The organism is Duganella radicis, from assembly GCF_009720825.1.
GTDB lineage: Bacteria > Pseudomonadota > Gammaproteobacteria > Burkholderiales > Burkholderiaceae_D > Rugamonas > Rugamonas radicis.
Window position 1 is genome coordinate 1 of sequence record NZ_WNKY01000016.1, and the last position, 56,944, is coordinate 56,944.

Here is a 56,944-nt window from a genome sequence, read left to right on the forward strand (position 1 = left end):
CCGGCCGCCGTGCCGCTGTCGGCGCCGCCATCGGCCAGCGCCCGGCCGCCCGGCCCGCCGCCCAGGCTGGTCACCTCGCCCATGCCCACCGGCGAAGCCGCCATCTTCAATATGGACGGCCTGATGCGGGTGATGGGCCGGGACGCCAAGGGCCGCGCCGCCATGTTCAAGATGGTGCGCGGCGCCATCGAGGGCGGCATGGAGCCGCTGGACCAGGCCGCCGCCGCCCTGCAGGAGGGCCGGCTGCGCGACGCCGCGCGCGCCTTCCACAGCCTGCGCGGCGCGGTGGGGGTGCTGGGCGCCAAGCGCCTGATCCAGGCCACCATCGCGGCCGAGGACGCCATCAACGGCCAGCGCGAGGAAGAGCTGGACGAGCGCTACCGCGAGGTGCGCGCCGAACTGGAACAAACCCTCACCCACGCCCGCGCCTGGCTCGAACGCGAACAATCCTGAGCCGATCGCCTCTTTAAATCATATTGATAATAATTCGCATTTACGTTTTGCCATTTTGTTGTTACAATCTTTCCCATTCTTTTACTCACATTTACGAACGGAAAGAAGCAAATGGCAATGATCAAGAGTCGCAAACATGCGCAGACGCGCTTCAATCAACACATGAGCGCGGCGCTGGCCGCCATGCTGCTGCCGGTCGCCGCCCACGCCGCTGACGCCCCTGCCGCGCCGGACGCCGCCGACAAGCCGCAAACCTTGCAGGAAGTGCAAGTCAACGGCAGCCGCGAGAACGACTTCAAAGCCGAACGCGCCTCTTCCGCCAAGTACACCGAAAAACTGGTCGACACCGCCCAGACCCTGACCGTCATCAAGAAGGAACTGATCGAGCAGCAAGGCGCCACCACCCTGACCGAGGCGCTGCGCAACACCCCGGGCGTGGGCGCCTTCTTCCTGGGCGAGAACGGCTCCACCAACACCGGCGACGCCATCTACATGCGCGGCTTCGACGCCTCGTCCAGCATCTACGTGGACGGCGTGCGCGACGTCGGCTCGATCTCGCGCGACACCTTCAACATTGAACAGATCGACGTGCTGAAGGGCCCGGCCGGCACCGACAACGGCCGCTCCTCGCCGACCGGCTCGATCAACCTGGTCAGCAAGCAGCCGCTGCTGGAAAACGCCTACAGCGGCTCGGCCACCTTCGGCAGCGGCAAGCAGCGCCGCGCCACCGCCGACATCAACACCGTGATCGATGCCGACAGCGGCACCGCCTTCCGCCTCAACCTGCTGGACCAGGACAGCGAAAACCCGGGCCGCGACTTCGTCAAGAACAAGCGCTGGGGCGTGGCGCCATCGCTGGCGTTCGGCCTGAATTCGGCCACCCGCGTCTACCTGAACTACTTCCACGTCAAGCAGGACAATATTCCCGACGGCGGCGTGTTGACCATCGGCCTGCCGGGCTGGACCCCGCCGCCCGACATCGCCGCCGTGCCGGCCACCGCCACCAGCCCGGCCAAGCCGGCCAAGAGCTTCGCCTTCATGGCCAACGCCGCGCCGGTCGATCCGCACAACTTCTACGGCTCGGTGCTGGACCACGACAACGTGAAGGCCGACATGGCCACCGTGAAAGTCGAGCACGACTTCGCCGGCGGCGCCAAGCTGGTCAACACCACCCGCTACGGCAAGACCAAGCAGGACTACCTGCTGACCTCGTTCATGGCCACCAACGCCAACCTGAACGCCAACACCGCCAGCACCGGCGCCGACAACTGGACCCTGGCGCGCACCAACCTGACCACCAAGGATCAGCTGAACGAAATCCTGACCAACCAGACCACCCTGACCGCCGACTTCAGCACCGGCGCGCTCAGGCACACCGTGGTGGGCGGCGTCGAGCTGACCAACGAGAAGCAGACCAACTACTCGTACGTAAACACGGCGCCAGCCGCCACCGCCGGCCTGCCGGCGACCAGCATCTACCACCCGAACCCGAACACGCCGATCAGCTCCGCCCAGGTCAACCTGAAGCGCAGCGGCGGCCGCAGCGACGGCACCACCAACACCCAGAGCGTGTACGTGTTCGACACTATCAAGTTCGGCGACCAGTGGATCTTCAACGGCGGCGTGCGCATCGACCACTACAACACCACCTACAACGCCATCACCGTGCAGGCCGCCACCACGCCGCAAGTGATCCCGGTCGGCACGCTGGTGGGCAGCTCGATCGAAGCGTCGGACAACCTGGTCAACGGCAAGCTGTCGGCCCTGTACAAGCCGACCAAGGACAGCAGCGTGTACGCGCTGGTGGCCTCGTCGAAAGCGCCGCCGGGCGGCACCAACTTCGCCCTGAGCACCTCGGCCAGCAGCGCCGCCAATCCGAAGTTCGACCCACAGGAAACCACCAACTACGAGCTGGGCACCAAGTGGGACCTGCTGGGCCAGAAACTGTCGCTGTCGGCCACCGCCTTCCGCACCGAGGTGAAGAATGAGGTGGAGCAGGACCCGGTGGACGCGCTGTACTACCAGACCGGCAAGAAGCGCGTGCAGGGTATCGAGCTGGGCGTGACCGGCGAACTGATGGCCAAGTGGCTGGTGAGCGCGGGCTATGTGCACCAGAACACCAGCGTCGAGTCGGGCAAGATCGTCACCGCCGGTGGCGACAACCAGCTGACCTACACGCCCAAGCAATCGTTCACCCTGTGGACCTCGTACACCCTGCCGTTCGGCCTGCAAATCGGCGGCGGCGCGCGCTTCAGCGACAAGCTGGCACGCGGCACCGACGGCGCCGTCGGCACCCCGGCCTACGCCAACTCGTACTGGGTGTTCGACGCCATGGCCTCGTACCCGATCAACAAGCACATCGACCTGCGCCTGAACGTGTACAACCTGGCCGACAAAGAATACGTGCAAGCGATCAACAAGTCGGGTTATCGTTACACGCCTGGCGCACCGCGTTCGGGCAGTCTGACGGCCAACTTCAAGTTCTAAGCACCGGTTACGGTTCCGGTACGCTGGCCCCGCCCTGACCGGCGGGGCTTTTCGTTTTCAGGAGAGTTTCATCATGATGCTGCATATTCCCGGCGTACTGACGCCCGAACAGGTGGCCGACATGCGCCGCCGGCTGGACCAATCGCAATGGGTGGACGGGCGCGCGACGGTGGGCCCCCAGGGCGCCAAGGTCAAGCAGAACCGCCAGCTGCCGGATACTTCGCCGCTGGGGCTGGAGCTGGGGCAGGTGATCTTGCAGGCGCTGGCCGACCACCCGCTGTTCTTTGCCGCCGCGCTGCCGCTGCGCACCATCCCGCCGCTGTTTAATTGCTACGCCGGCGGCGAGCACTACGGCGCGCACGTGGATGGCTCGATGCGCCGCATTCCGGGCAGCGGCCAGTGGGTGCGCACCGACGTGTCGTCGACCCTGTTCCTGAGCGATCCGGACGAGTACGACGGCGGCGAGCTGATCGTCACCGACCAGTACGGCGAGCACGAGGTCAAGCTGCCGGCCGGCGACCTGATCCTGTACCCCTCGACCAGCATCCACCGGGTGCAGCCGGTGACGCGCGGCGCCCGCATCTGTTCCTTCTTCTGGACCCAGAGCATGGTGCGCGACGACCTGCGCCGCGGCATGCTGCTGGAACTCGACCAGAACATCCAGAGCCTGCGCGCCAAGGTCGGCGACAGCCCGGAAATGGTCGGCCTCACCGGCCTTTACCACAACCTGCTGCGCCAGTGGAGCGAAGTGTGAGTTGTTGCAACGGCGCACAAGTAAGTTTCTAAAATGTTATAGAACGGCGTTTTAACATCCGGCTGGGGGTAACATGCTTTCCCTAAGCCAATGTTTCTTCAGCCAGATTGTGAACCCAGCCGACCGCCTCCGCAGCTTCCTGCTTTTGCTCTTTTTCCAGTCCTGCCAGGCGCAGGCGGCCACCAGTCCGGAACAGGACGAGCTCAGCGCCATGCCGCTGGAACGCCTGATGGAAGTCACCATGGTGACCTCGGCCTCGCGCTTCGCCCAGCGCGCCAGCGACGCGCCGTCGGCGGTGGCGGTGCTGACCTCGCAGGACGTGCGCGAGCATGGCTGGCGCACCTTGGGCGACGCCCTGGCCACCCTGCCGGGCCTGTACGTGTCGAGCGACCGCAACTACGACTATCTGGGCGCGCGCGGCTTCCTGCGGCCGGGCGACTACGACAGCCGCTTCCTGCTCCTGATCGACGGCGTGCGCGTCAACGACAGCGTGTACGACCAGGCCTCCATCGGCAGCGACAGCCTGGTGGACATGGATCTGGTGGAGCGCATCGAGTACGTGCCCGGTCCCGGCGCGGCGGTGTATGGCTCCAACGCGCTGTTCGGCGTGATCAATGTGATCACCAAGGCCGGCAGCGCCATGAGCGGGCCGCAGGCCGGGCTGTCGGTCGGCGGCAAGGGCGAGCGGCGCGGCCACGCCAGCTATGGCTACCACGCGCAGGACGGCACCGATGTGCTGTTCTCGGCCTACGCCAGCAAGCGCCGCGGCGACAATCTGTACGCCGCCGAATTCGACACCCCCGAGCAAAACCACGGCCTGGCCGAAGGGCTGGACTACCAGCGCGCGCAGGGCGTGTTCCTCAAGGCCAGCCACGGCGGCTGGGGCTTCAGCAGCGGCTACGTCAACCGCGTGAAAGGGGTGCCGACCGCGTCGTTTGGCGCCGTCTTCAACGCCCCCAACTACACGCGCGACACCCAGAGCTTCGCCAGCCTGTCCTACAGCGCCATGGCCAGCGAGCAGGTCGCGCTGTCGAGCCGGGCGGAATGGGGCCGCGCCGATTACACCGGCGTCGGCTGGTACCCGGACCCGCAAGGCCGGCCGCGCCAGAATGTCGATGGCGACCACGCCATGTGGTACGCGCTCAACCTGAACGCCACCCTGACCGGCATCGGCGGCCACAAGCTGGCGGTCGGGCTGGATGCGCAACGCAATGCCCGCCGCGACCAGTTCAACTTCGATCTGGACCCGCGCGAGGAACAGCTGGACGATCACCGCGCCGACAACCGCCTCGGCGCTTACCTGGAGGACGAGCTGCGGCTGGCGCCCACGCTGCTGCTGAACGCCGGCCTGCGCTTTGACCGCGACGGCGTCAGCGGCACCCACTTCAGCCCGCGCACCGCGCTGGTGTGGCAGGGCGGCGCCATCGATACCTTCAAGCTGATCTACGGCACTGCCTACCGCTCGCCGAACGCCTACGAATCCTATTACGCGGTGGGCGTGGGCGAGGGCGGCCTGGCCGCCAACCCGCGCCTGCGCGCCGAGGAAATCTCCACCCACGAGCTGGTGTGGGAGCGCCAGCCCGATGCCTACACCAAGCTGTCGCTGTCGGCCTACCATTACCGCATGTCCGGCCTGATCACGCAAATCCTGCGGCCCGACGGCTTGCTGATGTTCGACAACACCGAGCGCGCCGCCGCCAATGGCATCGAACTGGCGGCCGAACGCCTGTTTGCCGGCGGCACCCGGCTGCGCGCCAACTACGCCTGGCAACAGGCGCGCGACGGCAAGCGCGCGTGGCTGGTCAACTCGCCGCGCCACCTGGCCAAGCTCAACGCCACCTGGCCGCTGCCGGGCGAGGCGCTGCGGCTGGGCATGGAGGGCCAGTGCGTGTCGCGCCGGCTGACCGAGAACGCGGTGGTCGCCGGCTATTGCGGCTGGAACCTGACACTGGTGCCGGCGCAGCGCCGCAACGCCGGGCTGGACTGGTCGATCAGCGTCTACAACGGCGGCAACCACCGCTACGCCGATCCGGCCGGGCCGGCCTTTGTGCAGGAGGCGATCGCGCGCGAGGGGCGCAGCGTGGTCGCCAAGATCGGCTATGCGTTCTGATCGCCCCTCCCGCGCGCGGTGGCTGTGCCGCGGCGCGGCGCTGGCCCTGCTGACGCTGGCGCGCCCGGCCGGCGCGCAGTCCGACGACGCCGCGCTCAAGGCCGCCTACGTCTACAACATCGCGCAGTTCACGGTGTGGCCGGCCGCCACCCGGCCGCTGAACGTGTGCGTCAGCGGCGGCCACGCGCTGGGGCAAAGCTTGCGCAAGTTGCAGGGCAAGCCGGTCGGCGAGCGCCGGCTGGCGGTGCTGGACGCCGGCCCCGGCGCGCAGTGCGACGTGACCGTGCTGCGCGGCGGCGGTCCCCGTCCCGCCGAGCTGGGCAGCGGCACCCTGGCCATCGTCGACGAACCCAAAAGCGGCTACGCCGGCGCGGTGGCCCTGGTGGAGGAAGACCAGCACCTGCGCTTTGATATCGATACGGCAGAGGCGGCGCGCGCCGGCCTGCATTTCAGCTCGCGCTTGCTGCGGCTGGCAAGGAATGTCCGATGAAACGCAGCACCGATCCCAGCCCCCTGCCCATCGCCAGCGCGCTGGGCACCAGCCAGACCATCGCCGCCGTGGCCGCGCTGGTGATCGCCGGCGTGGTGCTGATCGCCTACCAGTTGCTGGACATGCGCCACTCGCTGACCGAAGGCGCGCGCGTGCAGGCCGCCATCGTGGCCGACAGCGTGACGGCGCCGCTGATGTTTGGCGACCGCGACGCCGCCCGCGACGTGCTGCGCGCCTTCCGCTACGCGCCCGGCCTGGAGGCGGTGGGCATCTACGACCAGGAAGGCAAGCTGTTTGCCGAGTTTTCCTACCCGGGCCATCACCTGCCGCCGCAGCCGCCCGGCGCCAACCACCAGCCGGACGGCGCGGTGATGGTGACCGAGACCGTACGTCATCGCGGCGTCGTGCTGGGCCAGACCGTGCTGCTGACCAGCACCGGCAAGCTGCGCGCCGCCATGCTGCGCTACCTCGGGCTGCTGACCGTGGCGTCGCTGCTGGCCATGCTGGTGGTGACCATCCTCAGCCGCAAGACGCGCGCGCGCATGGCCGCCGCCGAGCGCAAGCTCGACTACATGGCCCACACCGATCACGTCACCCGGCTGCCCAACCGCCATTCCACCTACGCCCGGCTGGCGGTCGACCTGGAGCAGGCGCGCGCCGGCGGCCAGCAACTGGCGCTGCTGCTGGTCGACCTCGACAACTTCAAGCTGGTCAACGATACCGCCGGCCACACGGCCGGCGACGAATTGCTCCAGCAAGTGGCGACCGCGCTGGTGGGCGCGGTGCGGCCGGGCGACCTGGTGGGCCGCATCGGCGGCGACGAGTTCGCCATCATCGTGTGGCCGGTGGCCGACCGCGCCATGGCGCTGGCGGTGGCGGCCAAGGTCACGCAGACGCTGCAACGGCCGTTCCAGCTGGAATCCGGTGAATTCTTTGCCACCGCCAGCGTCGGCCTGTGCCTGTATCCGGACGACGCCCTCACCATGAGCGAACTGGTGAGCAGCGCCGACACCGCCCTGTACCACGCCAAGCACGGCGGCCGCAACCGCCTGGCCGAGTTCGTGCCGGCCATGACCGCCGCCACCCAGCGCCGGGTCGCGCTGGAGCGCGAGCTGCGCCAGGCCATCGCCGAGCAGCAGCTGGCCTTGCACTACCAGCCGCAGTTCGATTGCGCCAGCGGCGCGCTGGTGGGGGTGGAGGCGCTGCTGCGCTGGCGCCATCCCGAGCACGGGCTGATCTCGCCGGCCGAATTCATCCCGATCGCCGAGGACAGCGGCCTGATCGTGCAACTGGGCGGCTGGGTGCTGCACCGCGCCTGCCAGGACGTGATGGCGTGGGACCGGGCCGGCGCGCCGGCGCTGACGGTGGCGGTCAACATGTCGGCGCGCCAGCTGCGCGAGCCGGGCTTCATCGACGACGTGATGCGTGCCCTGGCGCTGAGCGGGCTGGCGCCGGAGCGGCTGGAGCTGGAGCTGACCGAAAGCGTGCTGATGGAGGACGTCGCCGGCGCGGTGGCCTTCATGCAGGCGGCGCGGGCGCTGGGCGTGCGGCTGTCGATTGACGACTTCGGCACCGGCTATTCCTCGCTGGCCTACCTGCAAAACTTCCCGATCAACCAGCTCAAGGTCGACCGCAGCTTCGTGCAACTGCTGCCGCAGCGCGGCGAAACCGTGATCCACGCCATCCTGGCGCTGGCGCACGGCTTCGGCCTGTCGGTGGTGGCCGAAGGGGTGGAAGACCAGCGCCAGCTGGACTGGCTGCGCGCGGCCGGCTGTGAAATGGTGCAGGGCTTCCTGCTGGGCAAACCGATGCCGCCGCAGGATTTTGCCGCGCGCTACCTGAGCCCGGTGGGCTAAGCAAATTCCCAGCGGCAAGGCGGAGTTGTTTATACTCGCCGCCATGACAACGACTCAAGTTCCGGCCCGCATTCGCGGCCGCCAAACCCTGACGCTGGCGCTGCTGGTGGTGGGCGGCGTGATCAACTACCTCGACCGCGCCACGCTGGCGGTGGCCAATGAATTCATCCGCGCCGACCTCGGCCTGTCGCTCGGGCAGATGGGCTTGCTGCTGTCGGCGTTCTCGTGGAGTTATGCGCTGTGCCAGCTGCCGGTGGGGGCGCTGGTCGACAAGATCGGACCGCGCTGGCTGCTGGGCATCGGGCTGGTGGTGTGGTCGCTGGCACAGGCGGCCGGCGGACTGGCGGCCAGCTTCGGCTATTTCGTGCTGGCGCGCATCGCGCTCGGCATCGGCGAGGCGCCGCACTTCCCCTCGGCGGCGCGCGCGGTCAGCAACTGGTTCCCGCCGCGTGCGCGCGGCACGCCGACCGGCATCTTCAATTCCGCGTCGCCGCTGGGCATGGCGCTGGCGCCGCTGTGCCTGCCGCCGCTGATCCTGGCCACCAGCTGGCACTGGGCCTTCTTCGTCACCGGCGCGCTGGGACTGGTGATGGCGGTGGTGTGGCTAAGCCTGTACCGCGATCCGGTGCGGGCCGACATGAGCGCCGACGAGCGCGCCTATCTTGAAGTGGCCGACGGCGGCGCGGCCGCGCCGCCAACCAGCTTTGCCGCCTGGCGCGCGCTGTTCCGCCATCGCGCGACGTGGGGCATGATGCTGGGCTTCTTCGGCTCGGTGTATCTGAATTGGGTTTATCTGACCTGGCTGCCGGGCTACCTGCGCGCCGAGCGCCATATGGACCTGGCCTACGCCGGCATCGCCGCCGCCATTCCGTTCCTGTGCGGCTTCGCCGGCGCGCTGGTGGCGGGCTGGGCGTCGGACCGCGTGGTCAAGGCCGCGACTTCGCCGATCACCGGCCGTCGCAACGCGGTGGTGGCGACCATGCTGGGCATGGTGGCGTTCACCATCCCGGCGGCGCTGGTGGAAAGCAATGTGGTGGCCGTGGCCTGCATCTCGATGGTGATCTTCCTGGCCAACGCCTCGTCGGCCTGCGCCTGGTCGCTGGCGACGGTGGCGGCGCCGCCCAGCCGCATCGCCTCGCTGGGCGCGATCCAGAACTTCGGCGGCTTCCTCGGCGGCGCGCTGGCGCCGGTGCTGACCGGCTACATCGCCCAGAGCTGGTCCTTCGTGCCGGCCCTGCTGACCGGCGCCGCCATCGCCTTCGCCGGCGCCATGGCGTACCAGCTTCTGGTGAAGCAGCCGATTCCGGAATAATCACACAGGCGCCGGCCGCTTACTGTACCGGCCCGGTGAGCCGGTCGCGCATCTTGCGTGTAATCGAGGCCGCTTTGGTGACGATGCGCTCACACAGCACGCGGTGGTTATGGTCCAGCGACGGCAGCACTTCCGCCGCGGCCGCAGGCACGGCGGCCAGAACCTGCTCCGCCATGTCCGTTCCGGTCTTGCGCAGATAGCGATGGCCGATGCCGAGCTCCCGGGCCGGGGCCACCGTCCTGCTCGTATTTCACGTCCGATTTCTTGCCGAGCAGCTGGCAAAAATCGGCCTGCCAGATGCGCAGCAAGCGGCCGTCAGCCTGCCTCACCCTGTCGTAGCGTTGCACCAGGCAGGCCTGCGTCTCGGGCTGGTAGGACGCTCTGGCGACAGGCAAACCGCATCGGTGCGCGGCCAGCATCATGATGGTTTCGTTCACTGCGGAGGCGAACACGTTGATATCCGTGCGGACGATATCCGGCTTCAGAATGTGGGTCGATGGCGAACTGCCCATGGGACGGGATGGCGCGCCGTTGTCGTCCACAGCAGCAGCTTGTGCTGCGCGCCCGAGATTGACATGCGCGGTGCGGGCATGCCTTCCGCCGCGCGTTCGATCGCCGCGCGCTCCGCCGCGTTGACTCCGCTATGGGCCAACACATTCACTTGCTGCCACGTCAGTTGCTGATAAATGGGCGGCTGCGGTGTTTCGCCTTCTGGCAGCAGGACCATCGACCCCGCGCTTTCGCCGCCCACTTTCGACAGCAGGCCGTACACCGTCGAGACCTGTTCGCGCATGCTGATCAGCTTGCGCTGGTCGCCCTCGGGGAGCAGGTTTTCGAAGAAGGCGGCGACGAACGCGGAGTCCACGCGCCCCGCCGCCAGCGGAATGGCAGGGTGCAGCGGGAGCGCGTTGGGACTGTTAAGCCAGGCTTCGCAATAGTCAAAGCCCAAGGGATCGCTGGGATAAAGCGTGCCGATCTGTCCATCGGGGCCAAACACGGAAAGCGCGGCAGGCAGGCCATCCATGGTCAAATTTTCCTGACCTGTAACTCCAGGCCCAGTAATTGGAGCACTTCGATGACCTTTTGCATCTGCACGGTTTCCTTGCCCCGTTCCAGATCGATGATAAACCGGTTGCCGAAGCCGGCGAGGCCCATGACATCTTCCTGCGTCATGTTCTGCTGCTTGCGCACCTGGGTCGGGATCAAAGGCCGTAAGTCTTTGATTCAGAAGTACCTCTCCATACCCTGAAAGTTGGTCGGTGCGTTCCTGATCTGGCAGGGACTCGCTGCGCCAATAATAAAGTTGGTCGGGGCAACGACAGCTAGCTAACTAGGGGGCCGTGTCAACAAGCATTATGTGCGCGCTGGCTCAGCAAGTTCTCTTAATCGCGACACTAAGCAGTAAGGCAATCAAAGCTACGGCCAGCGGCGCAAACGATACCAGAAGAACCGTATCCCAGCCATACACTGAAAGTAGGCCGCCAGATGCAAAGGAGCCAACCGCCATCGTGCTGAAAACCAAAAAATCATTGAGCGTCTGCACACTGGTTTTTTCCTCCGGCCGATGGCACTCAAGAACCAATGCCGATGCGCCAACGAAGCCGAAATTCCACCCGATTCCCAGCATGATGAGACTCAGCCAGAAATGCCCAACATCGATGCCCGCCAGGCCCACAACGGCAGATAGGGCGGTCATTAGCAAGCCACTTGATATAACCGGGACGGCGCCAAAACGGCTAATCAACCTGCCAGTGAAGAAGCTCGGCGCGTACATCGCGATCACATGCCATTGCACGCCAAGATTAGCCTCCTCCTGCGAATGTCCGCACATCTGCATTGCCAAAGGCGCAGCCGTCATCAGGAAGTTCATCAACATATAGGTGACCGCTCCGCACACGACGGCGGTGGCAAACAACGGCTGCTTGGCGATAACCCGAAGTGGACGACCGAGGACTCGTTCAGAGCTGGAAACATGAGGTAGCCGCACGCCTTGTAGTATCAGACCGGCCAGCACCGCTACAGTAGCCTGTGCCAAGAAGGTGGCTGCAAACTGGTGCGCAGGCCATACGTGCAGTGTGGCGGTGACCAGTTGAGGACCGATGACGCCGGCCGCAACACCGCCGCCCATGACGAACGACAATGCGCGTGGCCGCCTGCTGGCATCGACACCATCCGCAGCCGCGAAGCGGAATGACAGCACTACCGCAGCGTAACCGCCGCCGAACAGCATCCCCAGACAAAACAGCCAGAATGAGCTGATCACCACGGCCAGGGCCGCCAGCAAACCGACCAAGACACCACAAATGGATCCGGCAAGAAACGCCGCGCGCCGCCCATACCGTCGTGCCAACATGCCGGCCGGGAGAATACACAGCGCCATGCCGACCACGAAAACAGAGATCGGCAAGGTAGCCAATGATTTATCGGGGGCGAGTTGATTGCCGATGATCGCACCGGTGGCATACGCCACCACGGAGTTGGCGCCCGCCAGCGCCTGCGCCGTGGTTAGACGCATGATGTTGCCGCGCTGTGTAGTTGCGGAAAGCATGGGGGGATTTGTATCAATCAATGGGAATTTCCTTGGGTGGCGGCATGGTCAGCACCATGCGGAATTTGACGTCGCCTGAACGCATACGTTGATAGGCTTCTGTCGCTCGTTCCAGCGGCAATGTTTCAATCCACGGCCGCACATGTGTGAGGAGGCTGAACCGCAGCGTTCTTTCATTTTCTTTAGGTGTGCCAGTGATCGAGCCCGTCACTGTCCGTTCGCCACCGACCAGGAAGCCAGTCGACAGCGTGAGCGGATCTTTACCCGCCCCGAGCACTACAAGTGTTCCCTGCGGCGCTAACCCTCCGATCAACGTCGATAAGACCGCTGGGCTGGCAGCAGTGGCAATGATGGCGGCAGCACCACCCAAGCCCTTGAGTGCGTCGGCCGCATCCCCGCGTTGAATATCGACATATTGGTGGGCACCAAGTGCGATTACGTCTTGCACAATGTCCTGGCCGCGGCCAAGAGCGACGACTTGATATCCCATATTGCGCGCATATTGCAGCGCCATGTGGCCAAGCCCACCAATGCCGAAGATCGCCACGATGTCCCCCGGCTCGGCACCGCATTTCTTCAAGGCGTTGAACGTGGCGAGACCGGCGCACAGTATAGGCGCCGCTTCGTGTGGTGCCAGGTCGTCTGGTATCGACACCAAACCAGTGGCGCGGGCCAACATGGCTTCCGCATAACCGCCGTCGCAGGAAGCGCCGACGAATAGCTGGTTGCGGCATAGATTAAATGCGCCATCGCGACATTGTTCGCAGTAACCACAATGGCCGCCCAACCGGCCAACCCCGACCCGCTGCCCAAGCGACCAGATTGGCGGAACGTCCGCGCCCAGAGCCGCGATTCTGCCGACAATTTCATGCCCTGGAACCCGTGGCGGCTGTATCGTGGGATCATACGATTCTATGTCCGCTGCGTCCGCACCACAGATGCCGCACGCTTCAACACGTATCAGCACTTCACCTCTGCCGGGTTGTGGCAGCGGGCGCTCAACCAATTCCAGCTTGCCTGGTGAGCTCACCTGCATCGCCCGATAGCGCGCCGTCATTTGCCCCGCTCCGAAAAATTCAGCGTCTCGATCGCGCGGTCGGCTGCTTCCACCGCACCTGCCAAGTAGCCTGGGAACTGTGGCGACCACTCACTGGCGATACCGCGCAGGCAGCCGAGCCAGTCACCCTCGACGATCACTGCCGGCGGTGTCATAGGATGCTGTGCCTCCGCAATCTGGTCGCGGGACGTGGCAGTCAGCGAATCTAGCGCCCAATCCTGAATAACATCGGCTCTCGGCGCTGCCCCTTGTTGCCCAAACAGTCGGGCGAGCTGAGCGCGGCAGTGGTCGCGCAGCACGTCGTTGCCTGCACGTACACGTGCCTGAACAGGGATGCGGAAGAATCCAAACAGCGCCGCCGCGCCACCTGGCATCGATGCATCATGAATTTCGCCCAGCACGCCAACTGCACTACGCGCCTCGCCCGATAGTCCCTGTTCGCGCCAGAACGGTTTGTCGTAGACGGCAAGATATTTGGCATGCGGCGCCATCCATGTGGCGGTGTCACGCCAAGTGCGCGCCACTGCAGCTGGCAATGCCGGAACGAATTCGATGCCCTCTTGCACCAATCTTGGGGGGATTGCCAATAGAAGATGACGTGCGCGCCAACTGCTGGTGCTACCGTCGGTATCCTGACAGGCAATCTCAATGAAATCAGCGTGCTTACTGGCCCGGCGAACTTTTACGCCGGTGCGGATGCAGGCTGGATTGAGATTGGCACGTAATGCCTCGGTTATCGCGCTCATCCCTCCCTGAAGCCGCATGGACTGCGGTGAACTGGCGTAGCCTGCCGTCCGCATCGGCGCCTCGCCAGGGAACCGCTCATACATCATTTCACCTTGCTCATGCTGGGCAAAACTGGCCAACCCCAGTTCGCTCACCAGTTGGGCCAGTTGCGGCTGATACTCGGGCCAGTACCATGCCGGCCCCAAGTCAAAGCCGGCGTTGCCGTCCGGCGTCGCGAACGATTGGATGCGCCCACCAAGCCTGGCGCGCGCTTCCAACACGACATAATTTTGTATGCCCCTGCGCTCCAGCAGCCAAGCCGCATACAGTCCGGCAAGGCCGCCGCCAGCGATAGCGTACTCCACCTCTTGCATAATTAATTCCCTCCAGCCAAGCCGTCAAGGTGGCCGGTTTTCATATAAACGGTCGCGCCTTGCTTGCCAGCGGTGATGTGATATTGGTTGTCAGGCGGAATCCGAATCCAGCCCCCGACTTGGTAAGTTTCTGCGTCTTCGCTGACGTCACCAGCTAGCACAAGAATCTCGGCGCCGTCGCAGGCCGGCTCTAGTAAACGCTCGCCGGCCTCCAAACGTATGAGGCGTACTAATTCCGCTCCGTCGTCAAACAGCGTACACCGCTGATGACCGCCGATACGGTCCCAGAGTGTTGGATCGTTGCTGTTAATACGGATGCGCGGTTGATTCTGATACCGCATCTGCCCGAGTTTGACGAAGATAATGGCGCCTTCTGCACTGTGCGGTTCATGACTGGAGCCAGGCGGATTACGCAGGTACCATCCCGTTGGATAATCCACCGCGCCCTCGGAGAACGTCCCGGATAGCACCAGAATTTCCTCGCCGCCGGGGTGCTGGTGACAAGGGAATTTAGATGATGGGGCATAGCGAACAATGCTGGTCGCGCGAGCCTTCTCACCGCCGATACGGTCGAGCATCACACGCTCGACACCAGCCTGTGGCGACGCAATCCATCGGTATTGACCGGTCTTCATCGAAGCACGGCGAGAAAAATCTGCATTGATCAGCATGGGGATATCCGGGAGAAACGAACGCAGGCGGCCGGTTGGCCGCCTGCGTGGTCAAACAAATTTACTTGGCAGGCAGTTGCTGGAACGCTTCCACCACACGCGAGGAGTACACCAGCGCTGCACCGGCATTCAGGGCGACAGCGACGCTCAGCGCTTCCGAGATTTCTCCCAGCGTAGCACCTGCCTCTGCGGCTTTCTTGGTGTGTACCGAGATACAGCCATCGCAACGGGTCGTTACTGCTACCGCCAGCGCGATCAGTTCATGCATCTTCGCGTCCAGATGACCCGTTTTGGCGGCAGCGCCGTCGATCACTGACAGGCCCCGCAGCACGTCCGGTGTTTGCTTGGCGAAGTCGCCAACACGCTTCATCAGGGAGTCGCGATAAGTATTCCAGTCTTGCATCATGGTTTCATCTTCCTTTTATTGATTTAAGCGACCTGATAAACCCGCACTTCGGGTGCAGCGTCCAGAAGTGGTTTCAGCGCGGTGACGACATCGGCATTGAATAACTCGCTCTGGAGATACGCGACAGCGTCCGCCTCGGTTACAAAACCATGCAGCACTTGTACGTCCTCAGTGCGCACCAGCAGTTCTTTCGATTTCGCCCCTGATACGGTGCTGAGGAAAGGCGCTTTGTATTGCTGGTAGACGCTTGCCGCAGCTGCACGATTAGCCTCGCTGACCTTCAGTGTGATTTGCAGATAAACCATGGTCGCTCCTTTATCAGTTCGAATCAGTTACGGCCGGCCATTACGCCGCCATCAACATCCCAGTTCGCACCGGTGACCCAGCTAGCTTTGTCCGACAGCAGGAAGGCCACCACTTCAGCGACGTCTTGTGGCGTGCCAACGCGGCCAATCGGGTGGAAGCTGTTGAAGCCTTGCAACGCAGTATGCACTTCCGCCTTGGGGATGAAGCCTTCGTAGATCGGCGTCTGCACCACCGCTGGCGACACCGCATTCACACGGATATGCTTCGGCGCCAGTTCCATGGCCAGATGCTGCGTCAGCGAATGCAGGCCGGCTTTGGCCATCGAGTAGGCCGACGACGGCGTAGCGGCAATCGCCTGTTTTGCCCACATGGAGCCGATATTCACGATTGCGCCCGGCTTGTCTTTCGCGACCAGGTTGGCCGCCACTTTTTGCGTGATGAAGAAGGTGGCCTTGTTCAGCTTCATGTACATCTCGTAATCGGCTTCGGCATGTTCCAGGAATGGTTTCGGGAAGAACACACCAGCTGCGTTGACCAGCAGGTCGATGTCCGCATGCTGTTCATCGATGACTTTGAGCAGCTGCGCCAGCCCTTCAGCGCTCGACAGGTCAGCGGTCAACGCCCACACCTGGCCTAGTGCCGACAGCTCTTTACGTGCTTCTTCCGTTTTTTCTGGACGGTTGCCAACGATCACAGCGCTACCGCCTTCTTTCAGGACGGTACGTGCCGACTCAAAGCCCATGCCGCTAGTACCGCCAACCACCAACAGCTTTTTGCCCTTGAATTGCTCGCTCATCTTTTTTCCTTTAACCGCATAACCAGTATATAAATAAAAACTTCATGGTCTCTGACCGCACATTCTCTTGGTCGATACATGAATCCGTTTGATGGGATGGAGTTTGCGCCCGCGACAAAGAAATAACAAACGAGATAAAATGTCTGCCATTGAAAGAAAAACTTTGCATGCATGAAAATCCCCGTCCATCTCAATGCCCTGCGTGCCTTCGAGGCCAGTGCCCGCCATCAGAGTTTTTCGGCTGCGGCTGCGGAACTGAACGTAACCCCGGCAGCAGTTGGTCAACTTGTCCGCACCTTGGAGGATTGGTTGGGGGCGCCGCTGTTTCACCGTGCTGCTGGCGGCCGGGCGAGACTGATACCGACAGAAGCAGCGGAGCGCGCATTGCCTGAGATCCGTGCCGGATTCGATAGATTGGTTTTGGGGATGGAGCGGCTAAAGGAAGGATCGATGAGCGGCGTGCTGACCGTCACTATCAGTCCGGCATTTGCAGCCAAATGGCTATTGCCGCGTATCGACCGTTTTCAAGCGGCCTGTCCTGACACCGACGTCCGGCTGGATACAAATCTCAAGGCTGTAGATTTCGTATCGCAACGCATCGATATCGGTGTGCGTTACGGTCTGGGAAGCTGGCCAGGTTTAATCGCTGACAAGCTGATGGACGAGGAGGTCTACCCGGTATGTTCTCCTGAGATGCTGCATAGAAAAGGCCGTCTCACAGATCCAACGGACCTAGAGCACGAAACCCTGATTCATGACTTGTCAATGGACGGACATGCTGGTTTTCCGACCTGGGCGGCATGGATAAAAAAAGCGACCGGCCTGAACATTAGCGGCTCACGAGGCATGAAGATCAATAATTCCGCAGCCGTGCTGCAGGCCGCTGTAGAAGGGCACGGGATTGCGCTAGCGCGCAGTGTCATGGCGCGTGACGATCTTGCGTCGGGCCGACTAATCCGTCTCTTCAGCGAAATCAGTTTTCCGTCGCCGCTGGCTTATTACGTCATCTATCGCGCTGAATGCGCGGGTCTTCCAAGAATTCGAACCTTCCGCGATTGGTTAATTCAAGAAGCCAGCGATATACATTCGTAACAATTTTTTTATCTGCAATGTGAAGAATTACTGTTCGCGGTAGTGGTCTTGCACTCCGACCAACTTTATTCGAGCCCGACCAACTTTAATAGCTATTGTCAGTCCTGATCAGAGCAAATAAAGTTGGTCGGACTGCCGTCTGGTAACTCGTTGATTTTACTGGCAGCGCGCGGGTCGCAAAGTTGGTCGGGAACCGCCGCTCTCCTCGCCTCAGTGTGACGTTTAGAATAAAGTTGGTCGGTGGATTCCCCCTCAGTGCCTTTACATCATCACCTGCCCGATGACGAGGTAGGCTGCAATGACAATCATGGCGATCCCAGAAAATTGGCTGACTCGCCGCGCTGCCTCCGGTCGTGTTCGTAATATGAACTTCGAGCCAATGCCAACCACTGAGTAGACCACTGCACAATTAATGATTTGCACTGCGCCCATCGCCGTGATCTGAGTGGGAATCGACCAGCTATTCGAGACTGATGTGAATTGGGGCAAAAGCGCCAAGAACAGCAGAAGTGCCTTGGGATTGATACCGCTAATCAGGAAGCCGCGACCAAACCATCCAGCCCAAGTAGCGTTCGCTTCTTCCACGGCTGCATTCGGAACAACAGGATGGCGAAGCACGCCTACACCCAACCATACTAGGTACGCTGCACCAATAACGGTCAGGGCAGTAAGGACGGATGGAACGCTCGACACGAGCGCACCAACCCCAGCAGCGACGACCAGTGTGATCAAAAGGTATCCAGACAGCATACCCAGCACTGCAGGACCGATTGCGCGTTGGCGCATTCCCGCTGAAATGGCATATGCCCAGTCCGCACCCGGCGTCATTACAAGGGAAATCGAAACCACCCAGAAAGCAAACAACATGCTTATTGCCACTTGATTACTCCTCACTTCGTAGCGTTGTACGCAAAGTAGTCATGGTACCGATTCATACTAAGGAAGTGCTCTCTAATTCTTGCAGTATTTAATCGCATGTTGGTAGAATTTACCAAATGGATGCCATTGACCGAAAGATTCTTGCCGAACTTCAAAAAGACGGAAGAATTTCCGCTACCGAACTTGCTAAACGGGTAGGGCTGAGCTTATCTCCCTCCCACCGTCGTGTGCAGCTGCTAGAGGACGCTGGCGTGATCAGCGGATATCGAGCGACGATTGACCCACAGGCCGTAGATCTGAGGTTTTCGGCCATCATCTTCGTTACTCTTAAGGAAACCAGCAGCAGCAGTGTCCTGCGGTTCGAGACCGCGTTGTTCGACATCCCAGAAGTCATTAGTGCGCAACGATTATTTGGCGATCCCGATTTCATGCTCCATGTCGTGACACAAGATCTCGATGCGTTTCGAACGCTCTACGATAAAAGCATCTCAGCTTTACCTGGCGTACTCAGACTAAATTCCACTTTGGTCATGAAAAACATCTTTCAGGATCGTCCTCTACCACTATGATCGGTAGATCGAAGCCGCGACCAATCGCGAAAGCGAAGCAGAAGGGAGCGAAGGAGGTTTGGAGCAAGGCATCGAGCAAGGCCCAGAGCAAATTCCTTTTCCTTCGCCCTGCCTTACTCACTATGGACAGCGGGCGGAATAAAGCGCTACGACCAACTTTATTCGAACCCGACCAACTTTATTAGCTCTAATCAATTCGCGCAATCAGCGACCTTGTCTCGCTGCGTGACCTGATGAAAAAGGGCCGGTTCAAAAAACCGGCCCTTTTAGTGACTTATCGCCTGGCGCACGGTGTCACACTTTATTCCTTGGTGTCACACTTTATTCCGCGTACACAGTAAAAACTTACCGCTCCATCAGTTTTACTCCACCGTCACCGACTTGGCCAGGTTGCGTGGCTTGTCGACGTCGGTGCCGCGCGCCAAGGCGGCGTGGTAGGCCAGCAGTTGCAGCGAGACCACGTGCAGGATTGGCGACAGCAGGCCATAGTGTTCCGGCAGGCGGATCACGTGCAGGCCTTCGCCCGAGGTGATGCGCGAGTCGACGTCGGCAAACACGTACAGTTGGCCGCCGCGCGCGCGCACTTCCTGCATGTTCGATTTCAGTTTTTCCAGCAGCACGTCGTTCGGCGCGACGGTGACCACCGGCATTTCCTCCGTCACCAGCGCCAGCGGGCCGTGCTTCAGCTCGCCCGCAGGATAGGCCTCGGCGTGGATGTAGGAAATCTCTTTCAGCTTGAGCGCGCCTTCCAGCGCGATCGGGTAGTGCATGCCACGGCCCAGGAACAGGGCGTTTTCCTTGCGCGCGAAATCTTCGGCCCAGGCGATGATCTGCGGCTCCAGCGCCAGCACCGCCGAGATCGCCACCGGCAGGTGGCGCATGGCTTTCAGGTGCCCGGCTTCTTCCTCATCGCTGAGGCGGCCGTTGACTTGCGCCAGCGACAGGGTCAGCAGGAACAACGCGGCCAGCTGGGTGGTGAAGGCTTTGGTCGAGGCCACGCCCACTTCCACGCCGGCGCGGGTGATGTAGGCCAGTTTGCATTCGCGCACCATGGCGCTGGTGGCCACGTTGCAGATGGTCAGGGTGTGTTCCATGCCCAGGCTGCGCGCGTGTTTCAGGGCCGCCAGGGTGTCGGCGGTTTCGCCGCTTTGCGAGATGGTCACCACCAGGGTGTTCGGGTGCGGCACGCTGTCGCGGTAGCGGTATTCGGAGGCGATCTCGACGTTGACCGGCACCTTGGCCACCGATTCGATCCAGTACTTGGCGGTCAGGCCCGAGTAGTAGCTGGTGCCGCAAGCCAGGATCAGCACGCGGTCGATCTGCTTGAAGACGTTGTAGGCGCCATCGCCAAACAGCTCGGGCATGATGCCGGTGACGCCTTCCAGCGTATCGCCGATCACGCGCGGCTGTTCGAAGATTTCCTTCTGCATGTAGTGACGGTATGGGCCCAGCTCGGCCGCGCCGGTGTGGGCGTGCACGGTTTTCACTTCACGCTGGACTTGCTTGCCGTTGCTGTCGACCACCCAGACGCGGCCCAGTTGCAGGTCGACCACGTCGCCTTCTTCCAGATAGATGATCTGGTCGGTGGTGCCGGCCAGCGCCATGGCGTCCGAGGCGACGAAGTTTTCGCCATTGCCCAGGCCGACGATCAGCGGCGAACCCTGGCGCGCGGCTACCACGCGGTGCGGCTCTTCGCGGCAGAACACGGCGATGGCGTAGGCGCCGGTCAGGCGTTTGACGGCTTGCTGCACGGTGTCGAACAGGTCGCCGTTGTACATGTGGTCAACCAGGTGGGCGATCACTTCGGTGTCGGTCTGGCTCTGGAACACGTAGCCGAGCGCGGTCAGTTCGGCGCGCAGTTCGTCGTGGTTTTCAATGATGCCGTTGTGCACCAGCGCGATGCGCGCCTGTTCGGTGGTCGGCGAGAAGTGCGGGTGGGCGTTGTGCGAGGCCGGCGCGCCGTGCGTGGCCCAGCGGGTGTGGGCGATGCCGGTGAAGCCTTGCAGATGGGCTTCGTTGATTTGCTTTTCCAGGTCGGCCACGCGCGAGGTGCTGCGTGAGCGTTGCAGCTGGCCGTCCACGTGCAGGGCAACGCCGCAGGAATCGTAGCCGCGGTACTCCAAGCGCTTCAGGCCTTCGAGCAGGATGGGGGTGATATTGCGTTGCGCTACCGCGCCGACGATGCCGCACATAGACTTACCTCATGAATTTGTTGAGAAAGCAATCGTAGATCAGTGACTATGAAATATGCTTTCTAGTTCTCATCAAATTTGGCATAAAATTTCATCACACCCACCACATGAAATATTATTTCGTAAAAGCCAAATGGATGAAATAGATCGTCGCATTCTCAATGCGCTGCAAATTGATGCTTCTCAAACCAACGCCGAATTGGCTGCGGCAGTGCACGTCTCGCCACCAACTTGTTTGCGCCGGGTCAAGCATTTGCGGGAAACCGGGGTGATCCAGCGCCAGGTGGCCATTGTGGCGCCGGAAAAAGTTGGCGCCAGTCTGACCGCGCTGGTGGAAATCTCGCTGGATATCCAGGCCGCTGAGCGCATGGCCGAGTTTGAAGCGCTGGTGGCCAGCGAAGCGGCGGTACTGCAATGCTATCGCGTGGCGCCCGGGCCGGATTTTGTGTTGGTGGTGCAAGTGACGGACATGCCGGCCTATCACGCGCTGGCGCACCGGGTGTTCACCAGCCACGCCAATGTGCGCAATGTGAAGGCGTATTTCTCGACTTTCCGCAGCAAGTTCGAGACGCGCATTGCAGTCTGAGCGAAGTTATCCCGGCTTATCCTGTACTTGTACCGGGCTTATGCACCCGCTTATCCCTGCGGTACACACAGGCTTAGTCACAGGTTTTTCCACAAGCTGAGTACATCGCAGTGCTGAGTTCGCCGCAGAATAACTTATCCCGCGCTTACCCCCTGATACTCCACAGATTTATGCACATAGGTTTCACTACGAAGAAGGTTATACGCAGTTATTCAAGCTTATCCAAGGCTTACTCAGGCACTTACCCACAAAGTTATGCACATTTGCTAAAAACCGTGGCGTCAACAGTAAATCAAATACTTCACAGCTGTATTTTTTATTTATCCACCTGTTTTCCCTGCCTTACCCCACGTTTACGCACAAGCTTATCCACAAAAAAAATGGCGCCCGCAGGCGCCATTTTGGTTCCAGCTGACTCAGCTTACTTTTTGATTTTCACTGGACGGGTCCAGTTTTCGATGGTGACCTGGCGCGGACGCGATACCGTCAGCTTGCCGGCCGGCGCATCCTTGGTCAGGGTGGTGCCGGCGCCCAGCGTCGCGCCCTTGCCGACCGTGACCGGCGCCACCAGCTGGCTGTCGCTGCCGATGAAGGCGTCGTCTTCGATCACGGTGCGGAACTTGTTGGCGCCGTCGTAGTTGCAGGTGATGGTGCCGGCGCCAATGTTCACGCGCGAGCCAATGGTGGCGTCGCCGATGTAGGCCAGGTGGTTGGCCTTGCTGTGCGCGGCCACCTGGCCGTTCTTGATCTCGACGAAGTTACCCACATGCACATCCTCGGCCAGCACGGTACCCGGACGCAGGCGCGCATACGGACCGATGATGGAAGCGTCGCCCACCACCGCTTCTTCGATGTGGCAGAACGGCTTGATCTGGGCACCAGCCAGGATGCGGGCGTTGACGATCACGCTGTGGGCCCCGACGTGCACGCCGTCGGCCAGCTCGACCTTGCCTTCGAACACGCAGCCGACGTCGATGGTCACATCGCGGCCGCAGATCAGCTCGCCACGCACGTCGATACGGGCCGGGTCCATCAGCGTCACGCCACGCTCCAGCAGCTGGTTGGCGATGTTGCGCTGGTGGATGCGTTCCAGCTCGGCCAGCTGCACCTTGCTGTTGACGCCAGCCACTTCCCACACCGCCGACGGCTGGGCCGACACCACCGGCACGCCATCGGCCACCGCCAGCGCGACGATGTCGGTCAGGTAGTACTCACCTTGCGCGTTTTCATTCTTGATCGCGCCCAGCCACTGTTTCAGGCGTTTGGTCGGCACCACCAGGATGCCGCTGTTGATTTCCTTGATGGCGCGTTCGGTTTCGCTGGCGTCTTTTTGCTCGACAATGCGCACTATGTGGCCATTCTCACGAACAATCCGGCCCAAACCGGTAGGATCATCCTGTACCACGGTCAGGATGCCCAGCTTGTCGCTACCGGCCGCGTCGATCAGCGCTTGCAGCGAGGCGGCGGTGGTCAGCGGCACATCGCCGTACAGGATCAGGGTAGGGACGTTGTCGTCCAGTTCCGGCAGCGCCTGCATCACGGCGTGGCCGGTGCCCAGCTGCTTTTCCTGGAAGGCGGTGGCGACTTGTTCAGGCTGCCTGGCCAGCAATTCCTGCACGGCAGCGCCTCCGTGGCCGTAAATCACGCATAATCGGCTGGCGGACAGGCTGCGCGCCGTGTCCAGCACATGCTGCAACAGCGGCTTGCCCGCCAGAGGATGTAACACTTTCGGCAGCGCGGACTGCATGCGCTTGCCCATGCCGGCTGCAAGGATAACGACGTTCATAGAGGTGCCAAGTTAAAAGAGTGTATAAATGTCAAAGTCTAACATGCCCATTCCAGGCCGCCGCACGCTGCACGGCCTGTTTCTGATCGCGCTGCTGGCGCTGCTGAGCGCGTGCAGTTCGCTGCGCCTGGCTTACAACCATGGCGACACGCTGCTGTACTGGTGGATTGATGGCTACGTCGATCTCAACACCGATCAGAAAGGCTGGGTCAAGAAAGACATCGACGAGCTGTTCCGCTGGCACCGCAAGACCCAGCTGCATGACTACATGCAGATCCTGCAAACAGCGCAGCGCCAGCTGGCCGCCGGGCCCACCCAGGCCGACCTCGAAAGCGACTACGACGAAATCAAGAACCGCACCCAGCTGCTGCTGTTCAAGGCCTTGCCGGAACTGGCCGACCTGGCGCGCTCGCTCCAGCCCGACCAGATCGCCGCGCTGGAACGCAAGTTCGCCGCCAACAACGCCGAGTTCCGCAAGAAGAATATGAAGGGCGACCGGGAAGCGCAGCAAAAGTTCCGCTATCAGAAGTCGATGGAGCAGTTCGAGCTGTGGTTCGGCAATTTCACCTCGGAGCAGGAGGCGCAGATCCGCAAGGCGTCCGACGCCCGCCCGCTCGACAACGAGCTCTGGCTGGACGAGCGCCAGCGCCGGCAAAAAGCCATCCTGAGCGCGGTGCGCAAGGTGCAGCAGGAAAAGCTGGGCAAGGACGCCACCATGGCGCTGTTGCACACGCTGATCAAGGACGCCTTCGACCGCATGGAGCAGCCATCCGAGCGCAAGGCCTTTTTCGACCAGGCCGAGGAGGGGAACATCCAGCTGATCCTGACCGTGATCCGCCTCGCCACGCCGGCCCAGAAAGCCCACGCTACCAAGCGCATGCAGGGCTGGATCGACGACTTCAAGCAGCTGGCGGCGGAGCAACGCTAGCCCCGCCGTGGTATGATGGCCTGTTGAATCAATGACTTAGAACACAGCCTCATGCCAAGAAAGCCCGTCAGCAAGCCCGCCAAACCAGCCAAAGTCCCGGTCCACGGTCCCCAGCACGCCAATCAGGTGCGCATCATCGGCGGCCAGTGGAAGCGCACGCCGCTGCCGGTACTCGCCGCGCTGGGCCTGCGGCCGACGCCGGACCGCGTGCGCGAAACCGTGTTCAACTGGATCAACCACCAGCGCGACGGCGACTGGGCCGGCGCCCAGGTGCTGGACCTGTTTGCCGGCAGCGGCGCGCTCGGCTTTGAAGCCGCCAGCCGCGGCGCGCGGTCGGTAGTGATGGTCGACAGCAACACCCAGGTGGTGCGTCAGCTGGACGACATCAAGGCCAAGCTGAAAGCCGACAACCTCACCATCACGCGCGGCGACGCCGTGGCCAGCGCGCAGTCGGCCGCCGCGCGCGGCCAGCAATTCGACCTGATTTTCCTCGATCCGCCCTACCAGCAGGGCTTGCTGGAGCGCACCCTGCCGCTGTGCAGCAAATTGCTGAAGGCGGGCGGGCTGGTGTATGCGGAATCGGGGCTGGCGCTGGAGTTCGCCGAGGGCGAAACTCCGGAATGGCTGCTACACTGGGACATCATCCGGGCCGACAAGGCCGGGATGGTGTTTTATTATTTACTAAAATACCAAGGCTAATTGCCGTTAAAACAGCGCCAAGTGCTGGCAACTGGCTTTTTTAGGGCATAATGCGCGTTCTATATTGGTGCACTGCAAGGAGCCGCAATGGTAGTAGCTGTTTATCCCGGAACGTTCGATCCGCTGACCCGTGGTCACGAAGATCTGGTGCGCCGCGCATCCGGCCTGTTCGACACGCTCGTCGTCGGCGTGGCCGACAGCAAGAACAAGAAACCGTTCTTCTCGCTGGATGAACGGCTGGAAATTGCCAATGAAGTGCTGGGCCATTATCCCAATGTGCGGGTCGAGAGCTTTTCCGGCCTGTTGAAGGATTTCGTGCGCGAGCACGACGCCCGCGTGATCGTGCGCGGCCTGCGCGCCGTGTCCGACTTTGAGTACGAGTTCCAGATGGCGGGCATGAACCGCTATTTGTTGCCGGACGTCGAAACCATGTTCCTGACGCCGTCCGACCAGTATCAATTTATCTCCGGCACCATCGTGCGCGAAATCGCCATGCTGGGCGGGGATGTGTCCAAATTTGTGTTCCCCTCGGTCGACCGTTGGCTGCAAAAGAAAATTGCCGCCACCCAGGCCGGATAAGCGAGTTCTGCCATGGCCTTAATGATTACCGACGACTGTATCAATTGCGATGTTTGCGAGCCCGAGTGCCCGAACGATGCGATCTACATGGGCGCGGAAATTTACGAAATCAATCCGGACAAATGCACCGAGTGCGTCGGCCACTTCGACGAGCCGCAGTGTCAGCAAGTGTGTCCGGTGAGCTGCATTCCCTTCCATCCCGAACACCGGGAAACCAGGGACCAGCTGTTCGCCAAGTACGAAAAGCTTCAAGCCGGCAAGGCCTGAGAAGCCAAAACAGCGCAAAATAGCATGACCGTGCGGCCAACTGCGCCGCCGCGTCTCCACGGTGGTATAGTCGAACGACTTCTAATCCGGAGACATTCATGAACCGTAGAACTACCCTGCGTACCCTGGTGGCCGCCGCCCTGCTGGCCGCCATGCCGGCGTTTGCCGCCGTTGACGTGGCCGGCGTCAAATTCGACGACAGCATCACCGTGGCCGGCCAGCCGCTCAAGCTGAACGGCGCCGGCGTGCGCACCAAGGTCATCTTCAAAGTCTACGCCGCCGGTCTCTACCTGACCGACAAGAAAACCACCGTGGCCGAGGTGCTGGCGGTGCCGGGCCCGCGCCGGGTGGCCATCACCATGCTGCGTGAAGTCAGCTCGGACGACTTCGGCAAGGCCTTCCTCGACGGCCTCAACGCCAACACCAGCAAGGAAGAGCGCAACAAGATCCTGCCGCAAATCACCAAGTTCGGCGAAGTGTTCGCCCAGACCCCGGCGCTGAAAAAAGGCGACCAGCTGTCGCTGGACTGGACCCCGAACGAGGGCACGCAGTGCTATCTGAATGGCAAAAAACTGGGGGAATTGATGCCCGACCAGGCGTTCTACAACGCCGTGCTGCGTATTTGGCTGGGTGATAAGCCGGTCGACAGTTCCTTGAAGCCGGCTTTACTGGGCGAGAAGTGATGTTGCAGCGCGGTAGCGGCTACCGCGTGCCTAACGTTCAAAAACGCGAAGCCATGGCGCGCAGCTCGGCGGCATGGCTGGGGTCGCAATCGCTGCGGTTCAGCATGCGCTTGAGCAGCAGGGCATCCTGCATCTGACGGCGCTGCAAACGCTCCTCTTTGCTCAACTTCGGCTTGACGACAAGCACGGCGGCGCGCAGGCAGCCGCGCAGCAGCGGTTGAAACAGCACCAGCAAACCACCGCTCACAGCGATAACCAGAGCCAGCTTAATCGCGGCGAACAATGAAAAATCTTGCATGAAAGAAATCGTGGTGGACATGGTGTAGCGCTAGCCTTAGAATCTGACGTAACTATAGTGCGGCGCAACATAAGTTACCAATTCTCTTTCTTCATACCAATTATGCGTTTGGTGAATGGACTGTGCTATCGTTATTTCTCCAACACCTCACCCTGAGCCGCTATGAGCTTCCTGACGCTGGACCTGAACTTGCTGCGCGTTTTCGACGCCGTGATGACAGAGCAAAACCTGACACGCGCCGCCGGCCACCTGGCCATGACCCAGCCAGCCGTTTCCAACGCCATCAAGCGCTTGCGCGAGAGTCTGGGCGATGAGCTGCTGATCCGCACCGCCTACGGCGTCAAGCCGACCCCGCGCGCCGAATCGCTGTGGCCGTCCGTGCGCAGCGCGCTGGCCAGCCTGGAGGCGGCGGTGGCGCCGGAAACCTTCGACGTCTCGGCCGCCCACGCCACCTTCCGCATGGCCATGGCCGACGCCACCGCCGCCATGTGGCTGCCGTCGCTGATGCGTTCGATCGAGAGCGAGGCGCCGGGCGTCAACGTGCGCATGGTGCCGCTGACCACGCGCGAGCCGCGTCCCATGCTGCTGCGCGGCGACATCGACCTGGCGGTGGGGTTCTTCCCCGGCGTGGCGGCGCAGCTGTCGTACGAGACCGGTTCGCCGATCCGCCACGAGCGGCTGTATTCGGGTAAATATGTGTGCGTGATGCGGCGCGACCATCCGCTGTCCAAGGAAGAGCTGACGCTGGAAAACTATTGCGCCGCCAACCACTTGCTGGTGAGCTTCTCCGGCCGCGCCCACGGCCTGGTGGACGAGGCACTGGCCCAGCTGCAACGCGAACGCCGCATTTTGCTGACGGTGAACCAGTTCTTCACCGCCGGCCGCGTGGTGGCCAACTCCGACCTGATCACCGTGCTGCCGCGCCACCTGATCGCGGCCACCGGCATGACCGACGCCCTGATCCACAAGGAATTGCCGTTCCAGCTGCCGGCGGTCCACCTCGACATGCTGTGGCACGAGCGCGACGCGCGCAGCCCGGCCCACAAGTGGCTGCGCATGCATCTGGAAAAGATGAATTCGGTGACGCAAAGCCGGGTCGCCCATCCACCGACGCCGCCGGCCTCCAGCCGCTGATTCGCGCGCTATTTGCCGCTGGAGCGGTAGCCGATGCGGAAACCGCCCCAGTGCTTGCCGTTCACATAAATCGGCGCCGACAAATCGTGCATCACCTCGCCGGTATCGCGCTTGTAGGTCTGGAGCAGGAACGGCTTGGTGTTGGAGCCGCAGCGCTTGCCGGTGCGGTCGCTGAAAATCCGCTTGGTGCGGTTGTTGACGATGTCGACGTCGTAGTTCCCGGTCAGCGGCTGGGAAAACTTCTTGTTGTGGGTGGGGAAATAGCCGTTGTTATCCACAGCACCGGCGTAGGCCAGCTGCGGCATGGCTTGCAGCAAGCCTTCCTGCAAGGGCGGCAGCACGCGGTCGGTGAAATCGTCGAAGCGGGTTTTGTGCTTGGGCGGATCGGTATTCGGAATCGGCGTGTAGTGGCGGTCCCACAGGGCCTCGTTGCTGATCTTGCCGCTGGCGATGGCCTGCTCGAAAATCTTGCCCACTTCCGCCGCCGCGCGCTGCGCCGCCAGGCGGATTTCATCGTGCGAACTCTCGATATCCGACTCGCCCAGCGCGCCGGTAATGACTTCGGCCCGTTCCGCCAGCGCCATGGCCGAGCTGGCCGCGCGCGGCAATTCCTTCTCGGTGGACAGCAGGCTGTCGCGGATGCTGGCGATGGCGTGGGCGATTTCCTCGGTGGTGACCACGTGCTCGCGCGACGCCCGCGCGATCTCGCCGATTTCCTCTTCCGACACGCCCGACGAGCGCTCGATATTGCCCAGCAAACCGTGCACGGTCTCCACATTGCCGGCCGCCTCGCTGACTTTCACCGCCAGCGAATTCATGCCGCTGGCCGCCTTTTCCGCCTGCTGGTTAATCTCGCGCACCATGGTGCTGATTTCGTCGGTGGCTTCCTTGGTGCGCAGCGCCAGTTGGCGCACCTCGCTGGCGACCACGGCAAAACCGCGGCCCTGTTCGCCGGCGCGCGCCGCCTCGATGGCGGCATTCAGCGCCAGCAGGTTGGTGCGGGCCGAGATTTCACTGATGGCCTCGGTGAAGCCGTAGATTTTGCGCGAATTGGCTTGCAGCGCCGCCATCACGGCGGCGGCGGTCTGCGCGTCTTCGCGCGCGGTGCGGATGCGTTGCAGACCGCTGTCGGCCTCGGTGCGGCCGGCCACCGTTTCGCCGCGCACCTGGGCGGCGATTTTGGCGGCCCGTTCGGCATTGGCGGCGATGCGCTCGGTGGTGTCGGCGTTTTGCGCCGAGCTCTGGACGATGCCGCCGGCGGTGCTGACATCGAGTTCGATTTTCTTTTTGACCGAGTCGACAAAGTACGAGGTCTCGGCCGCGCCGATCATGATGGCGTCGATTTCCTCGCCCACGGTGTGGGCGAAGTGGCGCACGCCGCCCTGGTCACTGTCCTGGCGCGCCGCCCACCAGGCCACGGCCGCCCCGCCCAGCGCGGCCGGGATGGCCGCCGTCACCGGGCCGGCTCCCATCAGGTTGAACAAGTAGGCGAGGCAGGTACCGCCCGCCGTCGCCCCCAACATCCACAATCCACGTTGCACCAACTTATGCTGCAAAAGCTTCATCTTTCCCCCGTCTTCACAACCGGCGCCATGGGCGGCGTAACTAAATTATTTCTGTGATGCTATTTTATGGGCAACTTGGTGGTATTCTTCACTTCTTCCATGACTGCGTAGGTGTGGGTTTCGCGCACGCCTTTTTGCAGCAGGGTTTTGCCCAGGAATTCGCGGTAGGCGGCCATGTCCTTGACGCGCGCTTTGACCAGGTAGTCGAAGCCGCCGGCAACCATGTGGCATTCCAGCACTTCCGGAATCACCTGGACGCTGTGTTTGAAGGCGTCGAACACTTCGGGGGTGGTGCGATCGAGCACAACCTCGATAAAGACGAGCAGGGACACGTCGAGCAGCTGCGGGTTCAGTTGCGCGGTGTAACCCATGATATACCCGGACTCGTGCAGCTTGCGCACGCGCTCCAGGCAGGCGGCGGGCGACAGGTTCACCCGCGCGGCCAGCTCCACGTTGGAGATACGGCCGTCGCTCTGCAATTCCATCAAGATTTTTTTGCTGATCTTGTCTAACATTTCCGGGAACTCCCAAATAAATATTATTTGGTTAAATTGTCTCACTAAAAACTATCTATTGCTAGTCCCCCGTAATATCAGAATTAATCCGGAAGAAATCCCTCTACAATCGAATCATTAGCAGTTCACTGAAATCACGCCTCGCCAGCCTTGCTGGCCGGGCGTGTTTTTGTAGGTGGACCGGCTCAAAAAATTTCGATTGAGAGTACTCCATGCAAGCAGCAACCACCTCCGGTTTCACCCCGTTCGCCGCCCTGCGCGCCGAAGTCCTGCGCGACCCGATTCCCCTGCGCGCAGCAGTCACGGCAGCCTATCGCAAAGACGAAGTCAGCGCCGTCCAGTGGCTGCTCGGCCAGCTGAAAAACCACGACGACGCCAGCATCCAGCAAGCCCAGCAACTGGCCCATAAACTGGTCAGCTCGGTGCGCGCGGAACGCACCCGCGCCTCCGGCGTGGATGCCCTGATGCACGAGTTTTCGCTGTCCTCGGATGAGGGTGTGGCGCTGATGTGCCTGGCTGAAGCACTGTTGCGTATTCCCGACAACGCCACCGCCGACCGCCTGATCGCGGACAAAATCAGCAAAGGCGACTGGCGCAAGCACCTGGGCGAATCGCCGTCGCTGTTCGTCAACGCCGCCACCTGGGGCCTGCTGATCACCGGCAAGCTGGTGTCGACCAGCAGCGAAACCGGGCTCGGCTCGGCGCTGACCAAGCTGATTTCCAAGGGCGGCGAGCCGCTGATCCGCAAGGGCGTGGACCTGGCCATGCGCATGCTGGGCAACCAGTTCGTCACCGGCCAGACCATCGACGAGGCGATCAAGAACGGCCAGGCCAACGAGGCGCGCGGCTACCGCTATTCCTACGACATGCTGGGCGAGGCGGCGCTGACCGAGGCGGACGCCAAAAATTATTACGCTTCCTACGAAACCGCCATCCATGCGATCGGCAAGGCCTCGAACGGCCGCGGCATCCGCAACGGCCCGGGCATTTCGGTGAAGCTGTCGGCGCTGCACCCGCGCTACAGCCGCGCCCAGCGCGCGCGCGTGATGGAACAACTGCTGCCGCGCGTGCGCCAGCTGGTGCTGCTGGCCAAGCACTACAACATCGGCCTCAACATCGACGCCGAAGAGGCCGACCGCCTGGAACTGTCGCTGGACCTGATGGAAGCGCTGGCGCTCGACCAGGAACTGGCCGGTTTCGAGGGCATCGGCTTCGTGGTGCAGGCTTACCAGAAACGCTGCCCGTTCGTGATCGATTACCTGATCGACCTGGCCCGGCGCAGCGGCCGCAAATTCATGGTGCGCCTGGTGAAGGGCGCTTACTGGGATGCGGAAATCAAGCGCGCCCAGGTGGACGGCATGAGCGGCTACCCGGTCTACACCCGCAAGGTCTACACCGACGTGTCCTACCTGGTGTGCGCGCAGAAACTGCTCGGTGCACAAGGCCTGATTTATCCCCAGTTTGCCACCCACAACGCGCAAACCCTGTCGACCATCTACACCTGGGCCAAGCGCGACGGCGTCACCGACTATGAATTCCAGTGCCTGCACGGCATGGGCGAATCGCTGTACGACCAGGTGGTGGGCAAGGACAATCTCGACAAGGCGTGCCGCATCTACGCCCCGGTCGGCACCCATGAAACGCTGCTGGCCTATCTGGTGCGCCGCCTGCTGGAAAATGGCGCCAACTCCTCGTTCGTGAACCAGATCGTCGACGAGGCGATTCCGATCGACTCGCTGCTGCGCGATCCGGTCGCCGCCGCGCGCGAACAAGGCGGTCAGCCGCATCCGGGCATCGCCCTGCCGCTGGACATGTTCGGCGCCGAGCGCAAAAACTCGGCCGGTTTCGATCTGGCCAATGAAAACGTGCTGCGCGAAATCGCCGACGCGCTGGCCGCGCCGCGCCGCTGGCACGCCGCGCCGCTGCTGGCCGGCGAAATCAGCGTCGGCCAGCCGGTGCAGAACGTCACCAACCCGGCGCAGCGCAGCGACATCGTCGGCCAGCTGGTGGAAGCCACCGCCACCGACGTCGAAACCGCGCTCATCAGCGCCAGCAACTTCGCCATGGACTGGCAAACCACCGAGCCATCGGTGCGTGCCGCCGCCTTGGCCAAGGCCGCCGACCTGTTCGAAGCCAACGCCATGGAGCTGATGACCCTGGCCATCCGCGAAGCCGGCAAATCGCTGCCAAACGCGATTGCCGAAATCCGCGAAGCGGTCGACTTCCTGCGTTACTACGCGGCCGAAGTGAACGGCGCCACCAACACGCTGGCGCTGGGTCCGGTAACGTGCATCAGCCCGTGGAACTTCCCGCTGGCGATCTTCACCGGTCAGGTGGCGGCATCGCTGGCGGCCGGCAACGTGGTGCTGGCCAAGCCGGCCGAGCAAACCCCGCTGATCGCGCACCGCGCGGTCGAGCTGCTGCATCAAGCCGGCATCCCGCGCGCCGCGCTGCAATTCCTGCCGGGCCGCGGCGAAGTGGTGGGCGCGGCACTGACCGCCGACAGCCGGGTGAAAGGCGTGATCTTCACCGGCTCGACCGAAGTGGCACAGCTGATCAACCGCACCCTGGCCAAGCGCGCCGTGGCGGAAAACGCCGACATCCCGCTGATCGCCGAGACCGGCGGCCAGAACGCCATGATCGTCGACTCATCGGCGCTGCCGGAGCAAGTGGTGCAGGATGCGATTTCGTCGGCCTTCGACAGCGCCGGCCAGCGCTGCTCGGCGCTGCGCGTGCTGTTCCTGCAAGAAGATATCGCCGACAAGACCATCAAAATGCTGAAAGGCGCGATGCTGGAACTGAACGTCGGCACGCCGGACCGCCTGGTGACCGACATCGGCCCGGTGATCGACGCCGAAGCGCAGCAAAACCTGCTGGCCCACATCAGCAAGCTGAAAGCGACGGCGGTCGATTACTTCTCCCTGGATCTGCCTTCGGGCGTGACCGGCGCCGGCACCTTCGTGCCGCCAACCGTGCTGGAAATCCGCTCGCTGAGCGAGCTGACGCAGGAAGTGTTTGGCCCGGTGATGCACGTGATCCGCTACAAGCGCGCCGACCTGCCGAAAGTGGTGGAGCAAATCAATGCCAGCGGCTTCGGCCTCACCCTGGGCGTGCATTCGCGCATCGATGAAACCATCGACTACATCAGCAGCAGCGCCCACGTCGGCAACATCTACATCAACCGCAACATCGTGGGCGCGGTGGTGGGTGTGCAGCCGTTCGGCGGCGAAGGCAAATCCGGGACCGGACCGAAAGCCGGCGGCCCGCTGTACCTGAAACGCCTGCAACGCGGCGCCGCGACTTCGCCGGCGCACGCACGCCAGCCCACGCCGGCGCTGGATGCGCTGGCGGCCTGGTCGAAAATGCATGGCCACGAACGCATCGCCGGCCTGGCCGAGCAGTACAACCGCGTCACCATGCTGGGCAGCGTGACCACGCTGCCAGGCCCAACCGGCGAGCGCAACACGCTGGCGCTGGTGGCCCGTGGCGCCATCGTGTGCGCGGCCGGCACCTTGCAAGGCTTGCTGAACCAGCTGGCGGCGGTACTGGCGACCGGCAATACCGCGCTGGTGACGGGTGCGGCGGCCAGTCTGCTGCCACCGGACCTGCCAGCGGCCGTGAAAGACCGCATCCAGACCGTTTCGAGCCTGGAAAACTGCGACTTCCAGATCGCGCTGGTGGAATCGATGCTGGCGGCCAGCCTGCACGCACCATTAGCGGCCCGTAACGGCGCGCTGGTGGGCCTGATCAGCACTAACGAGGAGGCTGCCATCCCCCTGTGGCGTTTGCTCGCTGAGCGCGCTCTGTGCGTGAATACGACGGCGGCAGGGGGCAATGCCAGCCTGATGACGCTGCAAGCGTCGTAAAAAGCGCAAAAAGCCGGGTTCGCCCGGCTTTTTTCGACCCGGGGTCAGTTCTTGAATTCACGCACGAGCTCGTGTGCGATTGCAAGAACTGACCCCGGTTTTTTTATGCTTTGCAGAAGTTGTGGATTACATCGAAGGCGTAGCGCGAGGCTACGGTTTTGATGAAGTGCATGAAATCGACAGCGGCATCGTCGTTGGCGTTGTCCGAGATGGTCCGGATCACGGCAAATGGAATGCCCAGCTCGAAACACACTTGCGCCACCGCTGCGCCTTCCATTTCCACAGCCAATAAATCGGGCAAATCAGCTTTCATGGCCTGAATTTGCGTCAATTTGCCTATAAATTGATCACCGCTGGCGATCAAGCCGCGATGCACGCGCGTCACTTGCCGAGCAGCGCCAGCCAATCTTTCCGTCAAAGCGACGTCGGTCGCGAAGCTGGACAGCCCGGTCAGGGGAATTTCAAACCTTGGAAACAACGGGCTGGCATCAAAGTCGTGCTGGATCAGCGTGTCCGCGACCACAATATCGCCTACGTTGACGTTTTTATCCCCGCTGCCGGCCACGCCGGTAAAAATTATGTGGGTAACTCCGAACTTCTCCACAAGGATTGCGGCTGTCATTGCCGCGGCAACCTTGCCTATACGCGATAAAACGCACACAGCGTCGATTTCCCAGAGTTTTCCGGTCGTGTACTCCCTCATGCCGTAAAAGTGCCTGGAAGGGCTCTGAAGGGCTTCCAGTAACCCATGCTGTTCTTCAGCCAACGCGCTGATGATCCCTAGACGCATGTTTTTTCCTCAAAAAAGCGCATTTTAAGGTCGCTGGCGTTCGAAGTTCGCGGTTTTAGTTGTTTACAAAAGGTTTATATAAAAATAGTGGTAATAGTAAACGTGCGCATAGCTGTGGATAACTTATGTATACCCATATGAATCATCTGTTTACAACGTAAACAACCTGCTGAATAAGCGCTGTATCAGTTCAGGAACAATTTTTGGATAAAATGCCGGGCTGTGGTTAAAAGTGATGCTTAGCCACAAATCGTCCTGTGGATATCCAGCAGGTTATTCACAGGTGAGCCTGTTTTTGTAGCTGTTTTTCCAATTCTTCGCCGGAAATTGGCTTTGAGAATAGGTATCCCTGCCCCAAATCACATCCTGCCGCTGTCAAAGCGGACAGCTGTTGCGGCGTTTCTATGCCCTCGGCGATGACTTTGATGCCGAGTTTGTGCGCCATGGCGATAATTGCCTCGCAAATCAGCATGCCATCCGCCCCCTGGTGCACAAAAGCCGGGTCGATCTTGATGTAATCGATGCCGAAACGCTTCAAAAACGCCACCGAGCAGTGGCCAGAGCCAAAATCGTCCAGTGAAAGCTGCATGTGGGCATGCTGGAAAGCCAAAACGTGATCGGAATTGGCGTTGGCCGTCTCCAGCAGCAGACTTTCCGTAACTTCGATGATGATGCTGCGCGGATTCAGCTCCAATTCTTGCAGAAAATCCAGCCATTGCTGGTAGTTGCTGTCGCAGTCACGGAACTGCCAGGTGGATTTGTTCACGCTGATCCGGAAGGTTGGCGTGCCGAGTGCCTGTAATTTCCGCACTTCCCGCGCCGCCTGACGGAACACCCAATCGCCGATGCCGACTATCACGCCGCTGCTTTCCGCCGAGCCGATAAATTCGGCCGGGTTCATCAATCCGCGCACCGGATGTTGCCAGCGCACCAGCGCTTCCGCCTTGACGATGGCGCCGTTCGACAAATCGATAATCGGCTGGAACAGGATGCGCAATTGTTCGCGCTCCACGGCTTCGCGCAATTCACTCACCAGCGTCATGCGCTCCCGGCTGGCTTCCTGCATGAACGGCGCGAAGTAATTGAAGCGGTTTCGCCCTTGCTGCTTGGCCGCGTACATGGCTTGGTCGGCGTTTTTGATTAAGCATTCCGCATCCTTGCCGTCTTCCGGGTACAAGGTGATGCCGATGCTGCTGGAAATATGGGCAACTTGTTTGTCCACCCCGTCGCCCAGCTGAAAGGGCGTGCTCATCTGCTTGAGAATTTCCTGGGCTGTCCGCACCACGTCGCCGGCATTGCGCAGCTCGCTGATGATGACGGTGAATTCATCGCCGCCCAGCCGGGCCACGGTATCGGTGCTGCGTACCGAGCGCGACAGGCGCGTGGCCACTTCCTTGAGCAACATGTCGCCCTTGTCATGGCCCAGGGTGTCGTTGACTTCCTTGAAGTGGTCGAGGTCGACGAACACCAGCGCCATCGGCAGGTGGGAGCGGTCAGTCTTCTTCATTTCCTGGCGAAGATGCTCATGGAACATGCGCCGGTTGGGCAAGCCGGTGAGGGCGTCGAAGTTGGCCTGGCGCCAGATCAAATCTTCGGATTCCTTCTTTTTCGTGATATCGCTGAGCAAAGCGACGTAGCGGAAGGGATTTCCCTGCTCATCGTAGACGGTGTTGACCAGCATTGAGACCAGATACTCTTCGCCGTCCTTGTTTTGTTGCCACAATTCGCCTTTCCAGTAGCCGGTGTTGATGATGCAATCGAACATGCGGGTAAAAAACTCCTGATCATCGCGGCCTGAAGCAAGCTCATACGTACGATGGCCGACCAGTTCTTTTTCCGTATAGCCGCTGAGAATGGAAAAGGCCGGATTGACGGTCAGGATTTTTCCGTCGGCGTCGCTGACCATCATGGCGTCGCCGCTGTTCTGGAACAGCAGCGCGGCCAGTTTCATCGATTCTTCGTTTTTTCTGCGTTCTTCCTCGTTGGCCAGCAGCTGAACTTCCATCTCGCGGCTGGCGGTGTACAAAGTGCGGTAGCGCTGCTCGCGTTCCTCCTGGCGGGTGTACGTACGCAGCGAAAAATGGCCGGCGCCCAGCATCAGCAGCAGCAAAACGGCCAGTCCGGCGCCGGCGGTCAGGTAGTTTTGTTGCTGCAAACGGGTCGATTCGGTGTCGTTACTGCCAACCACAATAATCAGCGGCAAGCCATCGATCATGCGATAGCTGAAAATCCGCGACAAATTATCGATGATGCTGACCACCTTGTAGGTGCCGGAACTGGCGCGGCGGATGTTGTCGAACAAAGCGGTAGCGCCAAGATCTCGCGCAAATGCCTCCTGAAAATTTGGCACGCGGGCAATGATTTTGCCGCCGCCGTGCACCAGCGTGATCGAAATGTCGGAATTGAAGCGCGAGTTTTCGAAGACTTTGACGTAGCGTTCGACATTCAGAGGCGCGACCACCACGCCAAGGAACTCGCCTTTGGCAGTTTCCACCCGGCGACTGAGGAAAAACAGCTTTTTCTTGCTGACTTTACCGATCGAGGGTTCGCCGATGAAGAGTTTTCCCTTGTTCGCCTCGTCGAGATGGGCCTTGAAATAATCACGGTCGGCATAGGAGTTGCCGACGATGTTGGTCGCGGTTGAGGTGGCGACGCCGTTGCCTTTGGCGTCAATGAAGGTGATCCAGTAATCGCTGTCAAAACTCGATCCGCGCGAGGAGAGCAGATCCGCCATGGTCTCCGGTGAACGGCTTTGTTTGGCAGGCAGCACTTTGATGGCGTTGGCAAAGCCGATCAGCGATAAATCCACCGACTGAATCGAGTAAATCACGTGCGCTTCCATCGCTTTCACGTAATGCTCGGTCTGGGACTGAACGGAAAGTTCGCGTTCGACGTAGGAAGTGTGGAACTGGCTGACAACAACGGCAATGGCAAGGGTTGCCATCAGCAAAAGGCCGGTGATCAAACGTCGCCGAAACCGCAAGTATGCAGGCGACCGGGGATTTTTGCGGTGTGAGGACAAAACGGCTCCGGCAGAGGCTGTTTGTTTGCAAAGTCAGTATATCGGTTTACTCTAAAGACGTAGATATAAAAATAGTGGTAGTTGTTAACATCGACACTTTTCTGTGGATAAGTACACCTTTTGGATTAGAATCAGGCGTTTACGGGCTGCATAAGCGGTCGCGTAAACCTTGTATGAGCGGAGAACTGTTTTGGGATAAAAAAAGTCGTCCCAAAAAATCGTTTGTTTACTCACATTTGGCACCTGTGGATATCCATAAGCTTATCCACAGCTGTAAACAGGGGGATTGATGACGCTGGCTTCTATTTTTCCGCATCCCATCATCCAGGGCCCGACCGCTGGCGGTTTTAACACGCCGGCGCAAGTGGCCGCGGTGTCCAATACCGGCGCGCTGGGTTCGCTGGCCTGTTGTTTGTTGTCGCCGGAGGCGATCCGCGCGCAAACTGCCCAGATCCGGGCGCTGACCGACAGGCCTTTTTGCCTGAATTTCTTTGCGCAGGAGACGCCGAAGCCATCCGCCGCCGAGGTCGAACAGGCCAAAGAATGGCTGAAGCCGTATTGGTCTTCGTTCGGCTGGACCGAATTGCCGACGCCGGCCAAGTGGTGTGAGGATTTCTCCGCCCAGTTCGAAACCTTGATCGCATTGCGGCCGGCGGTTGCCAGTTTTACTGTCGGCATTCTGAGCGTGCAGCAAATCCAGCGCTTGCACGACGCCGGCATTTTTGTGATCGGCACGATTACGCATGTGGAGGAAGCCATCGCCTGGGAAAGCAGGGGCGCCGACGCGGTGATTGCTTCCGGCGTGGAGTCGGGCGGCCATCGCGGCACCTTCATCGGCGCGCAGGAAGATGCCAAACTGGGCGTGTTCGAGTTGCTGCCGGCCGTGATCGCTGCGGTGAATATTCCGGTGATTGCCGCAGGCGGCATCATGGATGGCGCCGATATCAAGCGCGCCCTGAACGCCGGCGCGCAGGCGGTGCAGATGGGCACGGCGTTTTTGGTCACCGACGAAGCGACCGTCAACCCGGCCTACAGGCAGCGTCTGCTCACCGCCGGCGATCACCCAACCCGGCTGACGCGGGCTTTTTCGGGCCGTTACGCGCGCGGACTAGAAAATCGCTTTATGCGTGAAATGGCGGCTATCGAACGTCAATTGCCGCCGTATCCCGTTCAAAATGCGCTAACTTCGCCGATCCGTGCCGAAGCGGCCAAGCGCGGCGAGAGTGAACTGATGTCGCTCTGGTGCGGTACCGGCGTGGCGCGCGCGCGGCCCATGCCAGCGGCGAAACTGGTGGAGACTTTGCTGGCGGAGATCAGCGCAATCTAAAGGAGACGGTTTTTGGAATCAGCAGGCAGCTACGATTACATCATCATAGGCGCCGGCTCAGCCGGCTGTGTTCTGGCCAACCGGCTCAGTGCCGACAAAGACAAGGAAGTCCTGCTGATCGAAGCCGGCGGCCGCGACGATTATGTGTGGATACATATCCCGGTCGGCTATCTGCACTGCATCGACAATCCCCGCACCGACTGGAAATTCCGCACCGAGGCCGATCCCGGCCTGGGCGGGCGCAGCCTGCTGTACCCGCGCGGCAAAGTGCTGGGAGGCAGTTCCTCCATCAACGGCATGATCTACATGCGTGGCCAGGCCGGCGATTATGACCGCTGGGCCGCCCTCACCGGTGACGATAGCTGGCGCTGGGAGTCGGTGCTGCCGCTGTTCAAGAAGAGCGAGGATTATCACGGCGGCGCTTCCGAATTCCACGGCGCTGGCGGTCTGTGGCGGGTGGAAAAACAACGCCTTTCCTGGCAAATCCTCGATGCTTTCCGCGATGCCGCCGAGCAGGTCGGCATCCGGAAAGTGGACGATTTCAACCGCGGCGACAACGCTGGTTGCAGCTATTTCGAGGTCAATCAAAAGCGCGGCATCCGCTGGAACACGGCCAAGGCGTTTTTGAAACCCGCCTCGCGCCGGCCCAATCTGACCATCATGACCGGCTGCCACGTGGAACGTTTGCAGATCGAAAACGGCGTGTGCCAAGGTGTGATTTTTGTCGGCGGCGGCACCCGGTTCAGCGCCGCCGCTCGCAAAGAAACCCTGCTGGCGGCAGGCGCCGTTGGCAGTCCGCAGATTTTGCAGTGCTCCGGCATCGGTCCCGCGCAGCGCCTGCATGCGCTGGGCATCACGCCGCTGGTCGACCTGCCCGGCGTCGGCGAAAACCTGCAAGACCATCTGCAACTGCGCATGGTCTACAAGGTCGGCAAGAACGCGCGCACGCTGAACACCATGGCCTCCAACTGGTTCGGCAAGATGAAAATCGGCCTGGAGTATGCGCTGTTCCAGAGCGGGCCGATGTCGATGGCGCCGTCGCAGCTGGGCGCGTTTGCGCGCTCGAATGCCAGCGAACCGACACCGAATTTGCAGTACCACGTGCAACCGCTGTCGCTGGAGAAGTTCGGCGATCCCTTGCACACTTTCCCCGCCTTCACGGCCAGCGTCTGCAACCTGCGGCCGACCTCGCGCGGCCATGTGCACATCGCCAGCGCCGATCCTTGCGCCCCGCCGAAAATTTCACCGATGTACCTGAGCACGCCGGAAGACCGCAAAGTCGCCGCCGAGGCATTGACGCTGACGCGCAACATCGTCGCCGCACCGGCGCTGCAAAAGTACGCGCCGGAGGAATTCAAACCGGGCATGCACTATCGCACGGACGAAGAATTGGCCGAAGCCGCCGGCGCCATCGGCACCACGATTTTTCATCCGGTCGGCACCTGCAAGATGGGCCGCGCCGACGATGCCAGCGCCGTGGTCGACAGCCAGCTGCGCGTGAAAGGCGTGGCCGGCCTGCGCGTTGTGGATGCCTCCGTCATGCCCTTCATCACTTCCGGAAACACCAATTCCCCCACCATCATGATCGCGGAAAAAGCAGCACAACTGGTCAAAAGCGTTGTGTTCTAGATCAAAAACCAACCGTAGTTATACTGTATTGTTAGCTAATTTGTTACTGTGTATGATCTACAAAACTTTAGTACTTTGAAAAGAATAACAAGGAGACAGGATGTCCGACGTTATCTTGGAAACAAAGAACTTGACCAAGGAATTCAAGGGTTTTACCGCGGTCAATGATGTCAATCTTAAAGTTCAGCGCGGGCATATCCACGCGCTGATTGGTCCCAACGGGGCAGGCAAAACCACATGCTTCAATTTGTTGACCAAATTCCTGGTGCCTACTTCCGGCCAGATCCTGTTCAACGGTAATGACATCACGCCCGCCAGGCCGGCGCAGATTGCCCGCATGGGCGTGATCCGCTCTTTCCAGATTTCCGCTGTCTTTCCGCACCTGACGGTGTTGCAAAACGTTCGCATCGGCCTTCAGCGCCAGCTCGGCACCAGTTTCTTTTTCTGGCAAAGCGAGCGCGCGTTGGACAAGCTCAACGAGCGCGCCATGCAGTTGCTGGCGGAAGTGGACCTGACTGAATTCGCCGACACCGTCACGGTCGACATGCCTTACGGCCGCAAGCGCGCGCTGGAAATCGCCACCACGCTGGCGATGGAACCGGAGCTGATGCTGCTGGACGAACCCACGCAGGGCATGGGCCACGAAGACGTCCACCGCGTTACCGAGCTGATCAAAAAAGTCTCGGCCGGCCGCACCATTCTGATGGTCGAACACAATATGAAAGTGGTGTCCGGCATCTGCGACAAAATCTCCGTGCTCCAGCGCGGCGCCATGCTGGCCGAAGGCACGTATGCCGAGGTCTCGACCAACCCGCAAGTGATGGAAGCTTACATGGGCACGGAAGCCAAGGTGCTGGAAGGAGCGCACTGATGGCGGCCGCTCTGGAAATCTCGAATCTGCAAGCGTGGTATGGCGAGTCGCATATTCTGCACAACGTCAACATGACGGTGCAGCCGGGCGAAGTGGTGACGCTGCTCGGCCGTAACGGCGCCGGCCGCACCACCACGCTGCGCGCCATCATGGGCCTGACCGGCGCGCGCAAGGGGTCGATCAAGGTCAACGGCAACGAAGCCATCGGCTTGCAGACGCACAAAATCGCCCACCTCGGCATCGGCTATTGTCCGGAGGAGCGCGGCATTTTCTCCTCGCTGTCGACCGAGGAAAACCTGATGCTGCCGCCGCATCTGAACGGCGCGGACAAGGGCATGTCAGTGGCGGAAATTTATCAGATGTTCCCGAATCTGGAAGAACGCAAGCACAGCCAGGGCACCCGCCTGTCGGGCGGCGAGCAGCAGATGCTGGCGGTGGCGCGCATCCTGCGCACCGGCGCGCGCCTGCTGCTGCTGGATGAAATCTCGGAAGGGCTGGCGCCGGTGATCGTGCAGGGCCTGGCGCGGATGATCACGACCCTCAGATCCAAGGGCTATACCATCGTCATGGTGGAGCAGAATTTCCGGTTTGCCGCGCCGCTGGCCGACCGGTTTTATGTGATGGAACACGGTCAGATTGTGGAGACCTTTGTTGCATCTGAGTTGAGCGCCAAGATGCCGGTGTTGAACGAGCTTCTCGGTGTTTGAAAACGACAATCTGAAGGAGACGAACAATGAAAATCAAAGCTATCACCCTTGCCGTCGCAGCTTGCGCATCCTTCTCAGCCCAAGCGCAAATTTCCGGCGACACCGTCAAGATCGGCTTCATCACGGACATGTCCGGCTTGTACACGGACATCGATGGCGCCGGCGGCGCCGAGGCCATCAAGATGGCGATTGCCGATGCGGGTGGCAACATCAACGGCAAGAAAATCGAATTCATCTCGGCCGACCACCAGAACAAGGCCGACATCGCCGCCTCCAAGGCGCGCGAATGGTTCGACCAGCAGGGCGTGGATTTGCTGATCGGCGGCACCAACTCCGGCGCCAACCTGGCCATGGCCAAGATCGCCGCGGAAAAGAAAAAAGTCTTCATCTCGATCGGCGCCGGCTCGGCCCGCCTGACCAACGAGGAGTGCACGCCGTACACGATTCACTACGCCTACGACACCATCGCGCTGGCGCGCGGCACCGGCGGCGCCATCGTCAAGCAGGGCGGCAAGAACTGGTACTTCATGACCGCCGACTACGCCTTCGGCCAGTCGCTGGAAAAAGACACGGCGGAAGTGGTGAAGGCGGGCGGTGGCAAGGTGCTGGGTTCGGTGAAACATCCGTTGTCGGCATCGGATTTCTCGTCCTTCCTGTTGCAGGCGCAATCGTCGGGCGCGCAGATCCTGGGCCTGGCCAATGCCGGCGGCGACGCCATCAACTCGATCAAGGCCGCCAACGAGTTCGGCATCACCAAGAAGATGAAGCTGGCTGGCCTGCTGATCTTCATCAACGACGTGCACTCGCTGGGCCTGAACCTGACGCAGGGCATGTACCTGACCGACGGCTGGTACTGGGACGCCAATCCGGAAACCCGCGCCTGGTCGAAACGCTATTTCGAGAAAATGAAGAAGGAGCCGTCGATGCTGCAAGCGGCGGATTACTCCGCCGCCAGCAATTACCTGAAAGCGGTGAAAGCCGCCGGCACCGACGATTCCGACAAGGTGATCGCCTATCTCAAGGCCAACAAGATCAACGACATGTTCGCCAAGAACGGCGTGGTCCGTCCGGACGGCCGCATGGTGCACGATATGTACCTGATGGAAGTGAAGAAGCCGTCCGAGTCGAAATATCCATGGGACTACTACAAGGTCGTGGCCACCATCCCGGGCGACCAGGCCTACGCCACCAAGGCGGAAACCAAGTGCAGCCTGTGGAAATAATCTAAGTTGTGCACATGGCGGGCGCGGCGCCCGCCTTCCCTCGTCACTCTGATTTTGGATTCCCATGGAAATCTTCGGCGTTCCTTTGCCCGCGATGATGAGCCAGCTGCTGCTGGGACTGGTCAACGGCTCGTTCTACGCGATGCTCTCGCTGGGCCTGGCCGTGATCTTCGGCCTGCTCAATGTGATTAACTTTTCCCACGGCGCGCTCTACATGCTGGGCGCATTTTTAGCGTGGATGGGCATCGAGTACTTCGGCCTCAACTACTGGGCCATGCTGATCATCGCGCCGCTGCTGGTGGGCGCGTTCGGCATCATCATCGAGAAGACCATGCTGCGCCATCTGTACAAGCTGGACCACCTGTACGGCCTGCTGCTGACCTTCGGCATCACGCTGCTGGTGGAAGGCGTGTTCCGCTCGTTCTACGGCGTTTCGGGCCAGCCGTTCCAGGTGCCGGAAGCGCTGGCCGGCGCAACCGACCTCGGCTTCATGGTGATGCCGAACTACCGCGCCTGGGTGGTGATCGCCTCGCTGGCGGTCTGCCTGTCCACCTGGTTCGTGATCGAGAAGACCAAACTGGGCGCCTACCTGCGCGCCGGCACCGAGAATCCCAAGCTGGTGGAAGCCTTCGGCATCAACGTGCCGCTGATGGTGACCCTGACCTATGGCTTCGGCGTCGCTTTGGCGGGCTTTGCAGGCGTTCTGGCGGCCCCAATCATCCAGGTGCAACCCCTGATGGGTCAGAACCTGATTATCGTCGTATTCGCCGTTGTGGTGATCGGCGGCATGGGTTCGATTATGGGCTCCATCCTGACCGGTCTGGCGCTGGGGGTGATCGAGGGCTTGACCAAAGTGTTCTACCCGGAGTTTTCGTCGACAGTGGTGTTCCTGGTGATGGTGGTCGTGCTGCTGCTGCGTCCGGCCGGCCTGTTTGGTAAGGAAAAATAATGAACAAGAAAATCGGCTACCTGATCGCCTTTGCCATCGCCGTGGCGGCGCCGTTTGTCGGCTACCCGGTGTTCCTGTCCAAGCTGCTGTGCTTTGCGCTGTTTGCCTGCGCCTTCAACCTGCTGATCGGCTTCACCGGCTTGCTGTCGTTCGGCCACGCGGCCTTCTTCGGCATGGCCGGCTACGTGGCCGGCAACGCGTTGAAGAACTGGGGCTGGCCGACCGAACTCGGTCTGCTGGCCGGCGTGGTCGCCGCCGCGCTGATCGGATTGGTGATGGGCGGGCTGGCGATACGCCGGCAGGGCATTTACTTCTCCATGATCACGCTGGCGCTGGCGCAAATGGTCTACTTCGGCGCGCTGCGGGCCGGGGAGTTCACCGGCGGCGAAGATGGCTTGCAAGGCGTTCCACGTGGAAAATTCCTCGGCCTGATCGACCTTGCCGACGATACCACCCTGTACTTCGTGGTGCTGGGCATTTGCGTGCTGGCCTTCATGCTGATCGTGCGTACCGTGCATTCGCCGTTCGGCCAGGTGCTGAAAGCGATCAAGGAAAACGAACCGCGCGCCATCTCGCTGGGCTATGACGTCGACAAGTACAAGTTGCTGGCCTTCGTGCTGTCGGCCGCGCTGGCCGGTCTGGCGGGCGCCAGCAAGACCTTGATCCTGGGCTTTGAAACCTTGACCGATGTCCATTGGACCATGTCCGGTCTGGTTATCCTGATGACGCTGGTTGGCGGCATGGGCACGCTGGCCGGTCCGATGTTGGGCGCGATCATCATTATCGCGCTGGAAAACAAGCTGGGCGACTGGGGCACGCTGCTGGCCCGCGTCTCCGGCATCGAATGGTTTAACACCATAGGCGAAGCGGTCAACATGGTTGTTGGCCTGATCTTCATTATTTGTGTGCTGTTGTTCCGGCGCGGAATCATAGGCGAGTTCATTGCCCTGGCCGGAAAAAAGAAACCAGTGTGAGGACGATATGCAAATCAAAACCATGGTGCTGGCGCTGGCCAGCATCGCAGTCGCCGCCTGCGGCTCGAATGAGCACGACGAACGCGAAGACCTGAATCTCAAGCCGAGCTTCCTCGGCGACATCAGCAGTAAAACCTACGACGGCGCCAGCGACGATTTGCTGACCGCCGGTCTCGGCAAGACCGGACTGGCGGGCGCCACGCCGGCCTACGCTGACCCCGCCAATCCCACCGCCGCTGAACTGCGCCGCAACGCCATCCACGCCAATTACCGGGCGGTGCTGGATATCTCCGCCAACAGCGGCTATGGCACGCTGTACGGCCCCAATGTGGACGCCAAGGGCGTGGCCGGAGCGGGAGAGGGCAAGGTGGCGGGGACCGAGTACATCGCCTACACCGAGAACAACGTGACGCTGATGGTGCAGGTGCCGAACGGGTTTGACGCGAAAAACCCCTGCATCGTCACCGGGACGTCGAGCGGCTCGCGCGGGATCTATGGCGCGATCGGCAGCGCGGGCGAATGGGGCCTGAAGAATAATTGTGCCGTGGCCTATGCCGACAAGGGCAGCGGCACCGGTCTCTACACCTTCGATGACGACAGTGTGAATCTGCAAAACGGCGTGCGCGCGACCCGCACAGCCGCCGGCAACAACGCCACGTTTTCACCGGCGCTGACCGATGCCGAGCGCGCGGCGTTTGCTTCCACCTATCCGGGCCGTGTCGCCTTCAAGCACGCGCACTCGCAGCAGAATCCTGAAAAGGACTGGGGCAAGGTCACCTTGCAGGCGGTCGAGTTTGCCTTTTACGTGTTGAATGAAAAGTACGGCACCCTGGCCAAGGATAACAAGAGCCACATCGTGCTGTTGTCGCCGAAGAACACCATCACCATTGCCTCCAGCATTTCCAACGGCGCCGGCTCGGCCTTGCTGGCGGCGGAGCAGGACACCAAGGGCCTGATCTCCGGCGTGGCCGCGACCGAGCCGCAGATCCAGCCGAAGACGGCCACCGGCTACACGGTACGGCAGGGCGCGGCGGCGGTGACGGGGCAGGGCAAGGCGCTGTTCGATTACTCGACCTATGCGGCGCTGTACCAGCCGTGCATCGCCTCGACGGCGGCGGCGCCGGGACGTTGCACGGCGCTGGTCGCCAAAGGTTTGCTGAGCGGCGGCGACCTGACGGCGCAGCAGACCGATGCCAAAGCGCGTCTGAAAGCCTACGGCTGGCTGGCGGATTCCGACGTGCTGCAAGCGGCGCATGCGGGCACCAATGTGCTGGTGGCCGCCACCTACGCCTACGCTTACGGCAAGTTTTCCGTGACCGACAAGGTGTGCGGTTTGACCTTCGCGCCAACCGATGCGAACGGTGCGCCGGTGCCGTTCACGGCGGCGCAAAAAGCGTCCAGCTTCGCCACCCAGAACGGGATTATCGGCAGCGTGGTGTACGAGGATGCGGTGGGCGGGGCCAGGGCATACAACCTGGGCGTGTCGCCGGGCAGCGGGCTGATGGATCAGTCGCTGGATGCCTTCCTGTGCCTGCGTTCGCTGGCGACCGGGGTGGACGCGGTGTCCGGCGCGGCGCTGACCGGCACGCTGGCGGCGCAGAGCGCGAAGGTGAGGGCGGGCATGGCCGAGGTGGCGGCGACCGGCAATCTGAAGGGCAAGCCGGCCATCATCGTGCAAGGCCGCAGCGATACCCTGATTCCGGTGAACTTTGCTTCGCGTGCTTATGTGGGCTTGAATGCGTCGGTGGAAGGCAGCGCGAGCAAGCTGCGCTATATCGAGGTGACCAACGCCAACCACTTCGATTCGTTCACCAATCTGCTGCCGGCCAACATCGTGCCGCTGCATGTCTACCTGTTCCGGGCGCTGGATGCGATGCTGGCCAATCTGCGCAACAGCGCCACCGCGCTGCCACCCTCGCAGGTGGTGCGGACGGTGACGCGGCCCGATAACACCACCGTGCTGACGACCGCCAACTTGCCGGCCATCGCCACCACGCCGACCGCCGCCAACGCCATTACCGTGACCGGCACGACGGTGGCGGTGCCGGACTAAAGCGCGGCGGCGTAGATCGCCCTCGCATCGTCGCGCGTGACGGTGCGGGGGTTATTTCCCAACAAGCGGGTCTGGAGCATGGCGTCATCGGCTAGCCGGTCCAGATCGGTTTCCCTGATTCCCACCTGCTGCAAGGTCCGTTCTACCCCGGTCACGATGGCGATTTGTTGCATCGCAACAGCGAGCGCCTCCGCCCTTGCCTCGATACTGCCGCTGGCGGCCGGCACCACAATCTCCGCCAGCTCCGCATACATCTGCGCAGCCTCCGGCGCGTTAAAGCGCAGCACATGCGGCAGCACCAGCGAATTCGACAGCCCATGTGGCACGTGAAAAATCCCGCCTATCGGATAGGCCAGCGCATGCACCGCCGCCACCGGCGCATTTGAAAACGCCTGCCCGGCCAGCAGCGCCCCCAGCAGCATGGCTTGCCGCGCAGCCAGATTGCGCCCATTTTCGCAGGCCGCGATCAGGTTGGCCGACAGCAGTCCAAGCGCTTTGCGCGCCAGGATATCGGACAGCGGGTTCTTCTTGTGTTTGCTGGTGTAGGCCTCGATCGCATGCACCATGGCATCGATGCCGGTGGCGGCGGTGACGTGAGGCGGCAGGCCCAGGGTCAGTTCGGCGTCCAGCAATGCCAAATCGGCATAGAGCTGCGGCGCCACGACACCCATCTTCGTGGTAGCGCCGGTGGTGACGATGGCGATATTGGTGACCTCCGAACCAGTGCCAGCGGTGGTCGGAATCTGCACCAGCGGCAGCCGCGCGCCCTTCACATTGCCGATGCCGTAGATCGCGCGGATGGGCTGATCGCTGTCCGCCAGCACGGCGATCAGCTTGGCCACGTCCATCGAACTGCCGCCGCCCAGGCCGATCACGATGTCGGCCTGGAATCCCCGCGCCGCCTCCACCGCCGCCAGTACCACCGCTTCCGGCGGGTCCGCCACCACCTGTGCATAGATCTCCACAGCCAGCCCGGCGGCACGCAGACTGACCGCCGGTGCATCCACCAGCCCGGTCCTGAGGAAGCCCGGATCGGTCACCAGCAGGGCGCGTCGCGCGGTAGGAAAACGCTGGGCGATGTGCTCGCCTAGCCGGCTGGCGGCGCCCAGTTCGGAAACGATATGGGCCACGGTACTGAAAGCAAAATCGGTCATGACGGCGTCCGTTCAAGTATGGATTTCACCACCTAGCTTACCCCAAGCCATGCCGGATCGGCATCGGCCGGACAGAGATTTCTTCCGTACAATAGAGCCTTTGCAAGCTGAGGACGGCAGGATCATGGTGGACTTTTGGGTGTTGGGAGCGGCTGCGTTCGGCGCAGGTCTGGTCGACGCGGTGGTGGGGGGAGGAGGGCTGATCCAGCTGCCGACCATGTTTGCGGTGTTCCCGAATATGGCGCCTGCCACCCTGATTGGCACCAACAAGCTGGCCAGTATCTTCGGCACCAGCGTGGCGGCGGTCAGCTACGCACGCCGGGTGGCGATAGCCTGGTCGGTGGCGACCCCGGCCGCACTGGCGGCGCTGGTGTTTGCCTTCCTCGGTGCTTACGTCGTGACCAAGTTATCGGCCGACTTCATGCGCATCGCGCTGCCGGTGGTGCTGCTGGCGGTGGCGATCTACACCTTTGCCAAGAAAGACTTCGGCAGCGTCCACGCGCCCATCCACTCCGGCGCCAAGGAGCAGTCGCTGGCGCTGGCGGTCGGCGCCGCCATTGGTTTCTACGATGGCTTTTTCGGCCCCGGCACCGGCAGCTTCCTGGTGTTCCTGTTCGTGCGCGTGTTTGGCTTCGATTTCCTCGGCGCCTCGGCCGTGGCCAAGATCGTCAACGTGGCGTGCAACTTTGCCGCCCTGATCTGGTTCGGCTACAGCGGCCACCTGATCTGGCAGCTGGGCCTGACCATGGCCGTGTGCCAGATCGTTGGCTCGCTGATCGGTTCACGCATGGCGATGCAGCATGGTAGTGGCTTCGTGCGTAAGCTGTTCCTTGTGGTGGTGTCTGTACTTATTGTTAAGTCCGGCTACGACGCGTGGTTGCGGTGGTGACTGTTCCACGTGGAACATTGCTAAAGGGGCACTTAGGTGCCCTTTTTCTATTGTTTCACGTGGAACACAACGAAGAATATTTTTGCCTAAAAAAGTCGCAGCATCAAAAAAACTCTATAATCTGGACTTGATCCCTTCGCTTTAAACTTTTCCACCATGTTATTTCCTACGAATTTCGACGTCATCGTTGTCGGCGGTGGACACGCCGGTACCGAGGCCGCCCTTGCTTCCGCCCGTATGGGGCAGAAGACGCTGCTGCTCACCCACAACATTGAGACGCTGGGCCAGATGTCGTGCAATCCCTCCATCGGCGGTATCGGCAAAGGCCATCTGGTCAAAGAAGTCGATGCGCTGGGCGGCGCCATGGCGATCGCCACCGATGAATCGGGCATCCAGTTCCGCATTTTGAATTCCTCCAAAGGCCCTGCCGTGCGCGCCACCCGCGCCCAGGCCGACCGCATCCTGTACAAGGCCGCCATCCGTTCGCGCCTGGAAAACCAGCCCAACCTGTGGCTGTTCCAGCAGGCCGTGGATGATCTGATGGTGGAGGGCGACCGCGTGGTCGGCGCCGTCACCCAGATCGGTCTGAAGTTCGCCGCGCGCGCGGTGGTGCTGACCGCAGGTACTTTCCTCGATGGGAAGATCCACGTCGGTCTGAACAACTACTCGGGCGGCCGCGCCGGCGATCCGCCAGCCGTGTCGCTGTCGGCGCGCCTGAAAGAATTGAAGCTGCCGCAAGGCCGCCTGAAGACCGGCACGCCGCCGCGCATCGACGGCCGCAGCATGGACTTCTCGCAAATGACCGAGCAGCCGGGCGACCTGGACCCGGTGCCAGTGTTCTCGGTGATGGGCAATGCCGACATGCATCCGCGGCAGATGCCATGCTGGGTGACCCACACCAATCAGCAAACCCACGACATCATCCGTGGCGGCCTGGACCGTAGCCCGATGTACACCGGCGTGATCGAAGGTGTCGGCCCGCGCTATTGCCCGTCGATTGAAGACAAGATTCACCGCTTCTCGTCCAAGGAATCGCACCAGATTTTCCTGGAGCCGGAAGGCCTGACCACCAACGAATTCTATCCAAACGGCATCTCGACCAGCCTGCCATTCGACGTCCAGATCGAGCTGGTGCGTTCGATGAAGGGTCTGGAAAACGCCCACATCCTGCGTCCGGGCTACGCCATTGAGTACGATTATTTCGACCCGCGCGGCCTGAAAGCCTCGCTGGAGACCAAGGCCATCAACGGTCTGTTCTTCGCCGGCCAGATCAATGGCACCACCGGTTACGAAGAAGCGGCGGCCCAGGGCCTGCTGGCCGGCGTCAACGCCGCGCTGCAAACCCAGGGCAAGGAAGCCTGGACGCCGGCACGTTCCGAAGCCTACCTCGGCGTGATGGTGGACGACTTGGTCACCCAAGGCGTGATGGAACCGTACCGCATGTTCACCAGCCGCGCCGAGTATCGCCTCAGCCTGCGCGAAGACAACGCCGACATGCGCCTGACCGAAATCGGCCGCAAGCTGGGCGTGATCGGCGATGCGCAGTGGGAAGCCTTCGACCGCAAGCGCGAGTCGGTTGCGCGCGAACTGGAGCGCCTGCGTTCCACGTGGGTGAATCCGCGCATCCTCGAAGCGGCTGAATCCGAGCGCGTCATTGGCCAGGCCATCGAGCGCGAATATTCGCTGGCCGACCTGCTGCGCCGCCCGGGCGTGGAGTACGACAAGCTGATGACGCTGAAAGGCGCGGACGGCCGCGAACTGGCCGGCCCTGGCGAAACCGACGAAGTGGTCAAAGAGCAGATCGAAATCCAGCTCAAGTATTCGGGCTATATCGACCGCCAGACCAAGGAAGTCGAGCGCCACGAGCACTACGAAAACCTGAAACTGCCGGAGAACTACAATTATCTGGACATCACCGCGCTATCGGTGGAAGTGCGCCAGAAGTTGCACGCGCAGCGTCCGGAAACGCTGGGCCAGGCATCGCGCATTTCGGGCGTGACGCCGGCGGCCATTTCGCTGTTGCTGGTGCATCTGAAAAAAGCCGGTTTCGGTGGTTTCGTTCAGAAAGATGAGGCAGCATGAAGGTGTTTGACCGGGCCACGCCTGGCCGCGATGTAATAACTGAACTTTTGAAGCAAGGCATCAAGCAGCTGCCACTGGCGCTGAGCGAGGAACAGGTGGAAAAGCTGCTGGACTACCTGCACCTGCTGAACAAGTGGAACTCGGTGTACAACCTGACCTCGGTGCGCGATCCATTGGAAATGGTGAAGCTGCACCTGCTGGACTCCCTGGCAGCGGTGCCGGCGTTCGCCGGCGCCACCAATGTGCTGGACGTGGGAGCAGGGGGCGGGCTGCCGGGCATGGTGCTGGCCATCAGCCGCCCGGACATGAAAGTGTCGATGATCGACACGGTGCATAAGAAGACCGCCTTCCTCAATCAGGTGAAGGCGGAGCTGGGATTGAGCAACGTCACGGTGTACACGAAGAAGGTGCAGGAACTGGAAGTGAGGACGAAATTCGACGTCATCACCTCCCGGGCATTCGCCGACCTGTCAGACTTCGTCAACTGGTCGGGGCACCTGCTGCAAGAGGGCGGGCAATACATCGCCTTGAAAGGCACGGCGCCGGCAGAGGAGCGCGAGCGACTGCCAGCACCATGGAAAGTGCGGAAACTGGAGCCTTTGGCAGTGCCGGGGCTGGACGCGGAACGTCATCTGGTTTTCATTCAAGCAGAAACTGCATAAACGATTTATACGGTATAAATGGTTTATATCGTATAAATAGTATAAATCGTTTATACCGTTTATATCGTATAAATCAATAGCATCAACCAAGATAAGAATTACATGGCAAAAATTTTTTGCGTAGCAAATCAAAAGGGCGGCGTAGGCAAGACCACCACCACCGTTAACCTCGCCGCCGGTCTGGCAAAACTGGACCAGCGCGTGCTGCTGGTCGACCTGGACCCGCAGGGCAACGCCACCATGGGTGCGGGCATCAACAAGGCAGGACTGAAAGCATCGACCTACGAGGTGATGCTGGGCACGGCCGACGTGGCCGCCGCGCGTCAGCGCTCCGAGCCGGGCCACTTCGACGTGCTGCCATCCAACCGCGAGCTGGCCGGCGCGGAAGTGGAGATGGTGGAACTGGACAATCGCGAGCGCCGCCTGAAGGATGCGCTGGCCGTTGTGGATAAAGAGTACGACTTCATTCTGATCGACTGCCCGCCGGCGCTGTCGATGCTGACGCTGAACGGCCTGTGCGCCGCGCATGGCGTCATCATCCCGATGCAGTGCGAGTACTACGCGCTGGAAGGCTTGTCCGATCTGGTCAACACCATCAAGAAGGTGCACGCCAACCTCAACCCGGACCTGAAGATCATCGGCCTGCTGCGCGTGATGTTCGATCCGCGCATGACGCTGTCGCAGCAGGTGTCGGCCCAGCTGGAGCAGCACTTCGGCGACAAGGTCTTCAAGACCATCATCCCGCGCAATGTGCGCCTGGCGGAAGCGCCGTCGTACGGCGTGCCCGGCGTGACCTTCGATCCGACCTCCAAGGGCGCGCAGGCGTACATCGCCTTCGGCGCCGAGATGGTCAAGCGTATCAAGAAAATGTAAGGCAATCACATGGCAACCAAAAAACTCAAAGGCCTGGGTCGCGGCCTGGAAGCGCTGCTTGGCGGCGACGGCGACATCACCACTGCGGACGCCAACACGCCGTCCGAGCTGAACGTCACGCAAATGCAGGCCGGCAAATACCAGCCGCGCACGCGCATGGACGAGGGCGGCTTGCAGGAGCTGGCCGCATCGATCAAGACCCAGGGCATCATGCAGCCTATCCTGGTGCGCCCGATCGGCAAGGACAAATACGAGATCATCGCCGGCGAGCGCCGTTTCCGCGCTGCGCAATTGGCCGGCCTGGAGGTGCTCCCCGTTTTGGTGCGCGATGTCGACGACCAGGCCGCCGCCGCCATGGCGCTGATCGAGAACATGCAGCGCGAGGATCTCAATCCGCTGGAAGAAGCGCAGGGCATCCATCGCCTGATCACCGACTTCAGCTTCACGCATGAGCAGGCCGCCAACGCGGTCGGCCGTTCGCGCAGCGCCGTGTCCAACCTGCTGCGCCTGATGAACCTGGCGGCGCCGGTGCAAACCATGCTGATGGCCGGCGATATCGACATGGGCCACGCGCGCGCCTTGCTGGCGGTGGATGCGGCGACCCAGATCAACCTCGCCAACATGGTGGTGGCCAGGCGCCTGTCGGTGCGCGAGACCGAGAAGCTGGTGGCCAGGACCGTGGAAGAACTGAAGGCCTCGCCGAAGGAAGCGCGCGTCAAGGAAAAATCGGGCGACATCGTCCGCCTGGAAGAGGAACTGTCCGACACCCTGGCCACGCCGGTGGTGTTCAAGATGGGACCGAAAGGGCGCGGCCAGATGATCATCGACTTCGCCGACCTCGACATCCTGGACGGCGTGCTGGCCCGCCTGCGGGCTTAAAGCGGTTGCATGACTTTTAGTAAATATTTATAAACTACGATATACTTATTTGATAACATTCCAAATGGAAAAAATGAATGTCAAAAAGTATGTTGTTGAAAGCGTTGCGCGCGGGCGCGGCCGTAGTCGCGCTCCTGCTGCCCGGCGCAGCCATGGCAGCGGCCGGCGCCACCTTTATTTCCCAGAGCGTGCCGCATACCATGCAGCTCGGGAAGACCTATTCGGTTTCCGTCACCTATAAGAATACCGGCACCACCAAATGGAGCAGCGGCCAGTACCGTCTCGGCGCCCAGCACCCCAACGACACCCGCCGCTGGAGTAGTGAGCGGATTGACCTGCCTCCCGGGGTGGAAGTGGCGCCGAATGCGCTGTACACCTTCACGTTTGACGTCGCCGTCAGCGACGCGCGCTATTGCCGGGCCACGGCAAATGATCAGGTGAGTGATTGTCATTTCCAGTGGGGGCTGGTGCAGGAGCGTGTGGCGTGGCTGGATCGTGGTGTCCCGACGCTGGTGGAAGTATTTGACGCGCCGGTAGTGCGCTCGCCGGCGCCGCCGGTCGCGCCGCCAGTGGCGGTCGATCCGGGCGCGTTCACCGCCGCCAACTTCCGCGGCGCGAACGTGCTGATGCAGACTTACGGCGACAACCGCCTGTGCGATCACACCGCGTGGCTGCCGGAGGGCGGTGACGCCGACCTCATCATCGACAACGCCGTGGCAATGGGACTCAATGTGCTGCGTATGGCGGTGATCCTGCCGCCCAGGACGCCAGGCGCACCATCGGACTGGCTGGCGGATAATCCGCGCTATCGCTATGTCTGCGCCGACCCCGACAAGAAAGAGTGGGGCGCCGAAACCAATCGCGCGGTACTGGTCCAGGGCGTGATCGGCAAGGTACAAAGCTTCATGGACAAGGCTGGCGACGCCGGCCTGAAGGTCATCCTGGTGCTGGACGGCTACACCAAGCACGACGCCAACTGTTATTGGAAGAAAAGCTTCCTCGACGTGCGCGACAGCGCAGAGGCCCTGATCAAGACCTTCAAGACCCACCGCGCCCTGCTGGCCTGGGACGTCATGAACGAGCCGATGTGGAACGCCGTCGCCTTTGGCTGCGTGCGCTCGACCGATGACTACGCTTCCGTGGTGCGCGCCGTCGGCTCCATGTACAACCTGGTGCGTAGTCATGACGCGCTGCATCCCACCACGGTGGGCGAAGCTCAGATTCCGCTACTCAAATACTGGAAGGATATTTCCTCGTTCGCCAGCCCGCACCTGTATGTGGCCGCGAACAGCCGCGACAGCGCCAGTCTCGACCAGATCAACTTTATCGAAGCCGCCGCGCTGCGCCAGATGACCCGCGAATACGGCAACACCATGCCGCTGGTGGTTGGCGAGTTCGGCAGCCAGGACCCGGACCCGCAGTTCAACGAGGCTTACTACGAGCGCTTTCTCGATGGCTTGACGGTGGCCGATCGCGGTTACATGCTGTGGTCGCTCTCCCCCAGCCCGAATCAGCAAGCCTATTCCGTCATCACGCCCCAAGGGGAGCTCAAGCCCGCCGGGCAGCTGTTACAGCGCCGCCGCTGGTATCCGGTGGTGCAGCAGCTGTACGTGGCTTACCTCGGCTACCCGGCCGACCGCGGCGGCCTGGATAACTTTGCCACGCGTTTGGCCGAACTTGCCGCCGATATGCGTGCCCGTGGCCGGACCCTGGAGCCCACCCTGCCAGCCATCGACCAGGCTTATCTCACCGAGCCGGAGCTGCGCCAGATGGTGGACAGCCTGTTTGCCAGCGCGTCTTTCCGACAACGTTACACGCCCGACCACGCGGACGCCTATGTGCGGCAGATTTATCTACAGCTGTTTAACCGCCAGCCCGACGCCGATGGCTTGAAGTTCTGGGTCGACAACATGAACTACTTTGGCCTGGAAAAGAGCCGTGCGGTATTGTCCATCCTTGCCTCGCAGGCCGAGACCGACGCGGCCACCAGCAGCAAGAAAGCGGCTGTGGCGGCGATCTTCTCGGCCAGCTTGAACACGCAGCAACGACGGGATTGTTATGCGGGCGCCAACGCGGTGGCGGCCGGAAGGGCATTGCTGGACCCCGTCACCGCCCAGACTGATGTTGCTGTGTATCAACCTAAGATCGCGGCAGCCATCACCACGCTGTGCGCGTTGTAAGCGGCTGGTAAGTGCCTTCATGGCAAAATGGCCAACTGGTTCCAAAGTGGTGCAAAGCGCACGGAAATGTTTCTAAAAGCGTCGCTTTCGTGCACCAAATGCGATGCTGCGGTGCAGCATGTTTGACGTGATACAGGAAAGACACATATAATCACGCGTCTTTGGGGTTTAATCGGCTTTTAAGGGAGGCTCGGCAGTGAGTAGTTCCACGAGCATCTCCAAGCCGGTGTTCCGAGTCGTCGCCCTCCAGTTTGCCGTCGCAACTGGGTTCGCCTTGCTCGCCTGGAATATGGGCGGAGTAATCAAAGCTTGGTCGGCCGCCTATGGCGGAGCAATCGCAGTCATCGGGAGTCTGATGTACGCGATGATTGTTGCGGGCGGAACAAATGACGCCAAAAAAGCTTTTCGCGCGCATGTGCGCGCCGAAGTGACAAAGATTTTTATCACGGTAGTGCTGTTCGTGTTGGCGCTGCTGTTGTTTCAGTCGGCCTCATGGTTATGGCTGATCTTGGGTTTCGCGGTGTCAACTTTCGCTTATTGGCTGGCATTGCTCGCAATTTAATCACCAAAATCTTATATTTTTATGACCACTGAACACGTCGGGCACGAAGCGCCCACCAATATCGAATATATCCAACACCACTTAAGCCACCTGAAATCGGCCGACGGCATGTACAACCTGGACACGTTCTGGGT

53 protein-coding genes (1 of these 53 cut by a window edge) are annotated in these 56,944 nt (G+C 61.6%); 33 read left to right on the forward strand and 20 right to left on the reverse strand.

The window, feature by feature from the left end:
* The 7 genes from GM676_RS15670 to GM676_RS15700 all read left to right on the forward strand — a co-directional run.
* On the forward strand, positions 1 to 453 hold a 453-nt coding region (locus GM676_RS15670), incomplete at its 5' end, for an Hpt domain-containing protein (protein WP_170304307.1).
* A 111-nt stretch (positions 454 to 564) separates the two neighbouring features.
* The gene (locus GM676_RS15675; protein ID WP_155464639.1) at positions 565 to 2,940 is read left to right on the forward strand and encodes a catecholate siderophore receptor Fiu; all 2,376 of its coding nucleotides are present in this window, start codon (positions 565 to 567) and stop codon (positions 2,938 to 2,940) included.
* Between the two features lie 73 nt (positions 2,941 to 3,013).
* Entirely contained in the window at positions 3,014 to 3,694 is a 681-nt protein-coding gene (locus GM676_RS15680; RefSeq protein WP_155464641.1) for a Fe2+-dependent dioxygenase, read from the forward strand.
* Positions 3,695 to 3,803: 109 nt separating this feature from the next.
* Positions 3,804 to 5,804 carry a TonB-dependent receptor plug domain-containing protein gene (locus GM676_RS32605; protein WP_371866257.1) on the forward strand — a complete coding sequence of 667 codons (2,001 nt, stop codon included), beginning with the start codon at positions 3,804 to 3,806 and terminating at the stop codon, positions 5,802 to 5,804.
* Entirely contained in the window at positions 5,794 to 6,294 is a 501-nt protein-coding gene (locus GM676_RS15690) for a YfiR family protein (protein WP_155464643.1), read from the forward strand. The genes GM676_RS32605 and GM676_RS15690 overlap by 11 nt, the downstream gene beginning before the upstream one ends.
* Positions 6,291 to 8,150, forward strand: a complete 1,860-nt coding sequence (locus tag GM676_RS15695; RefSeq protein WP_155464645.1) for a putative bifunctional diguanylate cyclase/phosphodiesterase — start codon at positions 6,291 to 6,293, stop codon at positions 8,148 to 8,150. The genes GM676_RS15690 and GM676_RS15695 overlap by 4 nt, the downstream gene beginning before the upstream one ends.
* Before the next feature lie 43 nt (positions 8,151 to 8,193).
* Positions 8,194 to 9,462, forward strand: coding sequence for an MFS transporter (locus GM676_RS15700; RefSeq protein ID WP_155464647.1), 1,269 nt, complete (start codon positions 8,194 to 8,196; stop codon positions 9,460 to 9,462).
* Positions 9,463 to 9,481: 19 nt separating this feature from the next.
* Here GM676_RS15700 and GM676_RS15705 read toward each other — a convergent pair whose 3' ends face one another.
* The 11 genes from GM676_RS15705 to GM676_RS15755 form a co-directional block, all read right to left on the reverse strand.
* On the reverse strand, positions 9,482 to 9,637 hold the full coding sequence (locus tag GM676_RS15705; RefSeq protein WP_155464648.1) for a hypothetical protein: 156 nt from the start codon (positions 9,635 to 9,637) through the stop codon (positions 9,482 to 9,484).
* Positions 9,570 to 9,974, reverse strand: a complete 405-nt coding sequence (locus tag GM676_RS32970; RefSeq protein WP_155464649.1) for a HipA domain-containing protein — start codon at positions 9,972 to 9,974, stop codon at positions 9,570 to 9,572. Before GM676_RS32970 ends, GM676_RS15705 begins: the two co-directional genes overlap by 68 nt.
* Positions 9,944 to 10,486, reverse strand: coding sequence for a HipA N-terminal domain-containing protein (locus GM676_RS15715; protein ID WP_155464650.1), 543 nt, complete (start codon positions 10,484 to 10,486; stop codon positions 9,944 to 9,946). Before GM676_RS15715 ends, GM676_RS32970 begins: the two co-directional genes overlap by 31 nt.
* A gap of 2 nt (positions 10,487 to 10,488) precedes the next feature.
* Positions 10,489 to 10,653, reverse strand: coding sequence for a helix-turn-helix domain-containing protein (locus GM676_RS15720; RefSeq protein ID WP_371866265.1), 165 nt, complete (start codon positions 10,651 to 10,653; stop codon positions 10,489 to 10,491).
* A gap of 178 nt (positions 10,654 to 10,831) precedes the next feature.
* Positions 10,832 to 12,010: an MFS transporter gene (locus GM676_RS15725; protein ID WP_155464755.1), complete on the reverse strand. Its 1,179-nt coding sequence runs from the start codon at positions 12,008 to 12,010 to the stop codon at positions 10,832 to 10,834.
* A 13-nt stretch (positions 12,011 to 12,023) separates the two neighbouring features.
* Positions 12,024 to 13,067: an alcohol dehydrogenase catalytic domain-containing protein gene (locus GM676_RS15730; protein ID WP_155464652.1), complete on the reverse strand. Its 1,044-nt coding sequence runs from the start codon at positions 13,065 to 13,067 to the stop codon at positions 12,024 to 12,026.
* On the reverse strand, positions 13,064 to 14,167 hold the full coding sequence (locus GM676_RS15735; RefSeq protein WP_155464653.1) for a flavin monoamine oxidase family protein: 1,104 nt from the start codon (positions 14,165 to 14,167) through the stop codon (positions 13,064 to 13,066). The genes GM676_RS15730 and GM676_RS15735 overlap by 4 nt, the downstream gene beginning before the upstream one ends.
* A gap of 2 nt (positions 14,168 to 14,169) precedes the next feature.
* On the reverse strand, positions 14,170 to 14,838 hold the full coding sequence (locus GM676_RS15740; RefSeq protein ID WP_155464654.1) for a cupin domain-containing protein: 669 nt from the start codon (positions 14,836 to 14,838) through the stop codon (positions 14,170 to 14,172).
* Positions 14,839 to 14,899: 61 nt separating this feature from the next.
* Positions 14,900 to 15,244: a carboxymuconolactone decarboxylase family protein gene (locus GM676_RS15745; RefSeq protein ID WP_155464655.1), complete on the reverse strand. Its 345-nt coding sequence runs from the start codon at positions 15,242 to 15,244 to the stop codon at positions 14,900 to 14,902.
* 23 nt (positions 15,245 to 15,267) lie between these two features.
* A complete protein-coding gene (locus GM676_RS15750; protein WP_155464656.1) occupies positions 15,268 to 15,549 on the reverse strand; it encodes a hypothetical protein in 282 nt (93 codons plus the stop codon).
* A gap of 23 nt (positions 15,550 to 15,572) precedes the next feature.
* Entirely contained in the window at positions 15,573 to 16,346 is a 774-nt protein-coding gene (locus GM676_RS15755; RefSeq protein WP_155464657.1) for an SDR family NAD(P)-dependent oxidoreductase, read from the reverse strand.
* A gap of 171 nt (positions 16,347 to 16,517) precedes the next feature.
* Here GM676_RS15755 and gcvA point away from each other — a divergent pair, with 171 nt between their 5' ends.
* Complete coding sequence (gene gcvA, locus GM676_RS15760) at positions 16,518 to 17,438, forward strand: transcriptional regulator GcvA (protein WP_155464658.1); 921 nt, start codon at positions 16,518 to 16,520, stop codon at positions 17,436 to 17,438.
* Between the two features lie 261 nt (positions 17,439 to 17,699).
* Here the strand turns inward: gcvA and GM676_RS15765 are convergent, their stop codons facing one another.
* Positions 17,700 to 18,305, reverse strand: a complete 606-nt coding sequence (locus GM676_RS15765) for a LysE family translocator (protein WP_155464659.1) — start codon at positions 18,303 to 18,305, stop codon at positions 17,700 to 17,702.
* A gap of 128 nt (positions 18,306 to 18,433) precedes the next feature.
* Here GM676_RS15765 and GM676_RS15770 point away from each other — a divergent pair, with 128 nt between their 5' ends.
* Positions 18,434 to 18,886, forward strand: a complete 453-nt coding sequence (locus GM676_RS15770) for an Lrp/AsnC family transcriptional regulator (RefSeq protein ID WP_155464660.1) — start codon at positions 18,434 to 18,436, stop codon at positions 18,884 to 18,886.
* 362 nt (positions 18,887 to 19,248) lie between these two features.
* Here the strand turns inward: GM676_RS15770 and glmS are convergent, their stop codons facing one another.
* Positions 19,249 to 21,078, reverse strand: a complete 1,830-nt coding sequence (gene glmS / locus GM676_RS15775) for a glutamine--fructose-6-phosphate transaminase (isomerizing) (RefSeq protein ID WP_155464661.1) — start codon at positions 21,076 to 21,078, stop codon at positions 19,249 to 19,251.
* Between the two features lie 133 nt (positions 21,079 to 21,211).
* On the opposite strand from glmS, the gene GM676_RS15780 reads away from it, so the two are divergent.
* A complete protein-coding gene (locus GM676_RS15780; protein ID WP_155464662.1) occupies positions 21,212 to 21,664 on the forward strand; it encodes an Lrp/AsnC family transcriptional regulator in 453 nt (150 codons plus the stop codon).
* Between the two features lie 421 nt (positions 21,665 to 22,085).
* On the opposite strand, the gene glmU is transcribed toward GM676_RS15780, so the two are convergent.
* Complete coding sequence (gene glmU, locus GM676_RS15785; protein ID WP_155464663.1) at positions 22,086 to 23,450, reverse strand: bifunctional UDP-N-acetylglucosamine diphosphorylase/glucosamine-1-phosphate N-acetyltransferase GlmU; 1,365 nt, start codon at positions 23,448 to 23,450, stop codon at positions 22,086 to 22,088.
* A gap of 28 nt (positions 23,451 to 23,478) precedes the next feature.
* Here glmU and GM676_RS15790 point away from each other — a divergent pair, with 28 nt between their 5' ends.
* The 5 genes from GM676_RS15790 to GM676_RS15810 all read left to right on the forward strand — a co-directional run bounded on the left by GM676_RS15790 (position 23,479) and on the right by GM676_RS15810 (position 26,606).
* Positions 23,479 to 24,378 (forward strand): DUF6279 family lipoprotein, encoded by a 900-nt coding sequence (locus GM676_RS15790; protein ID WP_229262716.1) that lies wholly within the window; start codon positions 23,479 to 23,481, stop codon positions 24,376 to 24,378.
* 51 nt (positions 24,379 to 24,429) lie between these two features.
* Positions 24,430 to 25,077, forward strand: coding sequence for a 16S rRNA (guanine(966)-N(2))-methyltransferase RsmD (gene rsmD, locus GM676_RS15795; protein ID WP_155464664.1), 648 nt, complete (start codon positions 24,430 to 24,432; stop codon positions 25,075 to 25,077).
* Between the two features lie 87 nt (positions 25,078 to 25,164).
* Positions 25,165 to 25,656, forward strand: a complete 492-nt coding sequence (coaD, locus tag GM676_RS15800) for a pantetheine-phosphate adenylyltransferase (RefSeq protein ID WP_155464665.1) — start codon at positions 25,165 to 25,167, stop codon at positions 25,654 to 25,656.
* Between the two features lie 12 nt (positions 25,657 to 25,668).
* On the forward strand, positions 25,669 to 25,923 hold the full coding sequence (locus GM676_RS15805) for a YfhL family 4Fe-4S dicluster ferredoxin (protein ID WP_155464666.1): 255 nt from the start codon (positions 25,669 to 25,671) through the stop codon (positions 25,921 to 25,923).
* Positions 25,924 to 26,021: 98 nt separating this feature from the next.
* Entirely contained in the window at positions 26,022 to 26,606 is a 585-nt protein-coding gene (locus GM676_RS15810; protein ID WP_155464667.1) for a chalcone isomerase family protein, read from the forward strand.
* Positions 26,607 to 26,643: 37 nt separating this feature from the next.
* Here the strand turns inward: GM676_RS15810 and GM676_RS15815 are convergent, their stop codons facing one another.
* Positions 26,644 to 26,925: a hypothetical protein gene (locus GM676_RS15815; protein WP_155464668.1), complete on the reverse strand. Its 282-nt coding sequence runs from the start codon at positions 26,923 to 26,925 to the stop codon at positions 26,644 to 26,646.
* 141 nt (positions 26,926 to 27,066) lie between these two features.
* Between GM676_RS15815 and GM676_RS15820 the strand changes: the two genes are divergently transcribed.
* Positions 27,067 to 28,038: a LysR family transcriptional regulator gene (locus GM676_RS15820; protein ID WP_155464669.1), complete on the forward strand. Its 972-nt coding sequence runs from the start codon at positions 27,067 to 27,069 to the stop codon at positions 28,036 to 28,038.
* Between the two features lie 8 nt (positions 28,039 to 28,046).
* Here GM676_RS15820 and GM676_RS15825 read toward each other — a convergent pair whose 3' ends face one another.
* Positions 28,047 to 29,561 carry a methyl-accepting chemotaxis protein gene (locus tag GM676_RS15825; protein WP_229262717.1) on the reverse strand — a complete coding sequence of 505 codons (1,515 nt, stop codon included), beginning with the start codon at positions 29,559 to 29,561 and terminating at the stop codon, positions 28,047 to 28,049.
* 101 nt (positions 29,562 to 29,662) lie between these two features.
* Positions 29,663 to 30,118 carry an Lrp/AsnC ligand binding domain-containing protein gene (locus GM676_RS15830; RefSeq protein ID WP_008443393.1) on the reverse strand — a complete coding sequence of 152 codons (456 nt, stop codon included), beginning with the start codon at positions 30,116 to 30,118 and terminating at the stop codon, positions 29,663 to 29,665.
* Between the two features lie 212 nt (positions 30,119 to 30,330).
* Between GM676_RS15830 and putA the strand changes: the two genes are divergently transcribed.
* A complete protein-coding gene (gene putA / locus GM676_RS15835) occupies positions 30,331 to 33,984 on the forward strand; it encodes a trifunctional transcriptional regulator/proline dehydrogenase/L-glutamate gamma-semialdehyde dehydrogenase (protein WP_155464671.1) in 3,654 nt (1,217 codons plus the stop codon).
* A gap of 103 nt (positions 33,985 to 34,087) precedes the next feature.
* Here the strand turns inward: putA and GM676_RS15840 are convergent, their stop codons facing one another.
* Positions 34,088 to 34,774 (reverse strand): 5'-methylthioadenosine/adenosylhomocysteine nucleosidase, encoded by a 687-nt coding sequence (locus tag GM676_RS15840; protein WP_155464672.1) that lies wholly within the window; start codon positions 34,772 to 34,774, stop codon positions 34,088 to 34,090.
* Between the two features lie 277 nt (positions 34,775 to 35,051).
* Complete coding sequence (locus GM676_RS15845; protein ID WP_229262718.1) at positions 35,052 to 37,739, reverse strand: bifunctional diguanylate cyclase/phosphodiesterase; 2,688 nt, start codon at positions 37,737 to 37,739, stop codon at positions 35,052 to 35,054.
* Positions 37,740 to 38,085: 346 nt separating this feature from the next.
* On the opposite strand from GM676_RS15845, the gene GM676_RS15850 reads away from it, so the two are divergent.
* From GM676_RS15850 to GM676_RS15885, 8 genes are all read left to right on the forward strand, one after another.
* The gene (locus GM676_RS15850) at positions 38,086 to 39,123 is read left to right on the forward strand and encodes an NAD(P)H-dependent flavin oxidoreductase (protein WP_155464757.1); all 1,038 of its coding nucleotides are present in this window, start codon (positions 38,086 to 38,088) and stop codon (positions 39,121 to 39,123) included.
* Positions 39,124 to 39,135: 12 nt separating this feature from the next.
* Positions 39,136 to 40,752, forward strand: coding sequence for a GMC family oxidoreductase (locus GM676_RS15855; RefSeq protein ID WP_155464673.1), 1,617 nt, complete (start codon positions 39,136 to 39,138; stop codon positions 40,750 to 40,752).
* Between the two features lie 100 nt (positions 40,753 to 40,852).
* Positions 40,853 to 41,623, forward strand: coding sequence for an ABC transporter ATP-binding protein (locus GM676_RS15860; protein WP_155464674.1), 771 nt, complete (start codon positions 40,853 to 40,855; stop codon positions 41,621 to 41,623).
* Positions 41,623 to 42,330: an ABC transporter ATP-binding protein gene (locus GM676_RS15865; protein WP_155464675.1), complete on the forward strand. Its 708-nt coding sequence runs from the start codon at positions 41,623 to 41,625 to the stop codon at positions 42,328 to 42,330. The genes GM676_RS15860 and GM676_RS15865 overlap by 1 nt, the downstream gene beginning before the upstream one ends.
* 26 nt (positions 42,331 to 42,356) lie before the next feature.
* Positions 42,357 to 43,553 (forward strand): ABC transporter substrate-binding protein, encoded by a 1,197-nt coding sequence (locus GM676_RS15870; protein WP_155464676.1) that lies wholly within the window; start codon positions 42,357 to 42,359, stop codon positions 43,551 to 43,553.
* A gap of 64 nt (positions 43,554 to 43,617) precedes the next feature.
* Complete coding sequence (locus GM676_RS15875) at positions 43,618 to 44,502, forward strand: branched-chain amino acid ABC transporter permease (protein WP_155464677.1); 885 nt, start codon at positions 43,618 to 43,620, stop codon at positions 44,500 to 44,502.
* Complete coding sequence (locus GM676_RS15880) at positions 44,502 to 45,476, forward strand: branched-chain amino acid ABC transporter permease (RefSeq protein WP_155464678.1); 975 nt, start codon at positions 44,502 to 44,504, stop codon at positions 45,474 to 45,476. Before GM676_RS15875 ends, GM676_RS15880 begins: the two co-directional genes overlap by 1 nt.
* Before the next feature lie 7 nt (positions 45,477 to 45,483).
* Positions 45,484 to 47,529, forward strand: coding sequence for a 3-hydroxybutyrate oligomer hydrolase family protein (locus GM676_RS15885; protein WP_155464679.1), 2,046 nt, complete (start codon positions 45,484 to 45,486; stop codon positions 47,527 to 47,529).
* On the opposite strand, the gene GM676_RS15890 is transcribed toward GM676_RS15885, so the two are convergent.
* Positions 47,526 to 48,683, reverse strand: coding sequence for an iron-containing alcohol dehydrogenase (locus GM676_RS15890; RefSeq protein WP_155464680.1), 1,158 nt, complete (start codon positions 48,681 to 48,683; stop codon positions 47,526 to 47,528). The two genes, GM676_RS15885 and GM676_RS15890, sit on opposite strands and share 4 nt — an antisense overlap.
* A 124-nt stretch (positions 48,684 to 48,807) precedes the next feature.
* Here GM676_RS15890 and GM676_RS15895 point away from each other — a divergent pair, with 124 nt between their 5' ends.
* From GM676_RS15895 to atpB, 8 genes are all read left to right on the forward strand, one after another.
* Positions 48,808 to 49,572 carry a sulfite exporter TauE/SafE family protein gene (locus tag GM676_RS15895; protein ID WP_155464681.1) on the forward strand — a complete coding sequence of 255 codons (765 nt, stop codon included), beginning with the start codon at positions 48,808 to 48,810 and terminating at the stop codon, positions 49,570 to 49,572.
* Between the two features lie 156 nt (positions 49,573 to 49,728).
* Positions 49,729 to 51,654 (forward strand): tRNA uridine-5-carboxymethylaminomethyl(34) synthesis enzyme MnmG, encoded by a 1,926-nt coding sequence (gene mnmG, locus GM676_RS15900; RefSeq protein ID WP_155464682.1) that lies wholly within the window; start codon positions 49,729 to 49,731, stop codon positions 51,652 to 51,654.
* Positions 51,651 to 52,316 carry a 16S rRNA (guanine(527)-N(7))-methyltransferase RsmG gene (gene rsmG, locus GM676_RS15905; RefSeq protein ID WP_155464683.1) on the forward strand — a complete coding sequence of 222 codons (666 nt, stop codon included), beginning with the start codon at positions 51,651 to 51,653 and terminating at the stop codon, positions 52,314 to 52,316. Before mnmG ends, rsmG begins: the two co-directional genes overlap by 4 nt.
* A gap of 102 nt (positions 52,317 to 52,418) precedes the next feature.
* Positions 52,419 to 53,189: a ParA family protein gene (locus GM676_RS15910; RefSeq protein ID WP_155464684.1), complete on the forward strand. Its 771-nt coding sequence runs from the start codon at positions 52,419 to 52,421 to the stop codon at positions 53,187 to 53,189.
* A 9-nt stretch (positions 53,190 to 53,198) separates the two neighbouring features.
* Positions 53,199 to 54,068 (forward strand): ParB/RepB/Spo0J family partition protein, encoded by an 870-nt coding sequence (locus GM676_RS15915; protein WP_155464685.1) that lies wholly within the window; start codon positions 53,199 to 53,201, stop codon positions 54,066 to 54,068.
* Positions 54,069 to 54,145: 77 nt separating this feature from the next.
* Positions 54,146 to 56,248: a DUF4214 domain-containing protein gene (locus tag GM676_RS15920; protein ID WP_155464686.1), complete on the forward strand. Its 2,103-nt coding sequence runs from the start codon at positions 54,146 to 54,148 to the stop codon at positions 56,246 to 56,248.
* A 196-nt stretch (positions 56,249 to 56,444) separates the two neighbouring features.
* Positions 56,445 to 56,810, forward strand: a complete 366-nt coding sequence (locus tag GM676_RS15925) for an ATP synthase subunit I (protein ID WP_371866259.1) — start codon at positions 56,445 to 56,447, stop codon at positions 56,808 to 56,810.
* 21 nt (positions 56,811 to 56,831) lie between these two features.
* Positions 56,832 to 56,944, forward strand: the beginning of a protein-coding gene (gene atpB, locus GM676_RS15930; RefSeq protein WP_155464687.1) for a F0F1 ATP synthase subunit A. It continues 682 nt past the right edge of the window; only the first 113 of its 795 coding nucleotides appear in the window; its start codon is at positions 56,832 to 56,834; the stop codon falls past the right edge of the window.

Excerpts from the sequence above, each read along its gene's own strand:
- GM676_RS15675 (WP_155464639.1), top strand. The coding sequence starts at position 565 with ATGGCAATGATCAAGAGTCGCAAACATGCGCAGACGCGCTTCAATCAA.
- GM676_RS15680 (WP_155464641.1), top strand. The coding sequence starts at position 3,014 with ATGATGCTGCATATTCCCGGCGTACTGACGCCCGAACAGGTGGCCGAC.
- GM676_RS15690 (WP_155464643.1), top strand. The coding sequence starts at position 5,794 with ATGCGTTCTGATCGCCCCTCCCGCGCGCGGTGGCTGTGCCGCGGCGCG.
- GM676_RS15695 (WP_155464645.1), top strand. The coding sequence starts at position 6,291 with ATGAAACGCAGCACCGATCCCAGCCCCCTGCCCATCGCCAGCGCGCTG.
- GM676_RS15700 (WP_155464647.1), top strand. The coding sequence starts at position 8,194 with ATGACAACGACTCAAGTTCCGGCCCGCATTCGCGGCCGCCAAACCCTG.
- GM676_RS15705 (WP_155464648.1), bottom strand. The coding sequence starts at position 9,637 with ATGGCGGAGCAGGTTCTGGCCGCCGTGCCTGCGGCCGCGGCGGAAGTG.
- GM676_RS32970 (WP_155464649.1), bottom strand. The coding sequence starts at position 9,974 with ATGGGCAGTTCGCCATCGACCCACATTCTGAAGCCGGATATCGTCCGC.
- GM676_RS15715 (WP_155464650.1), bottom strand. The coding sequence starts at position 10,486 with ATGGATGGCCTGCCTGCCGCGCTTTCCGTGTTTGGCCCCGATGGACAG.
- GM676_RS15725 (WP_155464755.1), bottom strand. The coding sequence starts at position 12,010 with ATGCTTTCCGCAACTACACAGCGCGGCAACATCATGCGTCTAACCACG.
- GM676_RS15730 (WP_155464652.1), bottom strand. The coding sequence starts at position 13,067 with ATGACGGCGCGCTATCGGGCGATGCAGGTGAGCTCACCAGGCAAGCTG.
- GM676_RS15735 (WP_155464653.1), bottom strand. The coding sequence starts at position 14,167 with ATGCAAGAGGTGGAGTACGCTATCGCTGGCGGCGGCCTTGCCGGACTG.
- GM676_RS15740 (WP_155464654.1), bottom strand. The coding sequence starts at position 14,838 with ATGCTGATCAATGCAGATTTTTCTCGCCGTGCTTCGATGAAGACCGGT.
- GM676_RS15745 (WP_155464655.1), bottom strand. The coding sequence starts at position 15,244 with ATGATGCAAGACTGGAATACTTATCGCGACTCCCTGATGAAGCGTGTT.
- GM676_RS15750 (WP_155464656.1), bottom strand. The coding sequence starts at position 15,549 with ATGGTTTATCTGCAAATCACACTGAAGGTCAGCGAGGCTAATCGTGCA.
- GM676_RS15755 (WP_155464657.1), bottom strand. The coding sequence starts at position 16,346 with ATGAGCGAGCAATTCAAGGGCAAAAAGCTGTTGGTGGTTGGCGGTACT.
- gcvA (WP_155464658.1), top strand. The coding sequence starts at position 16,518 with ATGAAAATCCCCGTCCATCTCAATGCCCTGCGTGCCTTCGAGGCCAGT.
- GM676_RS15765 (WP_155464659.1), bottom strand. The coding sequence starts at position 18,305 with ATGTTGTTTGCTTTCTGGGTGGTTTCGATTTCCCTTGTAATGACGCCG.
- GM676_RS15770 (WP_155464660.1), top strand. The coding sequence starts at position 18,434 with ATGGATGCCATTGACCGAAAGATTCTTGCCGAACTTCAAAAAGACGGA.
- glmS (WP_155464661.1), bottom strand. The coding sequence starts at position 21,078 with ATGTGCGGCATCGTCGGCGCGGTAGCGCAACGCAATATCACCCCCATC.
- GM676_RS15780 (WP_155464662.1), top strand. The coding sequence starts at position 21,212 with ATGGATGAAATAGATCGTCGCATTCTCAATGCGCTGCAAATTGATGCT.
- glmU (WP_155464663.1), bottom strand. The coding sequence starts at position 23,450 with ATGAACGTCGTTATCCTTGCAGCCGGCATGGGCAAGCGCATGCAGTCC.
- GM676_RS15790 (WP_229262716.1), top strand. The coding sequence starts at position 23,479 with ATGTCAAAGTCTAACATGCCCATTCCAGGCCGCCGCACGCTGCACGGC.
- rsmD (WP_155464664.1), top strand. The coding sequence starts at position 24,430 with ATGCCAAGAAAGCCCGTCAGCAAGCCCGCCAAACCAGCCAAAGTCCCG.
- coaD (WP_155464665.1), top strand. The coding sequence starts at position 25,165 with ATGGTAGTAGCTGTTTATCCCGGAACGTTCGATCCGCTGACCCGTGGT.
- GM676_RS15805 (WP_155464666.1), top strand. The coding sequence starts at position 25,669 with ATGGCCTTAATGATTACCGACGACTGTATCAATTGCGATGTTTGCGAG.
- GM676_RS15810 (WP_155464667.1), top strand. The coding sequence starts at position 26,022 with ATGAACCGTAGAACTACCCTGCGTACCCTGGTGGCCGCCGCCCTGCTG.
- GM676_RS15815 (WP_155464668.1), bottom strand. The coding sequence starts at position 26,925 with ATGTCCACCACGATTTCTTTCATGCAAGATTTTTCATTGTTCGCCGCG.
- GM676_RS15820 (WP_155464669.1), top strand. The coding sequence starts at position 27,067 with ATGAGCTTCCTGACGCTGGACCTGAACTTGCTGCGCGTTTTCGACGCC.
- GM676_RS15825 (WP_229262717.1), bottom strand. The coding sequence starts at position 29,561 with ATGTTGGGGGCGACGGCGGGCGGTACCTGCCTCGCCTACTTGTTCAAC.
- GM676_RS15830 (WP_008443393.1), bottom strand. The coding sequence starts at position 30,118 with ATGTTAGACAAGATCAGCAAAAAAATCTTGATGGAATTGCAGAGCGAC.
- putA (WP_155464671.1), top strand. The coding sequence starts at position 30,331 with ATGCAAGCAGCAACCACCTCCGGTTTCACCCCGTTCGCCGCCCTGCGC.
- GM676_RS15840 (WP_155464672.1), bottom strand. The coding sequence starts at position 34,774 with ATGCGTCTAGGGATCATCAGCGCGTTGGCTGAAGAACAGCATGGGTTA.
- GM676_RS15850 (WP_155464757.1), top strand. The coding sequence starts at position 38,086 with ATGACGCTGGCTTCTATTTTTCCGCATCCCATCATCCAGGGCCCGACC.
- GM676_RS15860 (WP_155464674.1), top strand. The coding sequence starts at position 40,853 with ATGTCCGACGTTATCTTGGAAACAAAGAACTTGACCAAGGAATTCAAG.
- GM676_RS15865 (WP_155464675.1), top strand. The coding sequence starts at position 41,623 with ATGGCGGCCGCTCTGGAAATCTCGAATCTGCAAGCGTGGTATGGCGAG.
- GM676_RS15870 (WP_155464676.1), top strand. The coding sequence starts at position 42,357 with ATGAAAATCAAAGCTATCACCCTTGCCGTCGCAGCTTGCGCATCCTTC.
- GM676_RS15875 (WP_155464677.1), top strand. The coding sequence starts at position 43,618 with ATGGAAATCTTCGGCGTTCCTTTGCCCGCGATGATGAGCCAGCTGCTG.
- GM676_RS15880 (WP_155464678.1), top strand. The coding sequence starts at position 44,502 with ATGAACAAGAAAATCGGCTACCTGATCGCCTTTGCCATCGCCGTGGCG.
- GM676_RS15885 (WP_155464679.1), top strand. The coding sequence starts at position 45,484 with ATGCAAATCAAAACCATGGTGCTGGCGCTGGCCAGCATCGCAGTCGCC.
- GM676_RS15890 (WP_155464680.1), bottom strand. The coding sequence starts at position 48,683 with ATGACCGATTTTGCTTTCAGTACCGTGGCCCATATCGTTTCCGAACTG.
- GM676_RS15895 (WP_155464681.1), top strand. The coding sequence starts at position 48,808 with ATGGTGGACTTTTGGGTGTTGGGAGCGGCTGCGTTCGGCGCAGGTCTG.
- mnmG (WP_155464682.1), top strand. The coding sequence starts at position 49,729 with ATGTTATTTCCTACGAATTTCGACGTCATCGTTGTCGGCGGTGGACAC.
- rsmG (WP_155464683.1), top strand. The coding sequence starts at position 51,651 with ATGAAGGTGTTTGACCGGGCCACGCCTGGCCGCGATGTAATAACTGAA.
- GM676_RS15910 (WP_155464684.1), top strand. The coding sequence starts at position 52,419 with ATGGCAAAAATTTTTTGCGTAGCAAATCAAAAGGGCGGCGTAGGCAAG.
- GM676_RS15915 (WP_155464685.1), top strand. The coding sequence starts at position 53,199 with ATGGCAACCAAAAAACTCAAAGGCCTGGGTCGCGGCCTGGAAGCGCTG.
- GM676_RS15920 (WP_155464686.1), top strand. The coding sequence starts at position 54,146 with ATGTCAAAAAGTATGTTGTTGAAAGCGTTGCGCGCGGGCGCGGCCGTA.